Annotated in this window: 53 protein-coding genes and 1 tRNA gene; 34 read left to right on the forward strand and 20 right to left on the reverse strand. The window is 73.2% G+C overall.

Features of this window, described 5'->3' with window-relative positions:
• Nucleotides 1-33 precede the first annotated feature (33 nt).
• Together ACTHM3_RS12105 and ACTHM3_RS12110 are read right to left on the reverse strand one after the other, a co-directional pair.
• The gene (locus tag ACTHM3_RS12105) at nucleotides 34-270 is read right to left on the reverse strand and encodes an ester cyclase (protein ID WP_440406410.1); all 237 of its coding nucleotides are present in this window, start codon (nucleotides 268-270) and stop codon (nucleotides 34-36) included.
• Nucleotides 230-1,480, reverse strand: coding sequence for an ABC transporter substrate-binding protein (locus ACTHM3_RS12110; RefSeq protein WP_440406359.1), 1,251 nt, complete (start codon nucleotides 1,478-1,480; stop codon nucleotides 230-232). The genes ACTHM3_RS12105 and ACTHM3_RS12110 overlap by 41 nt, the downstream gene beginning before the upstream one ends.
• Nucleotides 1,481-1,620: 140 nt before the next feature.
• Between ACTHM3_RS12110 and ACTHM3_RS12115 the strand changes: the two genes are divergently transcribed.
• The gene (locus ACTHM3_RS12115; RefSeq protein WP_440406360.1) at nucleotides 1,621-2,664 is read left to right on the forward strand and encodes a substrate-binding domain-containing protein; all 1,044 of its coding nucleotides are present in this window, start codon (nucleotides 1,621-1,623) and stop codon (nucleotides 2,662-2,664) included.
• Between the two features lie 6 nt (nucleotides 2,665-2,670).
• On the opposite strand, the gene ACTHM3_RS12120 is transcribed toward ACTHM3_RS12115, so the two are convergent.
• Complete coding sequence (locus ACTHM3_RS12120; RefSeq protein WP_440406361.1) at nucleotides 2,671-3,870, reverse strand: PucR family transcriptional regulator; 1,200 nt, start codon at nucleotides 3,868-3,870, stop codon at nucleotides 2,671-2,673.
• Nucleotides 3,871-3,969: 99 nt separating this feature from the next.
• Here ACTHM3_RS12120 and ACTHM3_RS12125 point away from each other — a divergent pair, with 99 nt between their 5' ends.
• The 5 genes from ACTHM3_RS12125 to ACTHM3_RS12145 all read left to right on the forward strand — a co-directional run bounded on the left by ACTHM3_RS12125 (nucleotide 3,970) and on the right by ACTHM3_RS12145 (nucleotide 9,333).
• A complete protein-coding gene (locus ACTHM3_RS12125) occupies nucleotides 3,970-4,986 on the forward strand; it encodes an NAD-dependent epimerase/dehydratase family protein (RefSeq protein ID WP_440406362.1) in 1,017 nt (338 codons plus the stop codon).
• Nucleotides 4,986-5,675 (forward strand): hypothetical protein, encoded by a 690-nt coding sequence (locus ACTHM3_RS12130; protein ID WP_440406363.1) that lies wholly within the window; start codon nucleotides 4,986-4,988, stop codon nucleotides 5,673-5,675. The genes ACTHM3_RS12125 and ACTHM3_RS12130 overlap by 1 nt, the downstream gene beginning before the upstream one ends.
• Nucleotides 5,676-5,692: 17 nt before the next feature.
• A complete protein-coding gene (locus ACTHM3_RS12135; protein WP_440406364.1) occupies nucleotides 5,693-6,532 on the forward strand; it encodes a fumarylacetoacetate hydrolase family protein in 840 nt (279 codons plus the stop codon).
• The gene (locus ACTHM3_RS12140; RefSeq protein WP_440406365.1) at nucleotides 6,529-7,677 is read left to right on the forward strand and encodes a zinc-binding dehydrogenase; all 1,149 of its coding nucleotides are present in this window, start codon (nucleotides 6,529-6,531) and stop codon (nucleotides 7,675-7,677) included. Before ACTHM3_RS12135 ends, ACTHM3_RS12140 begins: the two co-directional genes overlap by 4 nt.
• Nucleotides 7,678-7,794: 117 nt before the next feature.
• On the forward strand, nucleotides 7,795-9,333 hold the full coding sequence (locus ACTHM3_RS12145; protein WP_440406366.1) for a S53 family peptidase: 1,539 nt from the start codon (nucleotides 7,795-7,797) through the stop codon (nucleotides 9,331-9,333).
• Nucleotides 9,334-9,390: 57 nt separating this feature from the next.
• Here the strand turns inward: ACTHM3_RS12145 and ACTHM3_RS12150 are convergent, their stop codons facing one another.
• From ACTHM3_RS12150 to ACTHM3_RS12170, 5 genes are read right to left on the reverse strand one after another with little or no spacing between them, the layout of a single operon-like run.
• Complete coding sequence (locus ACTHM3_RS12150) at nucleotides 9,391-9,903, reverse strand: RDD family protein (RefSeq protein ID WP_440406367.1); 513 nt, start codon at nucleotides 9,901-9,903, stop codon at nucleotides 9,391-9,393.
• Nucleotides 9,900-10,697 (reverse strand): GNAT family N-acetyltransferase, encoded by a 798-nt coding sequence (locus ACTHM3_RS12155; protein ID WP_440406368.1) that lies wholly within the window; start codon nucleotides 10,695-10,697, stop codon nucleotides 9,900-9,902. The genes ACTHM3_RS12150 and ACTHM3_RS12155 overlap by 4 nt, the downstream gene beginning before the upstream one ends.
• Nucleotides 10,698-10,738: 41 nt before the next feature.
• Entirely contained in the window at nucleotides 10,739-13,975 is a 3,237-nt protein-coding gene (gene cydC / locus ACTHM3_RS12160) for a thiol reductant ABC exporter subunit CydC (protein WP_440406369.1), read from the reverse strand.
• Nucleotides 13,972-14,997: a cytochrome d ubiquinol oxidase subunit II gene (cydB, locus tag ACTHM3_RS12165; protein ID WP_440406370.1), complete on the reverse strand. Its 1,026-nt coding sequence runs from the start codon at nucleotides 14,995-14,997 to the stop codon at nucleotides 13,972-13,974. Before cydB ends, cydC begins: the two co-directional genes overlap by 4 nt.
• A 9-nt stretch (nucleotides 14,998-15,006) precedes the next feature.
• Entirely contained in the window at nucleotides 15,007-16,599 is a 1,593-nt protein-coding gene (locus ACTHM3_RS12170; RefSeq protein WP_440406371.1) for a cytochrome ubiquinol oxidase subunit I, read from the reverse strand.
• Between the two features lie 83 nt (nucleotides 16,600-16,682).
• Between ACTHM3_RS12170 and ACTHM3_RS12175 the strand changes: the two genes are divergently transcribed.
• From ACTHM3_RS12175 to ACTHM3_RS12185, 3 genes are read left to right on the forward strand one after another with little or no spacing between them, the layout of a single operon-like run.
• Nucleotides 16,683-17,051 carry a BlaI/MecI/CopY family transcriptional regulator gene (locus ACTHM3_RS12175; protein ID WP_440406372.1) on the forward strand — a complete coding sequence of 123 codons (369 nt, stop codon included), beginning with the start codon at nucleotides 16,683-16,685 and terminating at the stop codon, nucleotides 17,049-17,051.
• 16 nt (nucleotides 17,052-17,067) lie between these two features.
• Entirely contained in the window at nucleotides 17,068-17,991 is a 924-nt protein-coding gene (locus tag ACTHM3_RS12180; protein ID WP_440406373.1) for a M56 family metallopeptidase, read from the forward strand.
• A gap of 40 nt (nucleotides 17,992-18,031) precedes the next feature.
• A complete protein-coding gene (locus tag ACTHM3_RS12185) occupies nucleotides 18,032-18,646 on the forward strand; it encodes a DUF2510 domain-containing protein (protein ID WP_440406374.1) in 615 nt (204 codons plus the stop codon).
• Between the two features lie 7 nt (nucleotides 18,647-18,653).
• Here the strand turns inward: ACTHM3_RS12185 and ACTHM3_RS12190 are convergent, their stop codons facing one another.
• Nucleotides 18,654-19,442, reverse strand: a complete 789-nt coding sequence (locus ACTHM3_RS12190; RefSeq protein ID WP_440406375.1) for a DeoR/GlpR family DNA-binding transcription regulator — start codon at nucleotides 19,440-19,442, stop codon at nucleotides 18,654-18,656.
• 53 nt (nucleotides 19,443-19,495) lie between these two features.
• Here ACTHM3_RS12190 and galT point away from each other — a divergent pair, with 53 nt between their 5' ends.
• Together galT and galK are read left to right on the forward strand one after the other, a co-directional pair.
• Nucleotides 19,496-20,569 (forward strand): galactose-1-phosphate uridylyltransferase, encoded by a 1,074-nt coding sequence (gene galT / locus ACTHM3_RS12195; RefSeq protein WP_440406411.1) that lies wholly within the window; start codon nucleotides 19,496-19,498, stop codon nucleotides 20,567-20,569.
• Entirely contained in the window at nucleotides 20,566-21,747 is a 1,182-nt protein-coding gene (galK, locus tag ACTHM3_RS12200) for a galactokinase (RefSeq protein WP_440406376.1), read from the forward strand. Before galT ends, galK begins: the two co-directional genes overlap by 4 nt.
• Here the strand turns inward: galK and ACTHM3_RS12205 are convergent, their stop codons facing one another.
• Nucleotides 21,748-22,755 carry an alpha/beta hydrolase gene (locus ACTHM3_RS12205; RefSeq protein WP_440406377.1) on the reverse strand — a complete coding sequence of 336 codons (1,008 nt, stop codon included), beginning with the start codon at nucleotides 22,753-22,755 and terminating at the stop codon, nucleotides 21,748-21,750.
• 9 nt (nucleotides 22,756-22,764) lie between these two features.
• Nucleotides 22,765-23,733, reverse strand: coding sequence for an aldo/keto reductase (locus tag ACTHM3_RS12210; RefSeq protein WP_440406378.1), 969 nt, complete (start codon nucleotides 23,731-23,733; stop codon nucleotides 22,765-22,767).
• An 87-nt stretch (nucleotides 23,734-23,820) separates the two neighbouring features.
• Here ACTHM3_RS12210 and ACTHM3_RS12215 point away from each other — a divergent pair, with 87 nt between their 5' ends.
• Both ACTHM3_RS12215 and ACTHM3_RS12220 read left to right on the forward strand, forming a co-directional pair.
• Nucleotides 23,821-24,678, forward strand: coding sequence for an aldo/keto reductase (locus ACTHM3_RS12215; RefSeq protein WP_440406379.1), 858 nt, complete (start codon nucleotides 23,821-23,823; stop codon nucleotides 24,676-24,678).
• A complete protein-coding gene (locus ACTHM3_RS12220; protein ID WP_440406380.1) occupies nucleotides 24,675-25,664 on the forward strand; it encodes an aldo/keto reductase in 990 nt (329 codons plus the stop codon). Before ACTHM3_RS12215 ends, ACTHM3_RS12220 begins: the two co-directional genes overlap by 4 nt.
• 67 nt (nucleotides 25,665-25,731) lie before the next feature.
• On the opposite strand, the gene ACTHM3_RS12225 is transcribed toward ACTHM3_RS12220, so the two are convergent.
• Nucleotides 25,732-26,979 carry an APC family permease gene (locus tag ACTHM3_RS12225; protein WP_440406381.1) on the reverse strand — a complete coding sequence of 416 codons (1,248 nt, stop codon included), beginning with the start codon at nucleotides 26,977-26,979 and terminating at the stop codon, nucleotides 25,732-25,734.
• A gap of 22 nt (nucleotides 26,980-27,001) precedes the next feature.
• Between ACTHM3_RS12225 and ACTHM3_RS12230 the strand changes: the two genes are divergently transcribed.
• The 3 genes from ACTHM3_RS12230 (at nucleotide 27,002) to ACTHM3_RS12240 (ending at nucleotide 31,745) form a co-directional block, all read left to right on the forward strand.
• Nucleotides 27,002-27,748, forward strand: coding sequence for an SDR family NAD(P)-dependent oxidoreductase (locus tag ACTHM3_RS12230; RefSeq protein ID WP_440406382.1), 747 nt, complete (start codon nucleotides 27,002-27,004; stop codon nucleotides 27,746-27,748).
• Nucleotides 27,749-27,916: 168 nt separating this feature from the next.
• Nucleotides 27,917-31,570, forward strand: a complete 3,654-nt coding sequence (locus ACTHM3_RS12235) for an AAA family ATPase (protein ID WP_440406383.1) — start codon at nucleotides 27,917-27,919, stop codon at nucleotides 31,568-31,570.
• A complete protein-coding gene (locus ACTHM3_RS12240) occupies nucleotides 31,563-31,745 on the forward strand; it encodes a hypothetical protein (RefSeq protein ID WP_440406384.1) in 183 nt (60 codons plus the stop codon). The genes ACTHM3_RS12235 and ACTHM3_RS12240 overlap by 8 nt, the downstream gene beginning before the upstream one ends.
• Before the next feature lie 149 nt (nucleotides 31,746-31,894).
• On the opposite strand, the gene mscL is transcribed toward ACTHM3_RS12240, so the two are convergent.
• Genes mscL through ACTHM3_RS12255 form a run of 3 tightly spaced genes read right to left on the reverse strand, consistent with a single transcriptional unit; the run spans nucleotide 31,895 to nucleotide 33,264 of the window.
• On the reverse strand, nucleotides 31,895-32,338 hold the full coding sequence (gene mscL / locus ACTHM3_RS12245; protein WP_440406385.1) for a large conductance mechanosensitive channel protein MscL: 444 nt from the start codon (nucleotides 32,336-32,338) through the stop codon (nucleotides 31,895-31,897).
• A gap of 9 nt (nucleotides 32,339-32,347) precedes the next feature.
• The gene (locus ACTHM3_RS12250) at nucleotides 32,348-32,665 is read right to left on the reverse strand and encodes an FmdB family zinc ribbon protein (RefSeq protein ID WP_440406386.1); all 318 of its coding nucleotides are present in this window, start codon (nucleotides 32,663-32,665) and stop codon (nucleotides 32,348-32,350) included.
• Nucleotides 32,666-32,670: 5 nt separating this feature from the next.
• The gene (locus tag ACTHM3_RS12255) at nucleotides 32,671-33,264 is read right to left on the reverse strand and encodes a 5-formyltetrahydrofolate cyclo-ligase (protein ID WP_440406387.1); all 594 of its coding nucleotides are present in this window, start codon (nucleotides 33,262-33,264) and stop codon (nucleotides 32,671-32,673) included.
• 54 nt (nucleotides 33,265-33,318) lie between these two features.
• Here ACTHM3_RS12255 and galU point away from each other — a divergent pair, with 54 nt between their 5' ends.
• From galU to ACTHM3_RS12310, 11 genes are all read left to right on the forward strand, one after another.
• Nucleotides 33,319-34,221: a UTP--glucose-1-phosphate uridylyltransferase GalU gene (gene galU / locus ACTHM3_RS12260; RefSeq protein WP_440406388.1), complete on the forward strand. Its 903-nt coding sequence runs from the start codon at nucleotides 33,319-33,321 to the stop codon at nucleotides 34,219-34,221.
• Nucleotides 34,218-34,865 carry a GNAT family N-acetyltransferase gene (locus tag ACTHM3_RS12265; protein WP_440406389.1) on the forward strand — a complete coding sequence of 216 codons (648 nt, stop codon included), beginning with the start codon at nucleotides 34,218-34,220 and terminating at the stop codon, nucleotides 34,863-34,865. Before galU ends, ACTHM3_RS12265 begins: the two co-directional genes overlap by 4 nt.
• A gap of 64 nt (nucleotides 34,866-34,929) precedes the next feature.
• Nucleotides 34,930-35,871 carry a hypothetical protein gene (locus tag ACTHM3_RS12270; protein ID WP_440406390.1) on the forward strand — a complete coding sequence of 314 codons (942 nt, stop codon included), beginning with the start codon at nucleotides 34,930-34,932 and terminating at the stop codon, nucleotides 35,869-35,871.
• A gap of 77 nt (nucleotides 35,872-35,948) precedes the next feature.
• A tRNA-Ala gene (locus ACTHM3_RS12275) sits at nucleotides 35,949-36,024 on the forward strand.
• A gap of 110 nt (nucleotides 36,025-36,134) precedes the next feature.
• A complete protein-coding gene (locus ACTHM3_RS12280; protein ID WP_440406391.1) occupies nucleotides 36,135-37,688 on the forward strand; it encodes a PucR family transcriptional regulator in 1,554 nt (517 codons plus the stop codon).
• Nucleotides 37,685-39,067 (forward strand): NAD(P)/FAD-dependent oxidoreductase, encoded by a 1,383-nt coding sequence (locus tag ACTHM3_RS12285; protein ID WP_440406392.1) that lies wholly within the window; start codon nucleotides 37,685-37,687, stop codon nucleotides 39,065-39,067. The genes ACTHM3_RS12280 and ACTHM3_RS12285 overlap by 4 nt, the downstream gene beginning before the upstream one ends.
• A 71-nt stretch (nucleotides 39,068-39,138) precedes the next feature.
• A complete protein-coding gene (locus ACTHM3_RS12290) occupies nucleotides 39,139-39,447 on the forward strand; it encodes an EthD family reductase (protein ID WP_440406393.1) in 309 nt (102 codons plus the stop codon).
• A gap of 7 nt (nucleotides 39,448-39,454) precedes the next feature.
• Entirely contained in the window at nucleotides 39,455-40,333 is an 879-nt protein-coding gene (locus ACTHM3_RS12295) for an ROK family protein (protein ID WP_440406394.1), read from the forward strand.
• On the forward strand, nucleotides 40,330-40,839 hold the full coding sequence (locus ACTHM3_RS12300; protein WP_440406395.1) for a DUF6328 family protein: 510 nt from the start codon (nucleotides 40,330-40,332) through the stop codon (nucleotides 40,837-40,839). Before ACTHM3_RS12295 ends, ACTHM3_RS12300 begins: the two co-directional genes overlap by 4 nt.
• Nucleotides 40,840-40,881: 42 nt before the next feature.
• Nucleotides 40,882-41,412 carry a Dps family protein gene (locus ACTHM3_RS12305; RefSeq protein ID WP_440406396.1) on the forward strand — a complete coding sequence of 177 codons (531 nt, stop codon included), beginning with the start codon at nucleotides 40,882-40,884 and terminating at the stop codon, nucleotides 41,410-41,412.
• On the forward strand, nucleotides 41,409-41,897 hold the full coding sequence (locus tag ACTHM3_RS12310; protein ID WP_440406397.1) for a pyridoxamine 5'-phosphate oxidase family protein: 489 nt from the start codon (nucleotides 41,409-41,411) through the stop codon (nucleotides 41,895-41,897). The genes ACTHM3_RS12305 and ACTHM3_RS12310 overlap by 4 nt, the downstream gene beginning before the upstream one ends.
• A 36-nt stretch (nucleotides 41,898-41,933) precedes the next feature.
• Here ACTHM3_RS12310 and ACTHM3_RS12315 read toward each other — a convergent pair whose 3' ends face one another.
• Nucleotides 41,934-42,479, reverse strand: coding sequence for a YbaK/EbsC family protein (locus tag ACTHM3_RS12315; RefSeq protein WP_440406398.1), 546 nt, complete (start codon nucleotides 42,477-42,479; stop codon nucleotides 41,934-41,936).
• A 113-nt stretch (nucleotides 42,480-42,592) separates the two neighbouring features.
• Here ACTHM3_RS12315 and ACTHM3_RS12320 point away from each other — a divergent pair, with 113 nt between their 5' ends.
• On the forward strand, nucleotides 42,593-44,392 hold the full coding sequence (locus ACTHM3_RS12320) for an MFS transporter (protein WP_440406399.1): 1,800 nt from the start codon (nucleotides 42,593-42,595) through the stop codon (nucleotides 44,390-44,392).
• A 12-nt stretch (nucleotides 44,393-44,404) separates the two neighbouring features.
• Here the strand turns inward: ACTHM3_RS12320 and ACTHM3_RS12325 are convergent, their stop codons facing one another.
• The 3 genes from ACTHM3_RS12325 to ACTHM3_RS12335 are packed head-to-tail and all read right to left on the reverse strand — an operon-like array spanning nucleotide 44,405 to nucleotide 47,245.
• Nucleotides 44,405-45,250: an ABC transporter permease gene (locus tag ACTHM3_RS12325; protein ID WP_440406400.1), complete on the reverse strand. Its 846-nt coding sequence runs from the start codon at nucleotides 45,248-45,250 to the stop codon at nucleotides 44,405-44,407.
• Complete coding sequence (locus tag ACTHM3_RS12330; protein WP_440406401.1) at nucleotides 45,237-46,187, reverse strand: ATP-binding cassette domain-containing protein; 951 nt, start codon at nucleotides 46,185-46,187, stop codon at nucleotides 45,237-45,239. Before ACTHM3_RS12330 ends, ACTHM3_RS12325 begins: the two co-directional genes overlap by 14 nt.
• Complete coding sequence (locus ACTHM3_RS12335) at nucleotides 46,184-47,245, reverse strand: LolA family protein (RefSeq protein WP_440406402.1); 1,062 nt, start codon at nucleotides 47,243-47,245, stop codon at nucleotides 46,184-46,186. Before ACTHM3_RS12335 ends, ACTHM3_RS12330 begins: the two co-directional genes overlap by 4 nt.
• Nucleotides 47,246-47,363: 118 nt before the next feature.
• Here ACTHM3_RS12335 and ACTHM3_RS12340 point away from each other — a divergent pair, with 118 nt between their 5' ends.
• The 4 genes from ACTHM3_RS12340 (at nucleotide 47,364) to ACTHM3_RS12355 (ending at nucleotide 49,189) form a co-directional block, all read left to right on the forward strand.
• Entirely contained in the window at nucleotides 47,364-47,804 is a 441-nt protein-coding gene (locus ACTHM3_RS12340; RefSeq protein ID WP_440406403.1) for a pilus assembly protein CpaE, read from the forward strand.
• A gap of 12 nt (nucleotides 47,805-47,816) precedes the next feature.
• The gene (locus ACTHM3_RS12345; protein WP_440406404.1) at nucleotides 47,817-48,128 is read left to right on the forward strand and encodes a hypothetical protein; all 312 of its coding nucleotides are present in this window, start codon (nucleotides 47,817-47,819) and stop codon (nucleotides 48,126-48,128) included.
• A 68-nt stretch (nucleotides 48,129-48,196) separates the two neighbouring features.
• Nucleotides 48,197-48,751: an NADPH-dependent FMN reductase gene (locus tag ACTHM3_RS12350; protein WP_440406405.1), complete on the forward strand. Its 555-nt coding sequence runs from the start codon at nucleotides 48,197-48,199 to the stop codon at nucleotides 48,749-48,751.
• Nucleotides 48,752-48,841: 90 nt separating this feature from the next.
• A complete protein-coding gene (locus ACTHM3_RS12355; protein WP_440406406.1) occupies nucleotides 48,842-49,189 on the forward strand; it encodes a hypothetical protein in 348 nt (115 codons plus the stop codon).
• A 10-nt stretch (nucleotides 49,190-49,199) separates the two neighbouring features.
• Here ACTHM3_RS12355 and ACTHM3_RS12360 read toward each other — a convergent pair whose 3' ends face one another.
• Nucleotides 49,200-50,432, reverse strand: coding sequence for an MFS transporter (locus ACTHM3_RS12360; RefSeq protein ID WP_440406407.1), 1,233 nt, complete (start codon nucleotides 50,430-50,432; stop codon nucleotides 49,200-49,202).
• Nucleotides 50,433-50,456: 24 nt separating this feature from the next.
• Here ACTHM3_RS12360 and ACTHM3_RS12365 point away from each other — a divergent pair, with 24 nt between their 5' ends.
• Nucleotides 50,457-51,491: an alpha-hydroxy acid oxidase gene (locus ACTHM3_RS12365; protein ID WP_440406408.1), complete on the forward strand. Its 1,035-nt coding sequence runs from the start codon at nucleotides 50,457-50,459 to the stop codon at nucleotides 51,489-51,491.
• 243 nt (nucleotides 51,492-51,734) lie between these two features.
• A partial coding sequence (locus tag ACTHM3_RS12370) for a ribonucleoside-diphosphate reductase subunit alpha (RefSeq protein WP_440406409.1) occupies nucleotides 51,735-53,141 on the forward strand: 1,407 nt, incomplete at its 3' end.

A 53,141-nucleotide genomic window follows, 5' to 3' on the forward strand; every position in this document is an offset into this window, starting at 1 on the left:
GAACCGGCACCTGGCCAGCCGGAGCCGTGGCCCTCAGGCGCTCGTCCGGGCGGTCTCGGCAGCGGCTGGTGGGCCGGCAGGGGGCGGTGGACCGGCAGGGATGGCGCCGAGCTGCTGCAGCAGCGACAGCATGTCGGCGACCCCCCAGTGCTCGCTGATGAGACCCGCGTGGTCGAACCGCATGATGTCGATGAGCTGCACCTCGGCCCGCCGCCCGGTCGGTGCGTCCTTACTTCTTGAGGATTCCGTCGACGTCGGTGCACGCCTGATCCAGAGCCTTCTGCGGCGGGGTAGTGCCGAGGAGAGCCGCCTGGATCTGGGGGCGGATCAGGTCCATGATCCGTCGCGAGTTGGGCGCGCTGACACCGGTCTTGACGATGCTGAGCTGCGCCTCCTCTCCTCCCTGCAGCGATCCCTTGTCGTACATCTGCTTCGTCGCCTTGAGCGGCGAGAAGTAGCTGCGGTCGTGGACGTACTGCTCCGTCTCCTTCTGGGAGGAGAACCAGCGGAGGAAGGCCTCCGCAGCCTCCTTGTGCTTCGACTGGTCGAGGAGGCCGAGCGAGCCGACCGCGCCGTAGGTCACCGAGTCGACGTCCTTGAGGGGCTTCGCCGAGATCCAGTCGTCACCGGGCTTGACGCCGCTCTGCATGAGGGTGCCGGAGGCGGTCGAGAACAGCATCGCGACCTTGCCGCGCAGCGTCGGCGTGTTCTGGTCCGGCGGGGCGGTGATGTACTCCTTGTCGGCCCAGCCGTTGTCGAAGATCTTCTTCAGGAACGTCAGCGCCGCGAGCCCCGCCTTGTTGTTCAGGGTGCACTTGGTGCTGTCCTTGTTCAGGACGTCGCCGCCCGCCTGCCAGAGGATCGGGTAGAACGACAGGTTGAGGCTGGCGGCCGGGGAGCCGTAGTAGTCGGTGAGGTAGTAGCCCGCCTTCTGCAGCGCAGGGGCGTCCTCGAGTGCCTCGGCCCACGTCGTCGGGTACTCCGTGATGCCCGCGGCGGCGAACGCCGGCTTGTAGATCAGCAGCGACGACACCGACTGCAGGATCGGGAGGCCGTACTTGGTGCCGTCCCACGAGACGCCCTCGACGGCGGGCGCGGAGTAGCGGGACCAGCTGGTGACGTCGCCGACGTCGGCGAGCAGGCCCTGCGACGCGTACTGACCGATCTGGTCGGGGATGAAGTAGACCAGGTCGGGCCCGTTGCCGCCGGCGATCGCCGTCGTGAGCTGGGTGTCGCGATCCGCCCAGGGCTGGACCACGACCTTGACGTCGACCTTCGAGAACTTCTTGGTGAATCGGGCGACCGCGTCCTTCCACCAGGCGGCCTCGTCGATGTAGGGGTAGACCCAGATGGTCAGGTCTCCCGAGACCTTCGCGGGTTCCGGGGCGGCTTTCGCACCGCCGCTCGTGCACCCCGCGAGGGCCAGCGGGATCGCGAGCGCACATACGAGTGCGGCCGCGAGCATTCGTCTCTTGCTCATGCTGTGAAGCCCTTCTCCGCACCTCCGTTGGTGCGGTTGGAGCCCCACCATCGATGAGCGAGGATGATCCTGTCAACGCGCGAACGATCAGTCGCGCATAAACGCTCATTCGCGCAATGATGCGCGGGAACGGAGCCGCCATGAAGGCCGATCGCCTGGGCGAGATCGCAAAGGTCGTCCGCTCGCGCGGCAGCATGTCGACCGTCCGTCTCGCCGCCGAGTTCGGCGTCTCGGTGGCGACGATCCGCCGCGATCTCGAGCAGCTCGAGCGTCGCGGACTCGTCGAGCGGTGGCACGGCGGCGCCGTCACGCCCCGTCGTCGAGGTCGTGCCGGTGACCAGGGCGCGCTCGTCGTCGGGATGGTGATCCCGCTCGAGAGCTACTACTACGGGCCGGTCGTGCGCGGCGCGAATCGCGCCGCCGACGTGCTCGGCGCGCGCCTGCTGGTGTCGATCACCAACTACGACGCGGAGAGCGAGCTGCGCATCGTCCGCCGGATGCTCGATCACGCGGTCGACGCCCTGGTGATCGCGACGGCGCGGTCCTCCTACGACAGCCCGGAGCTCGCCGAGGCGCTGGCCTCCTCGCCCGTCCCGGTCGTCCTCGTCGAGAGGGATGCGGCGGTCCTGTTCGACGGCGAGCTCACGCTCGACTCGGTGCGCACCATGCACGCGGACGGGGCGCGGATGGCGGTGCGCTGCCTGCACGACGCCGGCCACCGACGCATCGCGTTGATCAGCCCGGACCTGTACTCGACCCCGGAGCTGCGCGCCGGGTACGAGCTCGCCGCCCGCGAGCTCGGGATCGACCCCCTGCCGTATCCGGCGAGTCCCAACTGGGGTCCGCCGAAACGGAAGCCCCTCCCGTGGAAGCTGGTGCAGGATCTCCGGGACGCGGGGGTCACGGCCCTCATCGTGCACCCCGAGCACGACGCGCTCGACGTCCTCCAGGGGGCGCTGGCGCACGGCGTCGGCATCCCCGACGATCTCGCGATCGTGTCCTACGACGATGAGCTCTCGGCCTTCGGCGAGGTCCCGCTCACCGCCGTGGCGCCGCTCAAGACGCAGATCGGCTTCCAGGCGGTCCAGCGGGCGGTCGAGCTGTGCCGGGACGTCGAGGGCGACCGGAGCGGGGTGCAGTCCGTCTGCATCCCGCCGGAGCTCCGGGTGCGGATGTCGAGCTGACGCCGGTCAGATCCCGCGCATCCGCGACCAGAGGAGGGCGAGCCGCAGCGCGGTCGCGTTCTCCAGCCGGGTCGGGTCCCCGCCGGTCAGCTCGGCGATCCGGCGGATCCGGTGACTCATCGTGTTGACGTGCACGTGGAGGCGTCGGGCGGCTGCGGCCTGGGACAGGTCCTCGTCGAGGAGCGCTTCGAGGGTGGCTCGCAGTGCGGGGTGCCGATCGAGCGGCGCGATCCGGGTCCGGAACAGAGCCTCGGCGGCCTCGGTCCGGCCGGCGAGCAGCACCTCGAGCAGCGCCTCCCGGAACTCCACGGCATCGGCGTCCGGGCGGAGGCGGGCCGCGCGCGCGGCGTCGAGCGCCTGACGTATCGATGAGGCCGCGTCGGCGAGCGCGTCGACGATCTCCCCGACGCCGCAGACGATGCGTATACCGCCGGGGGAGTCCGCCAGGGTCTGACGGATGCCGCCCAGCGCGGGTCCGCGATCCGCGCGGACCGACACCAGGCCGATCGCCTGATCGCCCGCGTCGCCGAACACGACGGCGGCGGTGAGCGGCGCCAATCGCGAAGCGACCGCCCGGCGCGCCCGCTGGAGGTTCAGCTGCACGTCGTCGGCCGTCGCGCCGTCCGATCGCGGCGCGGCCTCGACCAGGGCGATCGCGAACCACGTCGCGTCCAGGGGGATGCCGAGCGACCGGCTCCAGGAGGAGAGCCGATCGGCCGGCACGCGGTGTCCGGCGGCGATCTCTCGGACCAGCTCGTTCTCCAGCCGACGGCGGGCTCCCGTCAGGTCGGACGACGTGTCGCGGAACGCGTCGATCATCGCCTGGGTCAGCAGGTCGAACGTCGTGAGAACCAGATCGGCACGCTCCGACGCGGGTGCGGGGCTCCGACGTGCCCGATCGAAGAGGTGCAGGAGGATGACGCGCTCCGTCGACCGGTAGGCCTGGATCACCGATTCGAGCGGGACCGCCTGCCGTGCCCGTCGCGCCCCCAGGGAGCCCGCGTCGCGCAGCCGCCCCGGCGACGGAGGCGACCCGCGCCGCACGGCCTCGAGCGCGATCTCGACGTTGCGACGCACCGAGTCGACCACGTCGTCCCGATCGACGGTCTCCGCGGAGTATCCCGGGAACGCGTGCCAGATCAGCTCGACGGCCTCGTCGGTCAGCGCCTCCAACTGGGCGCCCTCCGCGCTCGGGTGTGGGGTCATCACAATCCTCCGGGCAGAAAATCGGATCTTCGCGGATTCCGCTCGTGAAACGTACACGTCACGCTGGGAGCTCCGAGTCCCCTTCGAGGAAGCAGGTCGATGACGACCATCTCCGGCATCGAGGCCGAGCTGACCACCCCCACCCCCGGACTGGCTGACGAGCTCGCCGCGCTCGACGGCGACATCGTCGTGCTCGGCGTCGGTGGCAAGGTGGGGCCGACGGTCGCGATCATGGCGCAGCGGGCGATCGACGAGGCGGGCCTCGACAAGCGCGTGTACGGCGTGGCGCGGTTCAGCGACCCCGCCGCCCGCGACGCCCTGGAGCGCTACGGCGTCGTACCGGTCGCGGCCGACCTGACCCTCGACGAGCAGCTGGCCGCGCTGCCGGATGCTCCGAACGTCGTGTACATGGCCGGCAAGAAGTTCGACACCGTCGGGGCCGAGCATCTCACCTGGATGATGAACTCCTACCTGCCGGGCCGGGTGGCGCAGCGCTACCGCGACTCGCGCATCGTGGTCTTCTCGACGCTCGTGACCTACCCCCTCGCCGACGCCGCCACCGGAGGCTCCCGCGAGTCGGACCCGCCCGGCCCCATCGGGGAGTACGCGGCGTCGTGCCTGGGGCGCGAGCGCGTGTTCGAGCACTTCTCCCGCGAGAACGGCACGCCGGTGCTCCTGTTCCGGCTCGGCTACTCGATCGAGACCCGGTACGGCGTCCTCCAGGAGATCGCCCAGGCCGTGCACGACGGGGTGCCGATCCCCCTCGAGATGGGCCACGCGAGCGTCATCTGGCAGCGCGACGTGGCGGCCTACGCGCTCCGCTCCCTCCGCCTGGCCTCGTCGCCTCCCCGCGCGCTGAACATCACCGGGCCCGAGATCGTGTCGATCCGTCGGTTGGCCGAGCGCTTCGGCGAGAGGTGGGGGCGTCCGCCCGTGTTCGAGGGCGCCGAGTCGCGGACCGCCTACGTGATGGACGGATCCGCGCTGCAGTCCGAGTTCGGCTTCCCGACCACGACGCTCAGCGAGATGGTCGAGGTGGTCGCCCGGTGGGTCGAGGAGGCGGGGCCGACGATCGGCAAGCCGACCAAGTTCCAGGTCAGGGACGGAGCGTTCTGATGCCCGGCGCGCGCGGTGTGATGCTCAACTGGATCCGCGTCGAGGAAGCGGACGTGCCGCTCGTCGAGGACTGGTACGACTTCGAGCACCTCGCCGAGCGGGTGGCGACCCCCGGATTCCGTCGCGGCCGACGGTTCGCGGTGCCGGGGGGCGGCACGGGCCCGGTCGACTACCTCACGATCTACGAGACCGACGAGGTGGGCGTGCTCGCCTCCGCCGACTACCTCCGCCGGCTGGAGAATCCGACCGCCCTCACGACGGACGCGGTTGCGCGCTTCGCCGAGTATCGGCGCGCCGCCGCCGTCGTGACCGTGGCGCAGGGGGACGCGTCCGGCGGGCGCGTGCTTCTTCTGGAACTCCTCGACATCGCGCCGCCCCTCCTGCGCGAACTGGTCCGCGATCGGGTGCTCCCGGCGCTGGCCGCGGCGCACCTCCTGCTGTCCGGAGCCCTCTACGAGCCCGACGCGGGCGTCAGCGGGGCGAAGGACCGCACCGCCGAAGGAGGGGACACGCGGACCCAGGAGCTGGCCGACGCGCCCGTGCTCCTGCTCGAGCCGACCTGGCGCGCCGACCCGCTCGAGGTCGAGGAGCGCGCCCTGCGCCTCATCGCCGCGCAGGCGCCGGCTGCTCGTCTCGCGCGTCCCGCGGGGGTCTACTCCCTCATCACCGACCTCCGCTCCGCGGACTGAGGATCCCGGAGGATCGCATGCGCATCGCCACCATCCGCGGTCGCTTGACCCTCGTCGTCCCGCAGGGCGCGATCGACGTGGCCGACGCCAGCGCGGGACGGTTCGGGCCCGACCCGCAGTCCGCCTTCGACGACTGGGACGCGTTCCGGCGGTGGGCCGACCGGGTCGACGCGCAGGCCGAGCCCTACGCCGACGACGAGCTGGGGCCTCCCGTGCCCGCGCCTCGACAGGTGTTCGCCGTGGGGCTGAACTACGTCCGGCATGCGGCCGAATCCGGCTTGCCCCTGCCCGCGGAGCCGCTCGTGTTCACCAAGTTCCCGAGCTCGATCACGGGCCCGACGGGATCCATCACCCTGTCGGGCGACACGGTGGACTGGGAGGTCGAACTGGTCGTCGTGATCGGGAGGACGGCGCGCGACGTCGACCCGGAGGAGGCCTGGTCGTACGTCGCCGGTCTCACCGTCGGACAGGATCTCTCGGATCGCTCGGTGCAGAACGCGGGTTCGCCGCCGCAGTTCAGCCTCGGCAAGTCGTTCGCCGGCTACGCCCCTCTCGGGCCGGTGCTCGTGACGGTCGACGAGTTCGACGACCCGGGCGACCTGCGCGTCTCGACGCTCGTGGACGGCGAGGTCCGGCAGGATTCGCGCACCTCAGATCTGGTCTTCGACGTGCCGCAGCTGATCTCCCGGCTCTCCCGCATCGTGACGCTGGGCCCGGGGGATCTCATCTTCACCGGCACGCCCGAGGGGGTCGGGCTCGGCCGGACCCCGCCGCTGTACCTGCGCGCCGGGCAGGAGCTCGTCACCGAGATCGAGGGCATCGGGCGGATGTGGCACCGCATGGAGGCGCGCTCGTGACCGGGCTGTCCGCCACGATGCGCGCCGCCGTATGGACCGGCGAGGACGATCGTCTGCGCCTCGAGACGATCCCCGTCCCGACGCCGCGCACCGGTGAGGCGCTCGTGCGGGTCGCCGCCTGCGGGGTGTGCCACACCGACCTGCACGTGATGCGGCGCGAGGTCGCGTTCCCGAGCCCCGCGGTCCTGGGCCATGAGCTCTCCGGCACGGTCGTCGCGATCGGAGGAGACGGCGGGCCGCGGGCGGGTCACGTGACGGTCGGGGATCGGGTCGTGGGCGCGTTCGTCATGCCGTGCGGCTCATGCCGCGCCTGCGAGCGCGGACGTGACGACATGTGCTCGAAGTTCTTCGGGATGAACCGCATCGCCGGCGTCCTCTACGACGGGACGACCCGGCTGCATCGGGCCGACGGCACGTCGCTCGCGATGTACTCGATGGGGGCGCTCGCGGAGTACGCCGTCGTGCCGGTCACGGCGCTGACGCGCCTCCCCGACGCGCTGCCGCTCGAGAGCGCCGCGATCCTCGGCTGCGCCGCCTTCACCGCCTACGGCGCGGTGCGCCACGCGGGGGAGGTCGCGCCGGGGGATTCGGTCGCGGTCGTCGCCGTCGGGGGCGTCGGCTCCAACATCGTCCAGCTGGCCCGTGCGGCGGGGGCGGACCCCGTCATCGCCGTCGACGTGGGCCCCGAGAAGCTGACCGCTGCGCTCGGCTGGGGGGCCACGCACGTCGTCGACGCCGGCGCGAACGACCTGGTGGCGGCCGTGCGCGAGATCACGGGTGGCGTGGGGGTCGACGTGGCGTTCGAGGCCCTCGGCTCCTCGCGGACGTTCGAGCAGGCCGTGGGGATGCTCGCCGACGGCGGCCGCATGGTCGCGGTGGGCATCGCCCCGGGCGCCGCGGCCGCACAGATCGCCATCACCCCGCTCGTCCGGCGAGGCCAGCGCATCGTCGGCTCGTTCGGCGGTCGCACCCGGACGGACCTGCCGGCCCTGGTCGCGCTCGCAGTCGGGGGCACGCCCGACGTGGCCGCGCTCGTGACGCGCCGGTTCGCGCTCGACGAGGTCGATCAGGCGTTCCGGCTCCTGGCGGACGGCGGGATCCGCGGACGGGCGGTCGTCACGATGGGGGAGGCCGGGTCGGCGTAGGGTCTCCGCGCCGCGGGTGAGGGATCTCTCAGGAGGATTGACCCGCGGGCGCAGCGAGCCTACGAAGGTCCTACCGGATCTTTCCGGCGTGAAATCGTCTTCGAAGGGGCTCGTTCCATGACGACACGTCTGCGCTTCATGAAAGCCGCGATCGCGTTGCTCGCGGCGGGTGCCGCCGCGGGGGCGGTCGCGATCCCGTCGGTCGCCGCGCCCGGGGTCGTCCCGCTGGCTGCGGCGGTCCCGAGGACCCCGGCCGTGTTCTCCGGCACGCGGGGGCCGTCCACGGCCTGCACGCTGCCGGACGGGACGCCGGTGAACTACTACCACTGCTACACGCCGGCCGAGATCAGATCGGCCTACGGCGTGGACGGCGTCGCCGCGGCCGGCGGTGCCGCGAACCTCGGGCAGGGCCAGACCATCGTCCTCGTCGACGCGTACGGCAGCCCGACCGCGAGCCACGATCTCGGCGTCTTCCACGACGCGTTCTTCCCGTCGCTGCCGGCCCCCGACTTCGAGCAGGTGTTCCCGCAGGGCAACCCGCAGTACACGAACGCCAACGGGCAGGGGCTGGGCGGCCCGAGCGCGGCGGCGGGTTGGTCCGGGGAGGCGACTCTCGACATCGAGTGGGCGTACGCGATCGCTCCGCTCGCCCACATCGTGCTCGTGGCCACCCCGCCCGCGGAGACCCTCGGCGTGCAGGGCCTGCCGAACCTGTTCAAGGCGATCTCGACCGAGATCGACGAGCAGCCGGCCGGAACCCTGTTCTCGATGTCGTTCGGCGTCACCGAGCAGACGTTCGGAGGTGCGGCGGCGAGCCAGACGGCGAAGTTCGACGCGGTGTTCCAGCGCGGGCTCGCCAAGCACGACAACTTCTTCGCGTCGAGCGGTGACGACGGCACCCTCGGCGCCGCCAAGCAGCACAAGGAGACCGCGACCTATCCGAACCCGACGGTCGGCTGGCCGGCCTCCTCGCCGTACGTGGTGTCGGTCGGCGGCACGCAGCTGCAGGACGGCTGGACCTGGAATCCGTCGTCGAACGACCCCTACACCGCGAGCGGTGCGTTCAACCCGGCCTACTGGGCCGCCACCCCGGGCGGCACGAGCGAGGCGGTGTGGAACGAGTCGTGGGGCCCGATCGGCTCCGGCGGCGGAGTGAGCTCCATCTATGCGAAGCCGTCCTGGCAGACGGCCGGCCCGTCGGGCGGGCGCGTGGTCCCGGACACGGCGTGGAATGCCGCGGTGAACGGCGGCGTCGACGTCTACATCAGCGCTTATCCCGAGTACAACTGCGGGACGTCGACCGGGTGCTGGACGATCTACGGCGGCACCTCGGCGGCCTCCCCGCAGACCGCGGGACTCGTCGCCCTGGTCAACCGGGCGCGGCAGGCGGCGGGCAAGGAGCCGATCGGATTCCTCGACCCGCTCCTCTACGCCGGCGTCGGCTCCGACGCGAACGCCTACTCCGACATCACCGCGCAGCACTACGGCAGCGCGCCGAAGGCCTTCGACGGGAAGTCGGCGGGTGATCTCGTCGACAACCAGATGTGGCAGACGTCGGTGGCCGGCTTCCCGACCACGGCCGGCTACGACGCCACGACCGGATGGGGCACCCCGAAGGCGCCGGGGTTCGTGGGCGCGCTCACGGCGGCCCCGTAACGACCAGACGGAGCGCGCCGGGCGGTGGACGCCGTCCGGCGCGCTCCTGTTCGACGATCAGGGCGTCGTGTCGTCGGCACGACCGACCACCCGGGTTCCGGCGGCGGCGTCGTAGGCGGTCCGCCCCCGTCTGACGAAGAGCGACACGACGTACACGACCGGCAGCACGTAGGCCGCAACCAGCAGACCCGACGCGAACGGCGTCGGGTCGGTGATCACGGCGATCACGGCGGCATGACCGACGAGCCAGGGCGCCGCCACCTTGATCGCATTCCTGAGGAGCGCCCGGCTGAGCGTCGGCCGCCGTCCCTCATGCCGCACGACCAGTCCGAGCAGCGCCTTGCCGGCCGTCGCGCCGCGGAGGTGCTCCAGCATCGCCAGGCCGACCACGACGGGGACGACGACGACCAGCGCTCCGACCACGTTCAGGGCGAGGGGGCCGACCCCGCGGATGGCTCCCGACAGATAGAGGGGGATCCCGACGGCGGCCGTGACGGCCACCCACCCGAGGATCACGCCGCAGTCCACCGCCCACGCGCCGATCCGGCGCCACGGGTGCCGCTCGCTCACCGCACCCACTCGTATGGCGTCGTGGTCGACACCCGCACGAGCCCCGCGCGCTCGAGGATCGGGCGCGACGCCTCCGTCGAGTCGCTGTGCGCGAAACGGTGGCCGCTCGCGAGCGCCGAGCGCGCGCGGGCGGCGGTGAGCGCGCGGTAGATCCCGCGGCCGCGCCAGGCGGGGAGGGTCGCACCGCCCCACAGGCCGACGATGTCGGATCCGGCCACCGGCTCCAGTCGCCCGGCCGACACGATCCGGCCGTCGGCCTCCGCCACCCACAGCTCGATGCCCGCGTCGAGGGCGAGCCCGTGGATCATCGCCTCGGCCGTCTCGCCGGTCGCCGGGAGGCCGAAGGCCTCCTCCTGCATCCGCCCGAGCGCGCGGATGTCGTCGTCGGCGGTGATCGTGCGCAGGGTCACGCCCGGCGGCAGGGCGACGTCGTCGACCAGACCCGACAGCTCGCCCATCATGATCGACTCCGGCTCGTCGGGCTCGAAGCCGTTCGCGACGAGGGCGTCGTGCAGCCCGGGTGCCGCGTCGTGGCCGCGGGTCTTCCATTCGACACGTGCGACCTCCGGACGGGTCCGGAACCGGTCGAGCGCGGCCGGCGCCAGGCGACGGAGCGCGCCGGCATCCGCGCCGTCGAGGTCGCGATAGGTGACGAAGCCGCGCCCGCCGACGAACGTGGCGAGATGCAGCGGGCCCAGGCGCTCGAGCGTCAGGGCGCCGGCGGTCTCGGCCTCGGTGCGCAGGTGGTCGTCGTAGACGGCGAGCAGGTTCGCGCGTCGCGAGTCGTCGGTCACGGTGCCATGCTCCCGCAGTCGAGACGGCGGGGAGGCCGGCGTCAGCCGCGGACGGAGGCGGGGCCCGCCGCGATCGTTCGGCCTCGGCCGAGGTCGAGCACCCGGTCGGCCGCGCGCACATCCGCGTCGCGGTGCGTCACCAGCACGACGAGCCGGTCGCGGGTGGCGGCGCGGAGGTCGTCGAGGAGCGCGTCGGCGCCCGGTTCGTCGAGGTGGGCGGTCGGCTCGTCGAGGAGGAGGACGTCAGAGCCGGTCAGCAGCGCCCGGGCGACCGCCAGCCGCCGCCGCTCGCCGCCGGAGAGCGCCCGCCCGGTCGAGCCGACCCGGGTGTCGAGCCCGTCGGGCGCGTCGCGGAGGAGCGGGCCGTGGCCGACGCGCTCGAGAGCGGCCATGAGGTCGGCATCCGTCGCCGGGCCGGCGAGCAGCAGGTTGCCGCGGAGCGTCGAGTCGAAGACGTGCGCGTCCTGCGGGCACCAGGCGAACAGCGGGCGTGCCGACGCGAGCGGGGCGCCGTCGACGAGGATGCGGCCGGACTCCGCGGGGAGGCCGCCGAGCAGGGCGGTCAGCAGGGTCGACTTGCCGCTGCCGGACGGCCCCCGGACGACCAGCCAGTCGCCGCGGGCGGCCCGGGCGTCCAGCTCGTCGAGCACGGGGTCCGCGGCGCCGGGCCAGCGCACCGTGAGCCCCTCGAGCCGGAGCTCGTCGACGGGGCGCCGCGTCGGCTCCGGAAGCTCGGCGGGAACGCCGAGGAACGGGGACAGCGCCCGCAGCGCGGTGCGGAGCCCCGCGATCCGCGGCGCGGCCGCCGCGAGCCCGCCGAGCGGGTCGACCGTCGCGAGGGCGAGCAGGGCCGCCGCGCCGACCAGTGCGCCGGGTGCGCCGGCAGAGGCCGCGACGACGAGCAGCGCCGCCGCCCCGGCCGCGGCGCGCGCCATGGCCTCGCCGACGCCGAGCCCGGTCGCCGCGGTGCGCTCGGCGGCACCCGCCCGGGCGTCGAGCTCCGCGAGCCTTCCGACGGCCGCGGAACGCGCGCCGTTCGCGGCGAGCTCCGGGCCGGCGGCGGCGAGGGCCGCGGCCTCGCGGGTGAGCGACGATCGCGACCGCGCCCGCCGGGCCTCCGCCCGGGCGGCCCCGAGGGCGGCGATCACCGGAACGAGCACGGCGGCGCCCCCGAGCACGAGCGCGGCGGGCAGCGCGGCCGGGACGAGCGCCGCGACCGTGACGGCCGCGCCGAGCATCGCGAGCATCCCGCCGGCGATCGGCACCACGACGCGGGGCGCCGCCTCGCGCACCGTCTCGATCCCGGTCACCAGGTGATCGACGGCGGTCCCGCCCTCCTGCAGGTGGCGCGACCCTGCGGCGCGTGCGGCGATCGCGCGCCAGATGCGCAGCCGCATCCGGTCGGTGGCGGTGAAGAGCGCGTCGTGGGTCCAGCGGCGCTCGGCGTAGCGGGCGACGGCGCGGCCGAGGCCGAAGAAGCGCACCCCGACGATCGCCGGGAGCAGCAGCAGGATCGGCGCACCCGAGGCGGCCTGCACGATGAGCCAGCCCGAGAGGGCGGTGAGCGAGAGGGCCGCGGCGGTGGCGAGAAGGCCGAGCGCCACGGCGAGGATCCAGCGACCGGGGGCGGCGGTCAGGAGCTGGACGACGGGGGAGCGGGCGGGCTCGGCCGTCGCCGTGTGCGCGGGCGCGGCGGTCGTCGACGGCAGGTCCCGCGGCGCATCGCCGGACGGGCGGACCTCCTCCGGGCGGGGGGAGGTCGCCGGGGCCACCCGCACGATGCGGTCGGCGGCGGCCTGCAACGCCGGGTCGTGGGTCACGACGAGGATCGCCGCACGGCCCCGCCGGGCGTCGAGGGCCGCGTGCACGAGCTCGGCCGCCTCCGCGTCGAGGTGCGCGGTCGGCTCGTCGAGGAGCAGCAGACCCGCCCCCGCGTCGACGCGGAGCAGCGCCCGCACCACGCCGAGCCGGCGGCGCTCGCCGGGGCTGAGGTCCGCGGTCCGGGCGGCGAGCAGCCCGTCGATGCCGAGCTCCACGGCGACGCGATGGGCCGCCGCCTCGTCCGGTGCGACGAGGGCCAGCTCGCCCGCGACATCGGCGGCCAGCGCGTGGGGCTCCTGCGGGGCATAGCCGAGTCGCGGCGCGCGCGCGACGATGCCGGTGAGCGCGACGTCGTCGCTCGGGATCCCGGCGAGCGCCGCGAGGAGCGTGCTCTTGCCGCAGCCGCTCGGGCCCGCGATCGCGACGAGCTCGCCGGGCCGGACGTCGAGGTCCACCGGCCCGACGACCAGCCGGTCGTCGCGGCGGACGCGCGCGTCCCACAGAGAGAGCCCGGTGTCGGCGTCGACCGGGGCGACGTCGGGGGAGCGCAGCGCGCGCACCGCGTCGAGCGCCTCCGTTCCCTTCTGCGACGCGTGGTATGCGGCCCCGGCGTCCCGCAGCGCGCCGAACGCGTCGGGCGCGACGACGAGCACGAGCAGGGCGATCGAGAGCGGCACGTCGTGCGACCCGAGCCGCACGCCCAGCACGACGGCGACCACCGCGACGGAGATCGTCGCGACGAGCTCCAGGGCGAGCGACGACAGGAACGCGGTGCGGAGGGTCTCGCGGGTCCGGCGGCGCACCCGCGCCTGCAGCCGCGCGAGCGCCGCCGACTGCTCGGCGACCCGTCCGAGGCCGACGATGACCGGGAGGCCGGCCGCGAGCTCCGCGACGTGGTGGGCGAGGCGGCCGAGCTCGGCCACCGCCTCCGCCGTCCGCTCCCGGGTGTGCATCCCGACGAGCGCGAGGAACACGGGGACGAGCGGCAGCGTCAGGGCGACGATGAGGCCGCTCAGCGGGTCGGCGACCAGCACACGGCCGAGCACCATGAGCGGGACGACGGCGGCCGCGATCGCCGCGGGCACCGCTGTGCCGATCAGGTCGTCGAGGTCGTCGAGACCCGCGCCCGCGACCGCCGCCGCCCGGGCCGGAGGGACACCGGCGCCCGAGGCGAGGTGCTCCGCCGCGACGAGCCGCAGCCGCGACTTCACCGCGGTCGCGGTGCGGGCCGCGACGACGCGCACGGCCCATGCGGCGACCGCCTGGACGAGCACCCCCGCGGCACCGAGGGCGAGGGAGCCGGCGTCCACCGGGTGCCCGCCGGCGAGCCCCGCGACCCCGTCGGCGAGCGCCTGGGCGAGCAGCAGCGCGCCCTCGGTGCGCACGGCGACGAGGAGGACCAGCCCCGCGAGCGCCGGCCGCGGCAGCTCGCGCACGACCGCGCCCGGCCCCCTCATCGGCGGACGGCGGCCGCGAACGCGTGCGCGGCCGGCAGCTGCTCGACCCGCAGCCGGCGCCGGAAGACCCAGTAGCTCCACGCCTGATAGCCGAGGATCACCGGCAGCGCGCACGCGGTGATGATCGTCATGATCCCGAGCGTGTACGGGCCGCTCGACGCGGTGGCGATCGTCAGGTCGAAGGACGCGGAGACGGTCGACGGGAGCACGACCGGGTAGACGGCCGCGAAGATCCCGGCGGCCCCCGCGACGGCGAAGCCGGCGATGCCGACGAACGCGATCCCCTCCCGACGGCGATGCGCCGCGAGGGCGCCGAGCACGGCGAGCCCGACGGCGACGATCGTCAGCCCCCAGGTCACCGCCGACCCGTCGCGGAGCTGCACGACGACGGCCCACACCGCCAGGGGGATGAGGGCGATCGGCGCCCAGAGCGCCGCCCGTCGCCCGGTCCGCACGCGCACCGGCCCGTCGGTCTTGAGCGCGAGGAAGGTCGCCCCGTGCACGAGGCAGAAGCCCACAACGGCGAGGCCGCCGACCACCGCCATCGGCGTGAACCACGCGAACGGGCCGCCCACACGGTCGCCCTGGGCGTCGAGCGGCAGACCGGTGGTCGTGAGGGCGAGCGCCGCCCCGACCCCGAACGCGACGACGAGGGAGCCGACGCCGATCCCGGCATCCCACACCCTCGCCCAGCGCTGATGCGCGACCTTGCCGCGGTACTCGATCGCGACGGCGCGCACGATGAGCCCGACCAGCACCACGAGCAGCGGGAGGTAGAGCCCCGAGAACAGGGCCGCGTACCAGTCGGGGAACGCCGCGAACGTCGCGGCCCCCGCCGTGATCAGCCAGACCTCGTTGCCGTCCCAGACCGGGCCGATCGTGTTGAGCATGAGGCGCCGCTCCCGATCGTCTCGGGCGGTGACGAGCATGTGCATCCCCACCCCGAGGTCGAAGCCCTCGAGGAGGAGGTAGGCGATCCAGAGGACCGCGATGACGACGAACCAGACGGTCTGCAGCTCCATGTCGCTCTCCTAGTAGGCGAAGGCCAGGACGTCGTCGCGGCGGGCGCCGCCGTCCGGCCCGTCGGCGGAATCGTCGTCGTCCGGACCGTGCGCGAGCTCGGGCATCGCCGCCGCGACCCCGCCGCGCACGTAGCGCACGAGCAGCGCCACCTCGACGACGAGAAGGACGAGATAGAGGGATCCGAGCACGACGAGCGAGGTGATGAGCTCGCCCGACGAGACCCCGGGCGACACCGCGGCCGCCGTGAACATCCACACCCCGTCGATGCCGCCGGGCGTCGGGTTGGGCGCGACGACGAACGGCTGTCGCCCGAGCTCGGTGAAGATCCAGCCGGCGGCGTTCGCCCCGAACGGCGCGAGGATGCCGAACAGCGCAAGCCGGGTCAGCCACTTCGACGCGGGCACCGTCCCGCGCCGGGTGAGGAACAGCGCCACCGCCGCGGCGAACGCGGCCAGCGCGCCGAACCCGATCATGATCCGGAATCCCCAGTAGGTCACCGCCATGACGGGCACGTACTGCACCTTCGTGCCCGCGGCCGCTCCGTAGAGCGCCTTGTCGTCGGGGATCGTCGCGCCGTACTTCTCCTGGTACCGCGGCACGAGGTCGTCGACGCCCGTGACGGTCGTGTCGAAGTTGCCGTTCGCCAGGAAGGAGAGGACGCCCGGGATCTCGATGACGTTCACGACGTTGCCGCAGTCGTGCGATCCGACGTCGCCGATCGCGAACACCGAGAACGAGCTGCCGGTCTCGCACGCCGCCTCCGCGGCGGCCATCTTCATCGGCTGCTGGACGAACATGAGCTTGCCCTGCTGGTCGCCCGTGATCGCGACGCCCGCGAAGCCGACGATCGCGACCACCGCGCCGATGCGGAGGGCGGAGATCCAGACGCCGTGGTCGACGCGGTCGCGGCCGGGGATCGCCGGATCCGCGCCGACCACGACGCGCTTGCGGGGATCCACCGTGTCGATTCCGTCGCGTCGGCGCTGCCACAGGTGGTACCAGGAGATGCCGAGCAGGAACGCTCCGGCGACCGCGAGCGCGCCGAGGAGGGTGTGGAGGTAGGCCCAGATCGCCGTGTTGTTGGTGAGCACCGAGCCGAGGTCGACGAGCCGCGGGCGCCCGTCGACGAGCTTCACGCCGACCGGGTGCTGCATCCAGGAGTTGGCGACGATGATGAAGAACGCCGAGATCCAGCTGCCGAGCACGGCGAGGCAGAGGGTCGCGAGGTGCACGCGCTTCGGGAGGCGGTTCCAGCCGAAGATCCAGAGCCCGAGGAACGTCGACTCGACGAAGAAGGCGAGCAGACCCTCGAGGGCGAGCGGGGCGCCGAAGACGTCGCCGACGAACCGCGAGTAGCTCGACCACGCCATCCCGAACTGGAACTCCTGCACGAGCCCGGTGGCGACGCCGAGGATGAAGTTGATCAGGTAGAGCTTGCCCCAGAACTTGACCATGCGGAGCCAGCGCTCGTCGCCGGTGCGCACCCATCGGAACTGGAACCAGGCCACCACGGCGCCGAGCCCGAGGGTCAGGGGCACCATGAGGAAGTGGTAGACGGTGGTGATGCCGAACTGCCAACGGGCGATGTCGACGGCGTCCACGGGGCCTCCCGATCTCTTCTACATTGCGTAGAACTCATTTCTACACGAAGTAGAAGTACTTCGACAACCAGTAGAATCGATGCATGGCCACCCTGGGACAGCTCGAGCGCTCCGTCATGGACGCCCTGTGGGACGCCCCCGGCACGCTCGAAGCGAACGAGCTGCGCGACCTGCTCGCGGCCGCCGACGGCCAGCGGGAGCTCGCGGTCACCACGGTGCTCACCGTGCTCGGCCGGCTCGAGAAGAAGGGCATGATCTCGCGCGACCGCAGCGCCCGCCCCCACCGTTGGCGCGCCGCCGGATCGCGCGCGGAGCACGTCGCCGAGCTCATGCACGACGCCCTCGGCGACGTGGGCGACCGGGAGGCCGTGCTCGCGCGCTTCATCGGCCGCGTGACCCCGGAGGACGCGGCCGCCCTCCGCCGCCTGCTCGGCGAGCGCGCCGCCAGCTGACCGGGCCCGGCCCACCGTGCTGCTGACCGCCCTCGCCCTCGCGGTGCTGGCGATCGCGCTCGCCTGGCCCGTTCCCCTCGTGCTCGCCCGTGCGGCCTGGCCCTCGCGGGCGCCGGGCACCGCCCTCCTGCTCTGGCAGGCCATCGCGATCGCGGGTGGGCTGTCGATGATCGGCGCCCTGCTCTGTGCGGGGCTCGCACCGCTCGGCGACGACCTCGTGCGGGCCGCCGTCGCGCTGCCCGGCGCCCTCGCGGCGCGCGGGATCGCCGCGGTCGGGATCCCGGGGCTCGTCGCGCTGATCGCCGCGGCGGCGCTCGCCGTGTACCTCCTCACCCATTTGGCGCGCACGGTCGTTCTCGCCAACCGGCAGCGCCGCCGCCACCGCGACCTCATCGCCCTGCTCACGGCGCCGCACCCGACGCGCGACGCGACGAGGGTCCTCGACGACGCCGCCCCGATCGCGTACTGCCTGCCGCGGGGCTTCCGGTCGACGACCGTGCTGTCGCGCGGACTCCTCGACGCGCTCGACGGCGACGAGCTCGCCGGCGTCGTCGCGCACGAGCGGGCCCACCTCGACGAGCGGCACGACGTCGTGCGGCTCGCGTTCCGCGCCTGGCGGTCGGCGCTGCCGTGGTTCCCGATCGCGGCGGTCGCCGACGAGCAGATCGCCCGGCTCGTCGAGTACCTCGCCGACGACCGGGCCCGCGCATCGGTCGACCGGGCGGCTCTCGCGCGGGCGATCGGCCTCGTCGTGCCGGTGATCCCGGGGGAGCCGGGAGCGGGCGGGGTGACCGAGCTCGGCGCGATCCGCCGCCGCCGGCTGCTCGAGCCCGAGCGGCTCCCGGCCGGCGCGCTCTGGGCCATCCGGGTCGCCGCCGTGGCCCTCGTCGCGGTGCCGACGGCGTGGTTATTCACCCCGGCCCTGTCGGGTCTCGGATGACGGGGGTGGATATCGCCGGATCCTCACGTACGTTGGAGGCGTGACGGATTCGCAGAGCGGCGCGACACCTGCCGGCTGGTACGCCGACCCGACCGGGCAGGCGGGCGTCCGCTGGTGGGACGGCTCCCAGTGGACGGCGCACTCGGCACCGCTGCCCGCCGGGGGTGTGAGCGGGCCGGCGAGGGGGCCGCGGCCGCGCATCCCCGACACGACGCCGATCTACACGCCCTACATCTGGATCGTGGTCGTGCTGCCGCTCCTGTCGTCGCTGGCGCTGCTGTTCTGGCAGCCGCACCTGCGCATGACGACCATCCACGGGATCCCGACCATCGATCAGGGCTCGCTGTACACCCCCGCCTATTGGCTCGTGCAGATCCTCGGCCTCGTGATCTACGTGCTCAACATCGCGTTCGCGCTGCTCGATCGCAACGCGCTCCAGAGCCGGGGCGTCGTCCGCCCGTTCCACTGGGGCTGGGCGTTTCTGGGGATCGTGTACCCGATCGGACGCTCGATCATCGCCTACGGGGTCGCGCGACCCCGCGGACTCGTGCCGCTCTGGGTGCTGATCGGCACGTACCTCGTGTCGACCGTCGTCGGCATCGTCCTCGCCGTCCAGCTGCTCTCCCAGGTCGCAACGATTCTGCCGGCGCGCTGAGACGGCGTCAGCCGGCGGCGAGGACCCCGCACCCGGTGCCGGCGGCGGCCCGGGTCAGGCGCTCGGCGCCGGCGGCATCCGTCACGAGCGTCGCGAAATCCCCGAGCGCGCCGATCCGCCCGAGGTGACGCTGGCCGGCCTTGGACCCGTCGGCGACGAGGATCGCGGAGCCGGCCGCCGCGAGCATCGCCGCCTTCACCTCCGCCTCGGGCAGGTTCAGGTTGGTCACGGTGCCGTCGTCGGCGACGCCGTTGCACCCGATGATCGCGAGGTCGACGTGCAGCTCGGCGAGCGTGCGCGACGCGATCGGATCGACGAGCGAGTGCTGCAGCGGGCGGAGCGTGCCGCCCGTGACGACGACGGTGAAGCGGGGGATCGCGCGCTCGAGCGCCAGCGCGATCCCGAGTCCGTTCGTCACGACCACGAGCTCGGCGAGGTCGTCGCGCGCGACCAGCGCCTCGGCGACGGCGAGGCAGGTCGACCCGACGTCGAGCAGGATGCTCGCGCCGTCGGGCACGAGCGCGGCCGCGGACTCGCCGATCGCGCGTTTCGTCGCGGCGTCGCGCCGGGCGGTCGCCTCGACGCGGGCCTCGCGGCGCTCGCCGCGCGGCGCCATCGCCCCGCCGTGCACCCGGCGGAGGCGCCCGTCGGCCTCGAGCCGCCGGAGGTCGCCGCGCACCGTGACCTCGCTCACCCCGAGGCGGAGCGCGGCATCGGCGACCCGCACGAAGCCGTCGGCCGCGACGAGCGCGGCGAGCCGTTCGCGGCGGGCGGCCGGCAGCTCCAGCTCGTCCATCCGAACCCTTTCGATATCGAAAGCCGTGGTGTCGATATCGTAATGCGGTGCCCATCGTGAAGCGCCCGGCCCGGCTGGCCGACGGCCGCGAGCTCATCTACTTCGACGACGCGGATACGACGCTCGCGCCCGAACGACGCATCGACGAGCGGCAGCTCGACCCGCGCCCGCAGACCGCGACCATGCGCCAGGACGTGCTGACCGGCGACTGGATCTCGATCGCCGCCGCCCGGCAGAACCGCGCCTTCCTCCCGCCGGCGGAGTTCGATCCGCTCGCCCCGCAGAGCGCCACCAACCCGAGCGAGATCCCCGACCGCTACGACGTCGCCGTCTTCGAGAACCGGTCGCCGTCGTTCGGCCCGGAGCTCGGCGTCGCCGATGTCGACGGCGTCGGGTTCGGGCGCACCGCCCCCTCCTACGGGCGGTGCGAGGTCGTGTGCTTCAGCCCCGAGACCACCGGCTCGTTCGCCACCCAGACGCCGAGCCGCGCCCGGACCGTGATCGAGGCCTGGGCGGACCGCACCGCCGCGCTCTCGGCGGTGGACGGGGTCCGTCAGGTGTTCCCGTTCGAGAACCGCGGCGAGGCGATCGGGGTGACGCTGCACCACCCGCACGGGCAGATCTACTCCTATCCCTACGTGACCCCGCGCATGCAGCGGACGCTCGCCGCTGCCGACGCCGTGGGCGGCGACCTGTTCGGCCGGGTGCTCGAGCACGAGCGGGCGGGCGAGCGGGTCGTGCTGAGCGGTGAGCACTGGACCGCGTTCGTGCCGTTCGCGGCGCGCTGGCCGATCGAGGTCCACCTGCTGCCGCACCGCCACGTGCCCGACTTCGCCGAAACGACCGACGAGGAGCGCGACGAGCTCGCGCCCCTCTACCTGCGGCTCCTGCGCGGCATCGACGCGCTCTACGACACCCCCACCCCGTACATCGCGGGGTGGCACCAGGCGCCGATCGGCGAGGGCCGCGAGAAGGTGCGCCTGCACCTCGAGCTGACCTCGCCCCGGCGCGCGGCCGACAAGCTCAAGTACCTGGCCGGATCCGAGGCGGCCCAGGGCGCCTGGATCGGCGACGTGGTGCCCGAGGCCCAGGCCGAACTCCTCCGGAAGGCGATCGAGACCGTATGACCGGCGACCTGCGCGACGACGTCCGCGCCCTCTTCACCGCCCTGGCCGGGCACGAGCCCGACGGGCTGTGGTCCGCACCCGGGCGCGTCAACCTGATCGGCGAGCACACCGACTACAACGACGGCTTCGTGCTCCCGTTCGCGATCGACCGCCGCACCGTGGTCGCCCTCGGAACCCGAGACGACGCCGCGATCCGCGTCGCCAGCACCTTCGCGGCGGGGGAGGGGTGGACGGAGGCGGAGCTCGCCGAGCTCGAGGATCTCCGCGCCGACCGCTCGGCCGGCACCTGGGTGCGCTACCCGCTCGGGATCGCCTGGGCGCTCGGCCAGACCGGCGCTGACCTCGCGGCCGTGCCGGGCGTCGACATCGTCATCGACTCCAACGTGCCGACCGGCGCCGGGCTGTCGTCGTCGGCCGCGATCGAGTGCGCCGTCGGCGTCGCGCTGAACGACGTGTGGCGGCTCGGCCTCGACAAGCCGACGATCGCGCGCGCCGGGCAGCGCTCGGAGAACGACTTCGTCGGGGCGCCGACCGGGATCCTCGACCAGTCCGCCTCGATGCTCGCGGAGCGCGACCACGCCGTGTTCCTCGACTGCCGGAGCCTCGAGTCGGAGACGGTGCCGCTCGGCTTCGAGGAGGCCGGGCTCTGCATCCTCGTCATCGACACCGGCCAGGCGCACGAGCACGCGACCGGCGGCTACCGCGACCGCCGCGAGGCCTGCGAGCGGGGGGCGCGGGAGCTCGGCGTCGCCGCCCTCCGCGACCTGACGGTCGACGATCTGGACCGCGCGCGCGACGTGCTCGACGAGGTCACCTTCCGCCGGGTGCGGCACGTCGTCACCGAGGACGCGCGCGTGCTCGAGACGGTCCGGCGGCTCCGCGAGGAGGGGCCGCGTGCGATCGGCGATCTGCTCGACGCGTCGCACGCGTCGATGCGCGACGACTTCGAGATCACCACACCGCAGCTCGACCTCGCGGTCGAGACGGCGCGGGCGTCCGGGGCGCTCGGCGCCCGGATGACGGGCGGCGGCTTCGGCGGATCGGCGATCGCGCTGATCCCCGAGGACCTCGTGTCGCAGGCGCAGGTCGCGATCGACGGCGCCTTCGCGGAGCACGGGTGGGGGCAGCCGGACGTGTTCGTCGTGCGCCCCTCGGACGGCGCGGGTCGGGAACAGTAGCTAGCGCGTCACGCGGTGCAGGAACGCGAGCGTGTCCTGCAACGCCTCCTCCGCCTCCGCGAAGTCGAGGTGGAACTGGTACTCGTGCGGCAGCGACGGCTCGTGGTCGGCCGCGTAGAAGCGGGTGGTCGTGTCGACGCCGGCCCGCTCGAGCGCCTGCGACATCGGGATCGACTCGATCCAGGTGAGCCCGTCGCCGTTGCCGCCCGAGATGTAGACCGGCGGGAATCCGCTCGTGACGAAGTCGATCGTCGACATCGTCGAGCCCTGGTAGCTCGACGACCAGTTGCGCGTGCCGGTGTAGGCCCAGAGCGCCGACTTGAACCCCCAGGCCGCGACGCCCGTGAGGCTCGCCATGCGCCGCAGGTCGTACACGCCGCAGTGCAGGATCACGCCCGTCAGCTGGGTCGAGCCGAGCGGCGGTTCCATGCCGATGAGCGCGGCGTACTCGGGATTCGTCATGAGCACCGCGAGCTGGCTCGCGAGCTGAGCCCCCGCGGAGTCGCCGGCGAGCACCAGACGCGCGGGGTCGACGCCGAGCTCCGCGGCGTGATCCCGGACGTGCCGCAGGGCCTCGCCGAGCTGGCGGACCGCGGTCGGGTAGGTGGCCTCGGGCGCGACGGTGTAGTCGAGGCCGATCGCGCGGAAGCCCTCCGCCGCGAGGATGCGCAGGTAGGGCGCCACGTCGTCCTTCGACCCGGAGATCCAGGCGCCGCCGTGGATCCAGACCACGGTGGGCAGCGGCCCCTCCACCCCGGCCGGCCCGAACACGTCGAGCCGCATGTCGGGATCATCGCCGTAGGGGATGTCGCGAAGCTCGTCGACGGGGCCCTTCGGCGGGTGCCGCTCGAACTCCGCCCGCGTCCGGGCCGCGCCCCGGTCGAACACCGCGCGGATGAGCAGCGCGGCGGCCCACGGCGACGAGTTCGCGGCGACGCGGCCGATCGCGACGGCGGCCGCGGCGCCGCCGAGGAACCAGCCGAGTCGGCGGGATGCGGGCGAGCTCATGAGGCGACGCTACAGCCGGTCCAGCGCGACCTCGGCCGGCGGCCGCGCCGCCTCGAGCGCCGACCACAGCCCGTCCGGGATCGGCGCCGTCGCCCAGCGCTCGGTCTCCGCGATCCGCTCGATCCGCCCCGGTCCGACGACCGTCGCGTGCACCCGCGCCTCCCGCAGGCTGAACTGCAGCGCCGCCGCGGCGAGCTCGACGCCGGCGTCGGCGCAGAGGGCCGCCATCCGCTCGAGGGCGGCGCGCGTCTCGGGATGGATCGGCCGATAGCCGTAGCGGTCGGCGAACCGGGGGTCGCCCGTCAGCACGCCCGCGCCGTAGGGGGCCGCGTTCGTGACACCGACGTTCCGCTCGGCGGCCGCGTCGAGCAGCGCGTCGGCGGAGCGGTCGAGCAGCGTGAAGCGATTGTGGGTGACGAGCGCGTCGAAGAGGTCGGTCTCGACGAACCGCTGCAGCATGTCGACGGGGCCGCCGGAGATGCCGATCGCCGTCGCGCGCCCCTCCTCCTTCATCGCCACGAGCGCCTCGACCGCGCCCCCGGGCGCCATCGCCGCCTCGAATCCGATGTTCTCGGGATCGTGCAGGTAGAGCACCGGGATCCGGTCGAGGCCCAGGCGCTCGAGCGACTCGGCGAGGGAGGCGCGCATCCGATCGCCGCCGAAGTCGCCCGTGGCCGTATCGCGGTCGAGCTTCGTCTGCACGACGAGCCCGTCGGGGACCCCGCCGACGCGGGCGATCGCGGCGCCGATGTGCTCCTCGGAGTGGTGGTCGCCGTACATGTTGGAGGTGTCGAGGAGGTTCGACGGGAGCCGCCGGGCGAAGAATGCGTCGGCCATCGTCGCGACGCGTGCGGTGCGCTCCGCGACCGACTCGCCCGCCCGCTCCTCGCCCCACGACGAGGTGCCGATCGCGAGCGGCGTGACCTCGACGCCGGTGCGTCCGAAGGGGCGGAGGGCGTCGAGTACCGGGGTCGTCATGCGGCCAGCGTAGAGGCGCCCCCGGACTCGCTGAGCGGCTGCTGACGGATTATGTTGCCGCCCCCGCCAAATACTTAGAGTCGGACCATGCAGCTTCGAAAGATCGGTCAGGTCCAGGTCGGCGCGATCGGGCTCGGCGGCATGCCGATGTCCATCGAGGGTCGACCGGACGAGCAGCGGTCCATCGCGACCATCCACGCGGCGCTCGACGCCGGCGTCACCCTCATCGACACGGCGGACGCCTACACGCTCGCGGGCGATCCGCAGGGGCACAACGAGGAGCTCATCGCGAAGGCGCTCCGCGAGTACGGCGGCGACACATCCGGAGTGCTCGTCGCGACCAAGGGCGGGCACCTCCGTCCGGAGCCCGGACCCTGGGCGCAGAACGGCGACCCCGCCTACCTCAAGGAGGCCGCCAAGGCCTCCGCGAAGCGCCTCGGCGTCGAGGCGATCGGCCTCTACCAGTACCACCGTCCCGACCCGAGCGTGCCGTACGCCGACTCGGTGGGGGCGCTCGCCGAGCTGCTCGACGAGGGCGTCATCCGCATGGCCGGGATCTCGAACGCGAACCCCGACCAGATCCGCGAGGCGCAGGAGATGCTCGGCGGCCGACTGGTGTCGGTCCAGAACCAGTTCTCGCCGAAGTTCCGCTCCAGCCTCCCTGAGCTCGAGCTGTGCGCCGAGCTCGGCATCGCGTTCCTGCCGTGGAGCCCGCTCGGCGGGATCCAGGGCGCGGCCGACCTCGGCGGCCAGGGGGCCGCGTTCGAGAAGGTCGCGGAGGCGCACGGCGTCAGCCCCCAGCAGGTCTGCCTCGCGTGGGAGCTCGCGCTCGCGCCCGTCGTCATCCCGATCCCCGGCGCCTCCCGCCCGACCTCCATCCAGGACTCGGCGCTCGCCGCCGAGCTCGAGCTGACCGCCGACGAGGTCGCGGAGCTCTCGCAGTGACCGGAGTCCGCACCGCGCGGCTCGGCCGCACCGACATGGAGATCACGCGCGTCGGGTTCGGCGCGTGGGCGATCGGCGGCGGCGGGTGGGCCAACGGCTGGGGCTCGCAGGACGATGACGAGTCGGTGCGCGCGATCCGGCACGCGGTCGACCGCGGCATCAACTGGATCGACACCGCGGCCGTCTACGGTCACGGGCACTCGGAGGAGGTCACGGCGCGGGCCATCCGCGAGATCCCGGAGGCCGAGCGTCCGCTCGTCTTCACGAAGGGCGGGCTCGGTTGGAACGACGCCGACCACATGGAGCAGGCGACCCGCCGCGGCGACCCGGTGTCGATCCGACAGGACGTCGAGGACTCGCTGCGCCGGCTCGGCGTCGAGCGCATCGACCTGTTCCAGATGCACTGGCCCGCCGAGGACGGCAGCGAGATCGAGGACTACTGGAACGTCTTCGCGCAGCTGCAGCAGGCCGGCAAGCTCCGGGCGATCGGGCTGTCGAACCACGCGATCCCGGCGCTCGAGCGGGCCGAGGCCGTGGCGCATGTCGACAGCCTGCAGCCGCCGTTCTCGGCGATCCGGCCGGAGGCGGCCACCGACGGCCTGCTCGACTGGTGCGCCGACCACGGCACGGGCGTCATCGTCTACAGCCCCATGGGCTCCGGTCTCCTCACCGGCGCGATGACGGCGGAGCGGGTGGCCGCCATGCCCGAGGACGACTGGCGCCGGCGCAGCCCGGCCTTCACGACGGACCTCGACGATAACCTCGCCACGGGAGCCGCGATCGCGCGGGTCGCGGAGCGGCACGGGGTCTCGCAGGCGTCGGCCGCGGTCGCGTGGACCCTCGGATTCCGTGGCGTGACCGCCGCGATCGTCGGCGCGCGTCGTCCCGATCAGATCGACGGCTGGATCGACGGCGCCGCGGTCGACCTCACCCCCGAGGACTACGCCGAGATCGGCTCCGCGACTCCAGCCGCCCTGACCGAGTAGTCGCCACTGTGCGAAGAAGCCCTGTGCGCGTCGTGCCGCACAGGGCTTCTTCGTCAAGCGAGCGCGATCAGGCGGGTCCCGGAGCGCGCCGAAGCAGAAGCGCTCGACCCGCGAGGCCGACCGCGACCACCGCCGCGCCGACCACGATCGACGGCCACGGCAGCGCGAGCGCGAGGACGACGCAGCCGAGGAGGCCCGCGAGCGGCAGGATCCGACGCGCCGGCCGCCCGCGATCGAGCGTGAACGCCGAGAGGTTCGCGATCGCGTAGTAGAGCAGCACCCCGAACGACGAGAACCCGATCGCCCCGCGCAGGTCGCCGAGCGCGACGAGCAGCACCACCGCGACCGTCACGACGAGCTGCGCGACCCACGGCGTCCCGAAGCCGCCGTGCACGCGGGCGAGCGCGCGCGGGAGGTCGCCGTGGCGGGCCATCGCGAGCGACGTCCTCCCGATCCCGGCGATAAGCGAGAGCAGGGAGCCGAGCGCGCCGGCCACGGCGCCGATGCCGACGACGACCGCCCAGCCCCCGCCGAGCCCGAGGCGCGTCACGTCGGCGAGCGGCGCCGACGACCGGGCGAGCGCCGGGGCGCCGAGCACGACGAGCAGCACGACGGCGACGACGGCGTAGACCGCGAGCGTGATGCCGAGGGCGATCCGGATCGCTCTCGGGATGGTGCGCGCCGGGTCGCGGACCTCCTCGCCGAGGGTCGCGATCCGGGCGTAGCCGGCGAACGCGAAGAACAGGATCCCGGCCGACTGCAGCACCCCGTACGGGCCCGCCGGCGCCGCGCCCTCGAGCGGCCGCGTCGTCGCCCCGATCGCCGATCCCGAGGCGACCACGAGGGCGATCAGTACGATCGTCACGAGCACGGCCGCCGCGACGAGCGTCTTCGTGACGCCGAACAAGTCGATGAGCGAGATGGCCAGCACCGCCGCGATCGCGACGGGCCGCTGCCACGCCGGCGGCACCGTGTAGGCGGCGACCGTGAACGCGATCGCGGCGCAGCTCGCCGTCTTGCCGATCACGAAGCTCCATCCCGCGGCGAAGCCCCACCACGCGCCGAGACGCTCGCGGCCGTAGACGTAGGTGCCGCCGGAGACGGGGTACCGGGCCGCCAGGCGGGCCGAGGCCGTCGCGTTCGCGTAGGCCACGAACGCGGCGATCGCGAGGCCGAGCAGGAGCCACGGCCCGGCCGCCGCGGCCGCAGGGGCGAACGCCGAGAACACGCCCGCGCCGATCATCGACGCGAGACCGATGACGACCGCGCCGCCCGTGCCGAGCCGGCGCTGCAGGGCGGGGGAGGGAGTGGTCACCGGCGGAGCGTAGCGTGGCGATGTGGACCTCCAGTTGACCGGCAAGCGCGCACTCGTCTCGGGCGGGAGCAAGGGCATCGGGCTCGCGATCGCGCGAGCGCTCGTGGCGGAGGGCGCGCACGTCGCGATCTCGGCCCGCGGCGAGGAGGTCGCGGCCGTCGCCGAGGCGCTCGTCGCCGAGACGGGCGGCACGGCGATCGGGGTCCGCGCCGACACCCACGATGATGCGGCGGTGCGGGCGGCCGTCGCGGAGGTGGTCGATCGGCTCGGCGGGCTCGACATCCTCGTCAACACGGCCGCCGCCCCGTGGCGCCCCACGATGCGCGCGACGACCCTCGACGTCACCGACGAGCAGATGCGCGAGCACTTCGAGGTGAAGGCGCTCGGCTACCTCCGCACCGCGCGAGCGGCCGCTCCGCACATGATCGCCAACGGCTGGGGCCGCATCATCAACATCAGCGGCCTCGGGGCGCGGAGCGCGGGATCCGCCGTCCAGACCGTCCGCAACGTCGCGGTGTCGGCCCTCACCAAGAACCTCGCCGACGACCTCGGCCCGCACGGCGTGAACGTGACGGTCGTGCACCCGGGCCTGACCCGCACCGAGTCGGGGCCGGACCCGGAGCCGGAGCCGTCCAACAGCATCCGGCGGATCGTCGACGCGAGCGAGGTGGCCGACGTCGTCGCCTTCCTCGCCTCGCCGCGGAGCATCGCCATCACGGGCGACGCGATCGCCGCCGGTGGGGGAGCGCCGGGTCCGGTCTACTACTGAACCCGCGAAACCCCGCCGGGATCCCCGGGATCGCGGGGTGGGCACCCTATCGTGGCCGATGTGTGGCCGGCCAGCAGACGGGACGAGGTCGAGGTGAACGATCTCGGTGCCCCCGATGACAATTCGCCCGACGCGGACGCCGTGGGCGCCCCCGACGCTGCCCCGGCGGTGACCAGCCAGCGCGGATTCCGGGGCTCGGCCGAGCTGGAGTCCTCGCGCGCCGCGTGGCGCGCCGAGCTCGCCCGCGTCGGCGGCTCCTCGCCGCTCCTGCACCTCTCCGACGACGCGACCGCCCGGATCGAGTTGAGCACGACCCACCCGGGCGGCCTGGCGCGCTTCATCACGGGCCAGGCGACGCTGCTGTCGCAGCTCATCCGCGACGAGATGGCCCTCCGCGCCGCGCGCATCGCGGCCGACCGGATCGCCGCCAAGAGCCTCGAGCTCGCGAGCACGCGCGGCATCGACGCCGTCCAGCTCGCGATCGGTCTCGCCGAGTGGGAGCGCGACGGCGAGCAGTTCACCGCGCCGGTGCTCCTGCGCCCGCTCGCGATCCGCCGGCTCGGCCGCGACTTCGAGATCCGCCTCCGCGGGCTCCCGGCGCTGAACCCCGCGCTCGCCGTCGCCCTCCACGGCCAGTTCGGGATCCAGCTCGACCCCGCCGCGTTCGTGGCGCTCACCGACGCCGACGGCTCGTTCAAGCCGAACGCCGTCATCGACCAGCTCCGCGCCCTCACCGGGCACCTGCCGGGCTTCTCGGTCGCGCCGCGCCTGCTCGTCTCGTCGTTCGCCGAGGTCGCGACCGCGATGGTCGCCGACGCGGCCCCCCTCGACCACCCGCTCCTCGACGCCCTCGCCGGCAGCACCGCCGCGGGCTGGGCGATGGAGCAGGGGTACCAGGCGGTCGAGGCGGTCGACGCCGACCACCGCGATCCCTCGACCGACCTGCTGCTGCTCGACGCCGACGCGGAGCAGGAGCACATCATCGCGCAGATCGCCGCCGGCAACTCGGTCGTCGTCAAGACGATGCCGGGCACCGGCGCGACCCAGACGATCGTCAACTCCGTCGGCGCGCTCGTCGCGCAGAACAAGCGCGTGCTCGTGGTCGGACCGCGACGCGCGACGCTCCGCGGGATCCAGCAGCGCTTCGGCGACATCGGGCTCGGTGCGCTCGCCGTGACCCCGGCGTCGCTGCGCAAGGACGTGGTCCGCGCCATCTCGCGGCACGAGCGCGCGGCCCAGCCGCAGCTCGTCGACGTCGACGACGCGCTGGTGCGGCTGCGCGCGGTGCTGCTCGACTACCGCGTCGCCCTCTCGCGGCCCGACGACATCCTCGGCGTCTCGGTGTTCGACTGCGTCACCGAGCTCTCCCGGCTCGCGCTCCTCCCGACCCCGCCGACCACGACCGCCCGCCTCGACCGGGCGACCGTCGAGCGGATCGCGGGCGATCGCGCCGCCATCGCCCGCACGATGATCGAGGCTGCGAAGCTCGGCCAGTTCCGCTACGGCCCGGGCGACTCGCCCTGGTACGGCGCGTCCTTCCCGACCGGCGAGGCGGCCCAGCAGTCGCACGCGCTCGCGCAGCGCCTGTCGGCCACCGAGGTCCCGCGCCTGCTCGCCCGCGCGCAGGAGCTCATCGGGTCCACCCGCATGCGCCCGTTCGAGACGATCGGCGAGCTCGGGGTCTACCTGCGGCTCCTCACCGACATCCGCGACACCCTCGACCGCTTCCTCCCCGCGGTGTTCGACCGCTCGGTCAGCGAGCTCATCGTCGCGACCGGCCCCAAGCGCGAGCACCCCGAGATGTCGGCGGGCGACCGTCGGCGCCTGCGCAAGCTCGCGAAGGAGTACGTGCGCCCCGGCATGCACGTCGGCGACCTCCACGAGGCGCTCACCCGCGTGCAGCAGCAGCGGATCCTGTGGCAGCGCTTCGTCGCGGCCGGCGTCGTGCCGGAGGTGCCGACCGGCATCTCCGACGTCGCGGTCGCCTGGCAGCAGGTGGCCGCCGACCTCGCCTCGCTCGACGTTCCGCTCGGTCACACCGCGCGCGAGCAGCAGCTCGAGAACCTCCCGCTGCCCCGGCTCGGCGCGCTGCTGTCCTCGCTGGCCGAGCCGAGCGACGTGCTGCAGAACCTCCAGGAGCGGAGCGCCCTCATGGCGCGGCTCCGCGACCTCGATCCGCTGCTCACGGACCTCGCGGCGCGGCACGTGCCCGAGGAGCAGGTGGCCGCCGAGCTCGAGCAGTCCTGGTGGCGCTCGGCCCTCGACTCCCTCCTCGAATCGGATCGCGCCCTCCTCGGCGCCAAGGCCGACGTGCTGGAGCGGCTGGAGGCCGACTTCCGCCTCGTCGACGAGTCCCACGCCGCGGGCAGCGCCCAGCAGCTCGCGTGGCAGCTCGCCGAGAACTGGCGCATCGGCCTCGTCGACTGGCCCGCCGAGGCGACCGCCCTCAAGGAGCTGCTGAAGACCGACCGGATCAGCGCCGCGACCCTGCAGCATCACGCGCCGCACCTGGCGCGGTCGGTCGCGCCGGTGTGGCTGGTGTCGCCGTACGAGGTCGACCGGGTCTCCGACTCCATGCCGTTCGACGTCGTCGTCGTGGTCGACGCCGGCGCCACCACCATCGCCGAGAACGTCGGCGCGATCCGCCGCGCGCGGCAGGTGATCGCGTTCGGCGACCCGGTGACGCAGACGCCGTCGTCGTTCGAGCTGCGGCTCGGACCGGTCGAGGAGACCGCGCCCGAGCTCGACGCGCGGCACCTGGACGAGCTGCACGGGCGCTCCGCCCTCGCCCAGCTGGCCGGCGTGCTGCCGGTCCTCTCGCTCACCCGCAGCTATCGCGCCGGCGGCGAGGACCTCGCCGAGCTCGTCAACCGCCGGTTCTACGGGGGTCGGATCGACTCGCTGCCGTGGGCCGGGTCCTTCCTCGGGCACGGCAGCCTCGTGCTCGACTTCGTCGAGAACGGCACCGGCATGCCCGACCCGTCGGGCGGGGTCGAGAGCGTCGACGCCGAGGTGAACCGCGTGCTCGCCCTCGTCGAGGAGCACGCGCGTCTGCGCCCGCACGAGACGCTCATGGTCGTGACCGCGAGCGAGAAGCACGCGGTGCGGGTGTTCCAGGCGGTGCTGTCGGCGATGTCCGGCAAGCCGGAGCTCACCGACTTCGTCATGCGCGACGGGGCCGAGCCGTTCACGGTGCTGCCGATCGACCGCTCGGCGGCCGAGAGCCGCGACCGCGTCATCTTCTCGCTCGGCTACGGGCGCACCCCGCACGGCCGCGTGCTGAGCGACTTCGGTGCTCTCGGCCGCCCAGGCGGGGAGCGGCTGCTCGCCGTCGCGATGACCCGCGCCCGCCGCTCGATGGTGATCGTCACGTGCTTCCGGCCCGCGGACATCGAGGACGGCCGCATCCGCCACGGCGCCGTGGCTCTCGCCGAGATCCTCGACGAGGTCGCGGCCCGCCGCGCCGAGCCGCCGCTGCCGGACGACTCCGACCCGATGCTCGTCGACCTCGCGCGCCGGCTCGAGGCCCGTGGCCTGCGCACCGCCCTCGGGCACCGCGGCAAGCTCGGGCTCGTGGCCGCGAACGGCGGGATGTGCTTTGTGGTCGAGACCGACCAGGCGCTCCTCGGGCGGTCACTGCGCGAGTCGATCCGGCTCCGCCCGGAGGTGCTGCGCCGGCTCGGTTGGCACTACGCCCGCGTGCACGCCTTCGAGGTCTTCGCCGACCCCGACGCGGTCGCCGACCGCATCGCGGTCGCGGCGGGGCTCGCGGGCGGGCTCCTCACGCAGGAGATCCCGGTCGTCACCGCCGCCGGTGCCTGACGACTCCGGCTCCGCGCCCGAGCCCGAGGAGCGTCCGGAGGCCCGGCCGCGCCGCCGCCGGGTGACGACCGCGCCACCCGCCGGCTCCGATCCCGCGCCGCAGCAGGAGCCCGAGCGGCACGCCGAGGGCGAGAACGACGCGCGCCTGCGGCAGGACAAGCCCCCGCACTACTGACCGCCGTCCCGCGCCGCTCCGCTCCGTGCGCCGTCCGCCTCTGTCCGAAATGCAGGAGACGACGGTCCGGAAGTGGCCCGTGCGGCCTCTGGAGCGGTATCCGAGGTCGGCTCTCCTGCATTTCGGACCGCACCGATACGCGCTTCGCGCTACTCGGTCCGCTGGGGCGGGATGCCGCCCTGCTGCTCCTTCAGGAGATCGCGGATCTGCTCGAGGAGCTCGGTCTCGGTGAGCGCCGGCGGCTCGGCCGGGGCCTCCTCGGCGGGCTTGCGCCGCAGCTGGGCCTTCTTGAGGTAGTTCATCGGCATGATGAGGCCGAAGTAGATCGCGGTCGCGATGAGCACGAACTGGATGATTGCCGAGATCACGGCGCCCCACGCGAGGATCACCGCCGCGTGCCCCGGCGACGCGGCGCGCAGCGTGATGCCCGCCTTCGCGATGTCGCTGGAGTCGAAGATGAGCGAGATCAGCGGGTTGAAGATCCCGGTGACGAGCCCGTTGACGATCGCGGTGAACGCGGCGCCGATGACGACTGCGACGGCGAGGTCGATGACGTTGCCGCGGAGGAGGAACTCCTTGAAGCCCTTGAGCATGGCGACTCCTTAGTTGCTGGACGAACCGGATGCCGTGGAGGTGCTGCTGCTGGAGGTGCTGCTGGTGCTGGGGCTGCTCGGCGCCGTGGTCGCGCCGTTGCTCGTGGTGCCGGATCCCTCGGATTTCGCTCCGCCGTCGCCCGACGGCTTCGCCCGGCTGTCCGTGCGGTAGAACCCCGACCCGTTGAACGTCACCCCGACGCTGCCGTACTGCTTCCGCAGGAGTCCGCCGCAGTTCGGGCAGACGGTCAGCGCGTCGTCGGTGAAGGCCTGCTGGATGTCGAACGCGGTGCCGCACTCGGTGCAGCGGTAGGAGTAGGTGGGCATGGCTCTCAGGTGCGACGCGGGTGGAGGTCGGTGATCCCGCTCGGGGTGACGACCCCGTCGACCGGCATGTCGTGGCGGTCCCGCGGGACGGAGTCCACCAGCTCGTCGTCGAAGATCACAGCATAGACGGGCGGGCAGCCCTCCATGCTGCCGAGCGTCTTGTCGAAGTAGCCGCGGCCCCAGCCCATCCGCATGCCGGAGCGGTCGACGCTCGCGGCCGGGATCACGATGAGGTCGGCCGCGTTGATCGCGATCGGCCCGAGGAGCTCGGTCGTCGGCGCCGGGAGGCCGAGCGCGTCCTCCTCTTCCTCCTGCCCGTCGTACGGCGCCCAGTCGAGCAGGCCGTCCTCGCGGGAGACGGGGAGCAGCACCCTCATGCCCTGCAGGTGGGCCCAGTGCACGAAGTCACGGGTCGGCGGCTCATCGGGCAGCGAGAGGTAGCAGGTGACGGTGCGGGCCGAGAGCCGGCCCACCAGCTCTTCCAGGTGCGCGGTGATCGCGGCGCTGTCGTGCTCCCGCTGCGTGGACGTGCGGGCGCGACGACGTTCGCGGAGCTCCGCCCGGAGCGCCCGCTTCTGCGAATCGACCTCGTCGGCCACAGGGGAAGTCTAGGTGGCGACTCCTCCTCGGGTATGGACCGATACCCTCTTGCCATGGGCACGTCCATCACGAAGGCAGTCATCCCCGTCGCGGGCCTCGGGACCCGGTTCCTCCCGGCGACGAAGGCGATGCCCAAGGAGATGCTGCCGGTCGTCGACAAGCCGGCCATCCAGTACGTCGTGGAGGAGGCGGCCGCCGCCGGTCTCTCCGACGTCCTCATGATCACCGGCCGCAACAAGACGGCGCTCGAGAACCACTTCGACCGGGTCGGCGAGCTCGAGCAGGTGCTCACCAGCAAGGGCGACACCGCGAAGCTCGAGAAGGTGAAGTTCTCGACGGACCTCGCCGACGTCCACTACGTCCGCCAGGGCGACCCGAAGGGCCTCGGGCATGCCGTGCTCCGCGCCAAGATGCACGTGGGGCGGGAGCCGTTCGCCGTGCTCCTCGGCGACGACATCATCGACGATCGCGACGTGCTGCTGAAGAAGATGCTCGACGTGCAGATCGCGCGGAACACGACCGTCGTCGCCCTGCTCGAGGTCGACCCGTCGCAGACCCACCTCTACGGCATCGCGACCGTCGAGCCGACGGACGAGGACGACGTGGTGCGGATCACGGGCATGGTCGAGAAGCCGTCCGCCGGCGAGGCCCCGTCGAACCTCGCGGTCATCGGGCGCTACGTGCTGCGCCCGGAGATCTTCGAGATCCTCGAGAACACCCCGCCCGGCAAGGGCGGCGAGATCCAGCTCACCGATGCGCTGCAGGCGCTCGCCACCGGCCCGGGCTGGGCGGGCGGCGTGCACGGCGTCGTCTTCCGCGGCCGTCGCTACGACACGGGCGACCGGCTCGACTACCTGAAGGCGATCGTCCAGCTCGCCGTCGATCGCGACGACCTCGGCCCGGACTTCCGCCCCTGGCTCAGCGACTTCGTCGCCGGGCTCGACGACCGGCCGTGACCGCGCCGATCCTTCACGACGGACCGATCACCATCCGGTCGATCGCGATGCGGGATGCGCGCGCCCTCGACCGGGAGCTCGCGGCCAACCGCTCGTGGCTGCGGACGTGGGAGGCGACCAACCCCCACGGCCCGATCGGCTTCGACACGCGCGCGAGCATCCGCTCCCTCCTCGCGAGCTCCCGCGCCGGCACGGGCGTGCCGTTCGTCGTGGAGTACGAGGGCGAGTTCGCCGGCCAGCTGAACGTCTCGGGGATCTCGTACGGGTCGCTGTCGTCCGCGTCGATCGGCTACTGGATCGCGGAGCGGTTCGCCGGCAAGAACATCATGCCCACGGCGGTCGCCCTCGCGACCGATCACTGCCTGTTCGGGATGGGGCTGCACCGGATGGAGATCTGCATCCGCCCCGAGAACGGCCCGTCGCTTCGGGTGGTCGAGAAGCTCGGCTTCCGCTACGAGGGACTGCGTCGCCGGTTCATCCACATCAACGGCGATTGGCGCGACCACTTCTGCTTCGCGCTGACCGTCGAGGAGCTGCCCATGGGGGTGCTCCGGCGCTGGAAGGACGGGCGCGTGCCGGCCGGCGTCGGGTCGGTACCGGAGGCGGATCGCCGCGCCGCGACGCATCCCCTCCGATTGGGGTAGCGGCTTTTCGCGGCGACGCGCGCGCCTACCTTCGATCTCGAGTTGAGGTTCTTACCCTCATCGCATGGAGGCCACCGGGATCGGCACCGCGATCATGCTCGCGATCGCCGCTGCGCTCTGGTTCCTGTATCTCGTGCCGACCTGGCTGAAGCGCCGCGAGTACCTCGCGACCGAGCGCACGGCGACCCGTTTGCAGCAGACGTTGCGCATCATGGCGGAGACGGCGGAGACGCCGGAGATCGTCCGGGTCGAGGCGCGCGTGCGCGAGGCCGTCCGCCAGGAGCGCGCACTCCGCGCCGAGGAGCGGGCCGCTCGACGCCGGCTCGCGGCACAGCTGCGCCGCGAGGAGGCCGCCGAGCGCGCCGCGGACCGGGCGGCGATCGCCGCCGCGGCCCGCATCGAGGCGGAGCCGGATCCCGCCGCGCTGCGTCGCCGACGGATGCGCCGGACCCGCGCGCTCGCGTCGCTCCTGATGATCGCGGCCACCGTCGTCGGCGGCATGCAGATCGCGCTCATCGCGACGACCGGCGCCGTGCCCGCCTCGTGGGGTGTGCTCGCCGTCGCCGGAGCCGGGGCGTGCGTCGCGGTGAGCGTGCAGCGCCGTCTCGACGCCCGTCGCGCCCCGCGCACCGCAGCCGACCCCGTCGCAGCATCGACCCCCGTCGCCGTGCCCGTCGCGGTCGCCCCCGCCGCGCCGGCGCGCGAGTGGACCCCCGTGCCGCTCCCGCGGCCGCGCTACCTCGACCGACCCGCGCCCCAGCCGATCGTGCCGCCCCTCGACGCCGCCGCCCTTCGCCGTGCGGCCGCCGCCGAGGCCGCGGAGGCGGAGTGCGCCCGCATCGCGGCGCACGCCGAGCCGGAGGTGGTGCCGTTCCGCCGCCGCGAGGAGCGAGCGGTGCCCGCCGCGACCGCGTCGCGCTTCGCCGGCATGGGGCTGCTCGACCCGCGCGACACCGCGGCCCCCGACCTCGACGAGGTCCTGCGTCGTCGTCGCTCCGCGGTCTGAGCGGGACCGGGCCGCGCGCACGCGGGTCCCGGACGACCTGCTAACCTTGCTGAGTTGTCCGGCGAGCCGGGCAGCCCGGGCCCATGGCGCAGTTGGTAGCGCGTCTCGTTCGCAATGAGAAGGTCGGGAGTTCGAATCTCCCTGGGTCCACCACCACCGCGCTCGGCGACCGACCGCATCGCCTCACCTCTCGCGGCTGCCCCGAACCGCTGCCGATCTGTCGGGCTAAGGTGGCGGCACGCCGGTCCGGCACGGGAGGTGGCATGGCCGCGACGCTCCGCTCACTGCTCGCCGTCCCGCGCTTCCGCCTCCGGCTCGTGGTACCGCCGGCCGATCCGGCGGTGCTCGACGCGCCGCTCGCCTGGGTGCACAGCTCCGACCTCGGCGACCCGACGCCGTGGCTCGAGCCGGGCCAGCTGCTCCTGACCGACGGCGACCAGTTCCGCGGCGACCGGGTCGGTGCCGTCGATTACATCGCGCGGCTGCAGCGGGCAGAGGTGGTCGGCCTCGGGTTCGCGACCCGGATCATCCACGACGAGATCCCGTGCGCCGTCGTGCAGGCGGCCGAGAAGGCGGGATTCCCGCTCCTCGAGGTCGCGGACCGTGCGCCGTTCATGGCCATCATCCGGCACGTGGCCGACGAGATCGCCGCCGCCCAGCGCGAGCGGCTCGACTGGCTGACGGGGGCGCAGCGCGCGATCGCCCGGGCGGCGCTCCGCGTCGACGGTCTGACCGCGATCCTGCGGGAGCTCGAGAGCCGGCTCGACGGCTGGGTCGCGCTCTACGACGCGGCCGGCGAGCGGGTGGCGGTCGCGGTCGCGCGCGAGATCCCCGCGGACCTCGTCGACGCCGTCGACGAGGCCGTCGGCCGCGCCGTGCACCGCCGGACCCGCAGCGCGGGGCGGATCTCGATCGGCGGCGGGGAGGTCACGCTGCAGACGCTCGGCCGGCCCGACCGCCTGCGCGGGGTGCTCGCGATCGGGCATCCGGCGCCGCTCGACGAGGCCGGCACCGATCTCGTGGCGAGCGTCATCGCGATCGCCTCGGTCGCCCTCGAGCAGAGCGCCGCCCTCGAGGAGTCGCGGGCGAGCCTGCGGGCCGGGATCCTCGAGCTGCTGCTCGCGGGCAGCGTCGACGCCGCGCGCCGGAGCCTCGATCGCCTCGGCGTCGCGCTCCCCGCGGAGCCGGTGCGCGTCGTCGTCGCGGCGATCGGCGAGGACCGGGCGCTCGTCGACGAGCTGGAGCTGGAGGCCGAGCGCGGGCGCGGCCCGTTCTTCGCGGCCCACAGCGACCGGCTCGTGCTGATCGCGGGAGCCGGGGACGCCGGCGGTCCCGGCGACCTCGAGACGCTCGATGCGGTCCTGCGCCGCCACCGCATCGCGGCGGGGGCGTCGGGCCCGGCCCGCCTCGAGGAGCTGTCGGTAGCGCTCGCCGAGGCGGAGCGCGCGGCCGCCGCGCCGACCGCCGGCGCGACCCCGGGCCTGCGGCGATTCGACGAGCTGACGTCGTCGGGGATGCTCGGCCTCCTCGGCGCGGCGGGGGGTCGGGAGGCGGCGCGTCGGCTGCTAGCCCCCGCCCGGGCGCGGGAGGACGACGGCGCCGGGCTCCTGCACGCGGCGCGGGTGTGGCTCGAGCACAACGGCGCGTGGGATCCGGCGGCGCGCGCTCTGGGACTCCACCGGCACACGCTCCGGGCCCGGATCGACCTGCTCGGCGCGGTGCTCGGCCTCGACCTCGGCGACTTCGCCGGGCGTGCCGAGCTGTGGGCGGCACTGCAGCTGGACGAGGCGGAACGCGGGACGGGCCGGCAGAGATGACCGGCACCGTCAACGGGCGCGTCTCGTTCTGGTGGGACGCGATCGGCGGCCCGGGCCGGCGCCGCGCCCCGCTCGACGGCTCCCGCCGGGCCGACGTCGTGATCGTCGGCGCCGGGTACACCGGCCTCTGGACCGCCTACTCGCTGCTCGCGCTCGACCCGTCGCTCGACGTCGTGCTCCTGGAGCAGGAGTTCGCCGGGTACGGGGCCTCGGGTCGCAACGGCGGCTGGCTCACCCACGACATCACCGGCGGGCGGGAGCGCTACCTGGTGTCGCACGGGCGGGCGGCCGTGGACGAGTTCCAGCGCGCCATGGACGACAGCGTCGACGAGGTGATCCGGGTCGCGTCGGCGGAGGGGATCGACGCCGACATCCGGAGGGGCGGCGAGCTCACCGTGGCCACCACGCCCGCCCAGCTCGCGCGGCTGGTCGCCCACGTGCGCAGCGAGGAGCAGTGGGCGAGCAGCGACCTGCGGCTCCTCGGCGCCGAGGAGAGCATGGCGCGGGTCGGCGTCGCGGGCACGCTCGGCGGGGCGTGGCACGAGCACTGCGCGCGGATCCAGCCGGCCAAGCTCGCGCGCGGACTCGCGGCGGCGGTGGAGCGTCGCGGCGGCACGATCATCGAGGGCACCCGGGTCTCGGAGATCCGCCCCGGCGCGGCCGTCACCGACCGCGGCGTCGTCGAGGCGCCGTTCCTCGTGCGCGCGACCGAGGGCTTCACCGCCGCGCTCCGCGGCGAGCACCGCACCTGGCTGCCGATGAACTCGTCGCTCATCGTCACCGAGCCGCTCCCGCCGGAGGTGTGGGCCGCGATCGGCTGGGAGGGCCGCGACACCCTCGGCGACATGGCGCACGTCTACATGTACGCCCAGCGCACCGCCGACGACCGCATCGCGATCGGCGGGCGCGGCGTGCCGTACCGCTACGGCTCGCGCACCGACCACGACGGCGGCACGGCCCCGCGGACGATCGCGAGCCTCGCCGCGATCCTCACCCGCTTCTTCCCCTCGACCCGCGGTGCCCGCATCGAGCACGCCTGGTCGGGCGTGCTCGGGGTCCCGCGCGACTGGGCCGCGACGGTCGCGCTCGACCGCGGCACCGGCCTCGCGTGGGCCGGCGGGTACGTCGGCACCGGGGTGACCACGACGAACCTCGCGGGGCGCACCCTCGCCGACCTCATCCTCGGGCGCGACACCGAGCTCACCCGCCTGCCCTGGGTCGATCACCGGGCGCGCCGGTGGGAGCTGGAGCCGCTCCGCTGGCTCGCGGTGCAGGGCATCTACGGCGCCTACCGGGCCGCCGATCGCGCCGAGCGGCGCGGCCGGACCACGACGTCGCCGCTCGCCCGGATCGCCGACCTCGTCGCCGGGCGGCACTGAACGGACGGCGACGGCGCCCGCTCCACGTGGAAGGATGAACCCGCCGTCGCCACCGACCGGAGGAGCGCCCCATGCCCACCAAGATCGAGCTCATCGTCGACAACCTCGACGACGCCGACGCGTTCGACGCCGCCCTGCCCGGGCTGCTCGACCTCGCCCGCGCCCTGCCGGCGCTCGAGCGCCTCGAGTCCGGGAAGGTCTGGCCGAAGGAGGACGGCACGCCGACCCCGGCGTTCCGCACCCTGACGCTCTGGTTCCCGGGCTACGACGAGGCGTCGGCGGCCACGTCTTCGACCGAGGGCGGCGCGTTCTTCCCGGCCTTCTTCGGCGCCGCGGGCGGCAAGGTGACCGGTCTGTTCACCGACGTCGAGTCGGCGTAGCAGCCGGGTGTCCGCGAGCGCCTTCACCGTCGACCTGGGCGGGAGCCACGTCACCGCCGCCGAGATCGTCGTCGACGGCGAGCGGGCGCGGGTCGAGCGCCGGCGGAGCGCCGTCATCGACCCGCACGGCTCCGCCGACGCGATCCTCGACGCCGTCGCCGGCGTCATGACGGGCGTGACCCGCTACCCGGTCGCGTGGCGGCTCGCCGTCCCCGGGCCGTTCGACCTCGCCGAGGGCATCGGCCGCTACCGCGACGTCGGCAAGTTCGAGGCTCTCGACGGCGTCGACATCCGGGCGGGCCTCTCGGCGCGGCTCGCGGCCGGCACCACCCTCCGCTTCGCGAACGACGCCGATGCGTACGGGGTCGGCGAGTGGGCGTTCGGCGCGGGCCGACGCGCGTCCCGCATGATCTGCATCACCCTCGGCACCGGCGTCGGCTCCGGCTGGATCGTGGCGGGGGAGCCGGCCGACGACGGGCCGGAGGTGCCGCGCGACGGCGAGGCCCACTTCATCGAGGTCGACGGGCGCCCGATCGAGGAGACGGTCTCGACGCGCGCGATCGTCGAGCGCTACCGCCGCGCGAGCGGCAGCACCGCGACCGTGCGCGAGATCGCGGAGCGGACGCGCGCGGGCGACGCCGACGCCGCCGACGCGCTGCGCGGTCCGATGGAGGCGCTCGGCGCGGCGCTGCGCCCGTGGGCCGAGCGGTTCCGCCCCGACGTCCTCGTGGTCGGCGGCGGGATGTCGGCGGCATGGGACCTGATCGGGGAGCCGCTCACACGCTCCCTCGGCCGGCCCTCCGTCGAGGTGGTGCCGGGCGCGCTGGGCGAGGAAGCACCGCTCCTCGGCGGGGCGTCGCTCGAGCTCGAGCACGCGGCCCCATGAACGACCGGGACGGCGTCGACATCGACCCCGGCGACGGGCGCCATGAGACCGCCGCCCAGCGCGCGGATCGCAACTGGGGCGAGATCCTCCAGGAGCTCCGTGTGATCCAGACCGGCACCCAGCTCGTCAGCGGGTTCCTGCTCACGGTCGCGTTCCAGCCGCGGTTCACCGCGCTCGACGCGATCGACCGCGCGGTCTACGGGGCGCTCGTCGCGCTCGCGGCGGCCAGCACGATCCTCGGGCTTTCGATCGTCGCGATGCACCGCGCCCGGTTCCGCCACCACGACAAGCCCCGCGTCGTCACCGTCGCCAACACCATGCTGCGGGTGATGGTCGTCGCGGTGGCCGCCCTCGCGGTGGGCGTGGTGCTGCTCGTGTTCGACGCGGTGTTCGGGCGCCTCGCCGGCGTGCTCGCGGGCGGGACGGCGGTGCTCGCCGTCGTCGGCCTCCTCGTGCTCCTGCCGAACGTCTGGCACCGGCCTCCGCGAGGAGTGGACGCTCCCTGAGAGTCGACGGCGCGGCCGATGCCCGCGCGTAGCGTCGGCGCCATGACCTCCACCATCGAGACCACCCCGGACGTCGAGCGCACCCGCCGCGAGAATGCGGAGCACGGCTTCACCGCTTCGCGCACCTTGACCGACTCGCTGCAGGCGGTGCTCGTCGACCTGATCGAGCTGGCCAACCAGGGCAAGCAGGCGCACTGGAACCTGGTCGGACCGAACTTCCGCGACCTGCACCTCCAGCTCGACGAGGTCATCGACGCGGCCCGTACCTTCGCCGACGAGGTGGCCGAGCGCATGCGCGCCCTGCACGCGACGCCGGACGGCCGCAGCGGCGTCGTGTCGTCGCAGACGACCCTCGAGGAGTTCCCGGGCGGCGAGGTCCTCACCATCGACACCGCCGACATGATCACCGCGCGCATCGAGTCGGCGGTCGCGACCTGTCGGCGCGTGCACGACGACGTCGACGACGAGGACCCGACGAGCGCCGACCTGCTGCACGAGATCATCGCGAAGCTCGAGCAGTTCGCGTGGATGATCAGCGCCGAGCACCGACGCCCGAAGGGGTCCGCGGCGTGAGCGCCGCGACCGCGGAGGAACTCGAGGCGGTCACCGCGATCCTCTCGGCGGGACGCACCGCGGCGGTCACCACGCGCACCGTCGAGGGCGCCCTGCACAGCCGCCCGCTCGCACTTCTCGACGACGAGTTCGACGGGGTCCTCCGCTTCTTCACCCAGGACCCGAGCGCGAAGACCGCCCAGATCGCCGCGCACCCCGAGGTCAACGTGTCGGTCGGCGACGGCAAGGGCTGGCTCTCGCTCGCCGGGATCGCCACGGTGACGCACGACCCGCAGCTGCTCGACCGCTACTGGAACCCGTGGGCGGACTCCTACTTCGACGGTGGACGCGAGGACCCGACCGCGGCCCTGCTGGAGGTCGAGGTGGGGTCGTTCGAGTACTGGGACCTCCGCAAGCCGGCGATCGCGCAGCTCTTCGAGGTGGTGAAGGGCATCGTCACGAAGTCGGAGCCGGACCTGGGAGAGACGCGCGCGGCGGACGTGTAGGACTCCGCCGACAGGTCTCGATACGCGGCTTCGCCGCTACTCGACCCGCGGGGTCGCGAGTCCCGGGATCACCCGGGCGCCGGGCAGTGCGGCCAGGACCGCGCCCGGCGCCTCGATCTTGCTCGTGCGGAGCCCCGAGCCGACGATCGCGGCGGGAAGTGACGGGATCCGGTCGTCGACGAGCAGCGCCCACTCCGCGGGCAGGCCGATCGGGGTGATGCCGCCGTACTCCATCCCGCTCAAGGCGACCGCGTCCTCCATCGGGGCGAAGCTCGCCCGGCGGGCGTCGAGCAGCCGGCGGACCACGCCGTTCACGTCGAGCCGTGTCGTCGCGAGCACGACGCAGGCCGCGTGGCGGACGACGTCGCCGCGTCGTCCCGCGACGACGACGCAGTTGGCGGAGACGTCGAGTCCGACGCCGTAGACCGCGCAGAACGCGGCCGTGTCGGCGAGGCCGGGGTCGATCGAGGCGACCCGCACGGCGGCCGCGGCATCGCCCAGGTCACGCAGCGCCGCGGCGACGGGCGGCGCGAGGAGCTCGGGGCGGCTGAGCGCGGGCTGGAGATCGAGGACCGGGGCCATCGGATCATTCTCGCCGTGCGGAGACAGCCTCCGGATCGGCTAATATCATTGCGTTCGCTAACGATCTGGGAGCTCAGCGTCGAGACCCGAGACCCGTCCCGGAAGGTTCCCTCGTGTCCAGCACCACCGCCGCCAAGCCCCGCTCCGGCATGTTCCACAAGGATCACCCGCGCTACAAGTGGATCGCCCTGAGCAACACCACCCTCGGCATGCTCATGGCCACCATCAACGGCTCGATCGTGCTCATCTCGCTGCCGGCGATCTTCCAGGGCATCAAGCTCGACCCGCTCGACCCCAACAGCACGAGCTATCTGCTCTGGATGCTGATGGGCTTCATCCTCGTCACCGCCGTGCTCGTCGTGAGCTTCGGCCGGCTCGGCGACCTCTACGGCCGGGTGCGGATCTACAACATCGGCTTCATCGTCTTCACGATCGCGGCGATCCTCTGCACGATCGATCCGTTCACCGGCGGCGCGGGGGCGCTGTGGCTGATCGGCTGGCGCATCGTGCAGGCGGTCGGCGGCTCGATGCTGTTCGCGAACTCCACCGCGATCCTCACCGACGCCTTCCCCGCGAACCGCCGCGGCTTCGCGCTCGGGATCAACCAGATCGCGGCGCTCGCCGGCACCTTCCTCGGCCTCATCCTCGGCGGCGTGCTCGCCGTGGTCGACTGGCACCTGGTCTTCGCCGTCAGCATCCCGTTCGGGATCATCGGGGCCGTCTGGTCGATCGTGTCGCTCCACGAGGTGGGCGCCCGCGGCACGGGACGCATCGACTGGTGGGGCAACATCCTCTTCGCGGTCGGACTGCTCGCCCTCCTCATCGGCATCACCTACGGCATCCAGCCGTACGGCGACTCGTCGACCGGCTGGACCAACCCGTGGGTGCTCGGCGGGATCATCGGCGGCGTCATCGTGCTCGTCGGCTTCGTGGTGCTCGAGCACTACGTCGCCGACCCGATGTTCAACCTCAAACTGTTCCGGATCCGCGCGTTCACCTTCGGCAACCTCGCCGGCCTGCTCGCGTCGATCGGCCGCGGCGGCCTGCAGTTCATGCTGATCATCTGGCTGCAGGGCATCTGGCTGCCGCTGCACGGCTACAGCTACGAGTCGACGCCGCTCTGGGCCGGCATCTACCTGCTGCCCCTGACCGTCGGATTTCTCGTCGCCGGTCCGATCTCCGGCACCCTCTCCGACCGGATCGGCGCGCGCCCGCTCGCCACCGGCGGCCTGCTCGTCGTCGCGGTCACGTTCGTGCTGCTGCTCGTGATCCCGGTCGACTTCGACTACTGGACCTTCGCCATCCTGATCTTCTTCAACGGGGTCGGCTCGGGGATGTTCGCGGCGCCGAACCGCACGGCGATCATGAACGCGGTGCCGGCTGCCCAGCGCGGGGCCGCCTCCGGCATGACCGGCACGTTCCAGAACGCGGGCAACTCGCTCTCGATCGGCATCTTCTTCTCGCTCATGATCGGCGGGCTCGCGAGCACGCTCCCGGCCGCGCTGTCGAAGGGGCTCGCCGCGCACCACGTGCCGGCGGCGGCCGTGCATGCGGCGGCGCAGATCCCGCCGGTCGGCAACCTGTTCGCGGCGTTCCTCGGCATCAACCCGATCGCGGCGCTTCTCCAGCAGCTGCACGTCGAGTCGGCTCTGCCGGCGGCCGACCTCAAGGTGCTCGAGGGCAAGGAGTTCTTCCCGTCGCTGATCTCGGATCCCTTCCACTCCGGGCTGTTCGTCGTCTTCATCGCGGCGGCGATCATGTCGGTGATCGGGGCGATCGCCTCCGCGGTCATGGGGGGCAAGTACCTGCACGAGACCGGCTCCGTCGCCACCGTCGAGACGACGCGCTCCGGCCGGCCCCGCACCGAGTCGACCGAGACCGTCGACCCCGCGCAGGCGCTCAGCGACGTCTGAGCGGCCCGGCCGTCAGCTCAGTATGTCCTTGGTGAGGAAGCGCCAGACGGCCAGCCCGCCGAACACGACGACGTAGCCGAGCTGCAGCCACCCGTTCTGGGCGAACGAGTCCCAGACGAGCGGGGCGCGGAGGAGATCGCCGAAGCCGAGCCAGTAGTGGCTCGGCAGCCAGGCGTGGATCGCGTCGAGCTGGGGGAGCGCGTCCGCGATCTGGGACGCCCCGGCGAGTACGACCGTCGCGGCCATCGCGCCGACCGGGATGGTGGTGAGGGTGGAGATGAAGAGCCCGATCGCGCAGAGCCCGGACATCGAGAGCACGACGTAGAGCACGAGGAGCGCGGCGCGGCCCGCGAACTCGGCCGGGCCGATCGTCTCGCCGGAGAGCAGGACCACGTCGCCGACGGGGAACAGGGCGGCGCCGCTCGCGACGCCGGCGAGCACGATCACCGCCGTCGCCGCGGCCGTGAACGCGAGCGCGCCGACGTACTTGACGACGAGCAGCCGGAGCCGGCCGACCGGCGCGATGAGGAGCGCGCGCAGGGTGCCGAGGGACGCCTCGCCCGCGATCGTGTCGCCGGCCACGACGCCGATCGTGAGCGGCAGGAAGAGCGGGATCGACGCCACGAGCGCCGTGAACGACACGAAGAGCCCGTTCTGGGTGATGTCGGCGAGGAACGCGGGGCCCCGTCCGGACGAGCCGGCGCCGGTCACCCGCACGGCGACGGCGATGAGGATCGGCACGAGCGCGAGCGCGCCGAGCATCGCGATCGTGCGTCGGCGGCGGAACAGGGTCGCGAGCTCCGAGCCGAGGAGCGCGACGGGGCGCGGTACGCTCGTCCGCGCGTCAGCCGGCGACATCGAAGCCCTCTCCGGTGAGCGCGACGAAGCGGTCCTCGAGCGTGTCGCCCTCGACGGCGACGCCGCGGACGCGGACGCCGTGCTCGACGAGCGCCCGGACGAGATCCTCGATCGCGGTCGCGGGCTCGAGCTCCGCGGTGACGCCGTCCGGGCCGGGGCTCGCGACGACGCCGTGGGCGCCGAGGGTCGCGGCGGCCTCGGCTGGGTCCGGGGTCCGGATCACGAGATGCGTCCGCGTCGCGCGCCGGAGTTCGTCGAGGGCGCCCTGCGCGACGAGCCGGCCCGCGCGCATGACGGCCGCGTGCGTGCACACCTGCTCGATCTCCGCGAGCAGGTGGCTCGAGACGAAGACGGTGGTGCCGTCGGCGGCGAGCGACCGGATGAGCGTCCGCACCTCTCGCGTGCCCTGCGGGTCGAGGCCGTTCGTCGGCTCGTCGAGCACGAGCAGCTCCCGGGGTGCGAGGAGCGCCGCGGCGAGCCCGAGCCGCTGCTTCATCCCGAGCGAGTAGGCCCCGGCGCGCTTGCCGGCCGCCGCGCCCAGACCGACGCGGTCGAGCGCGGCGTCGACGCGAGCGCGGCGGGTGCGCGAGGACGTGCCGGGGTCGGCCGCATCGAGCCGGTGCAGGTTGCCGCGCCCGGAGAGGAACGGGTAGATCGCCGGCGACTCCACGAGCGCGCCGACGCGCGGGAGCACCGAGGCCAGCGCGCGAGGCATCGGCTCGCCGAGCACCTGGATCTCGCCGGTCGTCGGGCGCGCGAGCCCCAGAAGCATCCGGATGGTCGTCGTCTTGCCGGAGCCGTTCGGGCCGAGGAAGCCGAACACGGCGCCCCGGGGGACATCGAGGTCGAGCCCGTCGACCGCCTGCTGGTGACCGAAGCGCTTGCCGAGCCCCGAGGTCCGGATGGCCGCGTCCGGGGGCGCGGCCGGTGCGCTCACTGCGCGGCGGCCTGCAGCGTCGAGACCGGCACGGCCCCGGCCAGCACGCGGCCGTCGTCGGTGAACAGGACCGTGACGAGCGACGTCTGCAGGGCGCGACCACCGGGCACCGACGTGGTCAGCTCGCCGAACAGCGCGTTGCCGGTCACACTCGACGGGAGCTTCGCCGACGGGAGCGTCACGACGCTCGCCCAGCCGCTGCCGCTCACCGTCGGGCGCGGCGCGGCGGCGTCGTTCGAGAGGTGATCGGGCTTCATACCGTGGCGGGCGGAGGACAGGTCCTTCGTCGTCACCTTGGCGCCCTTCGGCGGGGTGAAGGAGAACAGCGAGGCGCTCGGCTTCGAGAACGAGACGTCCGTGAAGCCCACCGAGACGGCGTCGGCGGACTGGCCGCGCGCGTCGACGGCGAGCTTCAACGGCACGCCGGTGGCGCGATCCACCGAGACCACGACCTTGGCCACGAGCGTCTGGTCGGTCTTCGGCGTGAGCACGAGCCGGTCGACCGAGCGGCCGGCGACCGACGAGCCGGTGGTCACCGTCACGGTCGAACTCTTCTGCACGGCCGCGAGCAGCCGCTTCGCGAGGTCGGACGGCGTCGTGGGCGCCGGGCTCTCGGACTTCCGCGACGGGAGGAGCACGTGCTCGGCCGTCTTGGCCTTCGAGTCCCAGATCCAGACCGACGAGCCGTCGCGCACGATGTCGCGCTCGGCCAGCTGGTCGAGCACCTGCACCCGCTGGCGACTGGTCCCGTCGACGTAGACCTTCGCCGTGTGGGGCGCCGTCACGAGATCGAGGATCCCGCTCTCGCTCGAGGAGGGGGCGCCCGGGCCGGTCGTCGGCAGCTGGGGCAGCCCCAGGTCGGAGGTCTGCTGGATCGTGCCGGAGTAGGAGGCCGAGCCGCTCTTGGCGATCTTGGCGAGCACCTGCTGCGCGGTGGGCGTCTCGGTGCGGGAGGCCGGGGCGGCCTGGGCGGGCACCGCGAGGGTGCCGACGAGGACGGCTGCCGGGATCGCGACCCCGAGGGCCAGGGCGGGGAGAGTACGGAAGTTCGTGTGCATGCGGATCACCTCTTGCGTCCCCGGAAGAGTACGTCCGCATGCCGGTGGTTGGCTGTACTCCGCTGGGATGATTCCTGCGGCTCCGCGATCCCGCCCGTCGGGGTGGAGGATGGGCAGGATGATCTCCACCGCGCTCGCCCAGCGGCTCCGCGATGCCGGCCTCCACTGGGCGCCGGTGTCGGGCGACGTCTTCCAGCTCGCGCCGGGCGCGGGCACCGGCGCGGACGGCGAGCTGGAGGGCGACCTGTTCACGGTCAGCGACATGACGATCGAGGCGCACGTCTATCCCACGGGCACGATCCTCGGGTTCAACGGCACGACCGAGTGGGCTCTCGACTCCGTCGCGCTCGAGGACGCGCTGTGGCTGCCGCGCGAGGATCAGCTGCGGGACCTCCTGCAGAGCACGTTCCGTTCCCTCGACCGCCTCGAGGGCGGAGGTGCGGTGTCGTACCGGGTGCGCGTGGAGCGCGCGGGAGAGCAGCGAGAGTTCGCGAGCGACGATCCCGCCGAGGCCTACGGGCTGGCTGTGCTGGAGCTGGTGCTGGCGTCGCGCGACTGACCCGCACGGCGGATGAGCACCCTCACCGCTGGCAATCGGCTCGGAGGCGGGCCCGCCTCCCGACCGGCCTGCCTACCCTCCTGGCATCGGCTCCCGAAGCCGCTCATCCAGGAGGTCACCATGGGACTGCTCGACGACGCGAAGGACACCGCCGAGACGGCCGGCCGCAAGCTCGGCGACGCGGTGGACGACGCCAAGGACCGCCTCGGCGACAAGGTCGACGAGGCGCATGCCGACGCCGAGGTGAAGCACGCGGAGCGCGAGCGCGACGCGGTGCACGCCAAGAACGACGTCAAGGAGAAGCTCCGCGGCGACGACGCCTGACCCGCAGCGCGGCCGCTGCCGCCCGTGACATGATTGACGCGTCATCTAAACGGAGGAGCGTCACCGCCATGCGGCTCATGATCATCATCGGCAGCGTCCGCCCGGGCCGGGTGGGCCTCCCCATCGCCCGCTGGGTGGAGTCGGTCGCGCGCGAACGCGACGGGATCGAGATCGACGTCGTCGATCTGGCCGAGCTGGGGCTGCCCCTCATGGACGAGCCGAATCATCCTCGCCTGCAGCGATACACGAAGCCGCACACCCTGGCGTGGAGCCGGCGCGTGGCGTCCGCCGATGCCATCATCCTCGTGACCCCGGAGTACAACTACAGCTACTCCCCGGCGCTCAAGAACGCGCTCGACTATCTGCACCGCGAGTGGTGGCGCAAGCCGGTCGCCTTCGTCAGCTACGGGGGTGTCTCCGGCGGTACCCGCGGGGTCGTCGCGCTCACCGTCGTCGTCGGCGCCCTCGGCATGGTTCGGACGGGTGCCTCGGTCGAGATCAACTTCGCGGCGCCGCGCGTCCAGGACGGGGTGTTCTCCCCGAACGAGAAGGAGAGCGCGATCCTCGGGCACGTGCTGGACGAACTCGGACCGCTTTCGGAGGCGCTCGCCCCTCTGCGCTGATCGGGCCGGAAGCCGTCCCCCATTCTGGGGACCGCGGCGTATACTGGGTTCTCACAGGTGGCGCCGAGGTGCGCCGCTCGAGAGGACCGCATGGCCGCCGCGGACGCCGGAGCGATCGGCGCGGCGGTCGCGCGCTTCGTGGAAGGGATCGAGACCGATCCGATCCTCGCCCCGCACTGGGGCGACGTCGACCGGCGGCGTCTGCGCCAATACGCGCGGGGCATCGCTCTCCAGGCGGTCGGCGGCCCCGAGTTCCCGCTCGGCGATGTCGAGGCACGGCACTCCGTGGGGCTCGACGGTCCGGCGTTCGATCGGATCGAGTCGCTTCTCGCCCAATGCCTGGCCGACGCGGGTGTCTCCGGTGATGTGGTGGACGTGGCGCGCATGCGCGTCGAGGAGCTGCGGTCTCTGTTCATCGAGGCGGAACCGAGCCCCTGAGCGCCTCGGCCTAGCTCGGCTGGACCGGCACCGGCTCGGTGTCCGGCAGCGGGCTCGCGTCACGACCCCGGAGGTCGGGCGCGGCGCGCCGGAAGAGCACGGGTACGAGCAGGCCGACCACGGCGAACGCGATGGCGGCGGCGAAGCCGCCGTCGCCCCCGTTGCCGCCCGCCCCGCGGACGGCGTCGATGAGGAAGCCGGCGACGGCGGAGCCCACCGCCGCGCCGATCAGCTGGCCCGTGCCGACCCAGCCGTAGGCCTCGGCGGTGTCGCTGAATTTCACGCTCGACGAGACGATCGCGAAGATGACGGCGAGCGAGGGGGCGATGCACGCGCCCGCGATGAGCAGGGCCGCGTTCAGGCTCCAGAACTCCCAGGCCACGAGGGCGAGGCAGGAGCCGATGAGGACGATCCCCATCCGCCAGGCGAGGGCCCACGGCCCGACCGGGATCCGGCCGAGGAGCAGCCCGCCGAGCAGGGAGGCGACGGCCCAGATCGCGAGCACGATCCCCGAGCGCGCGTCGCCCTCGCCGAACGTCGCGATCACCGCGGCCTCCGTCGCCGCGCAGGTGCCGACGAGCAGGAAGCCCACCGCGGTCGCGAGCACGACCGGGGGCTTCGTCAGCACCGACCCGAAGCGCCGCTTGCTGCGCGGGATCCGCACCCGCCCGACCTCGGGCGAGAGCACGAACCAGGCGCCGCCTCCGACGAGGAACGCGACGGACAGCAGGATGCCGATCACCGTCGAGACCTGCGTGGCGACCAGCGTCACGACCACCGGACCGGCGATCCAGATGAGCTCCTGCGCCGACGCGTCGAGCGAGAACAGCGGTGTCAGCTGCCGCGAGTTGACGAGCTTCGGGTAGATGGTGCGGACCGCGGGCTGGATGGGGGGATAGCTCAGGCCGCTCAGCAGTCCGAGCAGCATGTAGGCGACGAGCGGCGTGCCGATCGGCGCCAGTGCGATCGCGGTGAGCGCGACGGCGCAGACGGCGATCGTCAGCACGAGGACCCGCCGCATGCCCCAGCGGCCCATCCAGCGACTCGTGAGCGGCCCTGAGACGGCCTGCCCGACGCTCGTGGTGGCGAGCACGAGGCCCGCGGCGCCGTAGCTGCCGAAGATGTGCTCGAGGTGCAGGAGGAAGCCGAGGGAGATCATCCCGCCCGGGAAACGGGCGACGAGCTGCGCGGCGATGATGCGGCCCACCCCGGGGGTGCGGAGGAGCTGGGCGTACGCGTTCATCGGCTTTCTCTTAGCATGAGCCACATGCTCGACTGGCTGGCGGACCTGGAGTCGGAGGCTGCGGAAAGACTCCCGTGGTACGTCCGAGAGTACTTCGCCGGGACCGTCGGGAGCGCGCAGCAGCGGGATCGCGCCCTCGCCGAATGGGACGCCGTGCGGTTCAGGCCGGCCGTCCTCCGGGGCGGCCGCGATCTCGATCTGCGGACCCGCGTCCTGGGGCGCGAGATCGCCTCGCCCGTGATGGTGCCGCCGATGTCGCAGCAGCTCGCCGCTCACCCGGACGGCGAGGCCGAGACGGCACGCGGCGTCGTGCGGGCGGGGTCTCTCCTGGGGGTGTCGACCAACACGGGCGTCGAATTCGAGCGCATCGCCGACGCGGGCGCGCCCTGGTGGTTCCAGCTGTATGCGATGAACTCCCCGGAGGTGGAGGCGCAGCTCGTCGATCGGGCCGTCGCGGCCGGCGCATCGGCGATCATCCTCACGGTCGATCTCTCGGTGGCGCCGATGTCGAAGCCCGGCGTCGATCCGTTGGAGTGGCCGGACGGGCCGGCGAAGCGACGGTATGCCAATGTCGCTCCCGACCTTCTCGCCGGAGCCTCGCGCGGCTTCCGTCCGGTCGGTACCGACGACATCCGCGGACTCGCGGAGCGCTCCGGCCTGCCGGTCGTCGTCAAGGGTGTGCTGCGGGGCGACGATGCGCGCGCGGCGGTCGACGCGGGCGCGTCCGGGCTCATCGTCTCGACGCACGGGGATCGGCGGATGCCGGGTTCCGTCTCGTCGCTCCGGGCGCTGCCCGAGGTCGTCGACGCCGTCGGCGATCGCGCGGAGGTCTACGTCGACAGCGGGATCCGGTCGGGCGCGCACGTCCTGGCCGCCCTCGCGCTCGGCGCCCGCGCCGTCTTCGTCGGCCGCCCGGTGCTGTGGGCCCTCGCCTCGCGGGGCGCCGACGGGGTGGCGGAGACACTGGACCGCTTCGCGGCCGACACGACGCGGGCTCTGGCGCAGAGCGGCATGCCGAGCCGCGCGGCGCTCGGACCCGATCTCATCGCGTCCTTCTGAGCCGGCGAGGCTGTGGAAACGGGGGATAACTCCGCGGACTTATCCACAATCTGGGGACGACACGCCCACAACATGTAGTGGTGGTCGTCGTGTCGGTGCCCCGATATATAGTGATCGAGCCGCGGTGGACGGGGGTTCCCGCGACAGGCGATCGGCCGTACCCATCGGTCGCCTCGGCATCGCCGAATCAGACCTTGGACAGCAGCGCGCGTCGCTGGGAGCACCGTAGAAGAGGGAGAACACGTGGCCATCACGGTCGTCAAGCGCAACGGGGAGCGGGAGCCCTACGACGCCAACAAGATCAACCTCGCGATCGAGCACGCCAGCCGCGGTCTCGACGAGAGCATCACCTGGGTCACGCAGATCGCCTCGGAGCTCGAGCTCACGCTCTTCGACGGCATCACGACCCAGCAGCTCGACGAGGCCGTCATCCAGGTCGCGCTCCAGAACGTCAAGGACGACCCGCAGTTCGACACCGTCGCCGCGCGCCTGCTCCTCAAGACGATCTACAAGCAGGTGCTCGGCGACTACGAGACCGACGACGAGCTGAAGACGCTCCACGCGCAGCACTTCCGCCGCTCGGTCGAGCGCGGCGTCGCGGAGGGTCTGTTCGAGCCCCGCTTCACCGAGCTGTACGACTTCGACCGTCTCGCCGCGGCTCTCGAGCCGAGCCGCGACGGGCTCCTGAAGTACATCGGCGTCGTCACCCTCAACAACCGCTACGGCATCAAGGCCCGCAACGGCGAGGCGCTCGAGGTGCCGCAGTTCTTCTGGATGCGCATCGCGATGGGCCTCTCGCTCAACGAGGCCGACCCCACCTCGGTGGCCCTCGGCTTCTACGAGAAGATGTCGAAGCTCGAGTACATCGCCGCCGGCTCCACGCTCGTCAACGCGGGCACGGCCTACCCGCAGCTGTCGAACTGCTTCGTCATGGAGATGCAGGACGACATCGAGAACATCGCCAAGTCGGTGCGCGACGTCATGTGGCTGACGAAGGGGACGGGCGGCATCGGGCTCTCGGTCACGAAGCTGCGGGCGCAGGGCTCCCCGATCCGCTCGAACAACACGACGTCGACCGGCCCGATCCCGTTCATGCACACGATCGACTCGGTGCTGCGCGCGGTCAGCCGCGGCGGCAAGAAGTTCGGCGCCCTCTGCTTCTACATGGAGAACTGGCACCTCGACTTCCCCGAGTTCCTCGACCTGCGGCAGAACTCGGGCGACCCGTACCGCCGCACCCGCACCGCCAACACCGCGGTCTGGATCTCCGACGAGTTCATGAAGCGCGTCCAGAACGACCAGGACTGGTACCTCTTCGACCCGCTGGAGGTCGCCGACCTCAACGAGCTCTACGGCAAGGCGTTCTCCGAGCGCTACGCGCACTACGTCGCCGAGGCCGAGGCCGGGCGCCTGCGGATGTTCAAGAAGATCGGTGCGCGCGCCCAGTTCAAGGACATCCTGATGTCGCTCCAGACCACGAGCCACCCGTGGCTGACGTGGAAGGACACGATCAACAACCGCGCCCTCAACAACAACACGGGCACGATCCACCTCTCCAACCTCTGCACGGAGATCTGCCTCCCGCAGGACGAGGAGAACATCTCGGTCTGCAACCTCGCGTCGATCAACCTCTCGACCCACCTGAGGCTC

Source organism: Pseudolysinimonas sp. (assembly GCF_051954455.1).
Classification (GTDB): domain Bacteria; phylum Actinomycetota; class Actinomycetes; order Actinomycetales; family Microbacteriaceae; genus Pseudolysinimonas.

What these genes read in the sequence shown, in the direction of transcription:
- ACTHM3_RS12110 (WP_440406359.1), bottom strand. Translation starts at nt 1,480, where the DNA reads ATGAGCAAGAGACGAATGCTCGCGGCCGCACTCGTATGTGCGCTCGCG.
- ACTHM3_RS12115 (WP_440406360.1), top strand. Translation starts at nt 1,621, where the DNA reads ATGAAGGCCGATCGCCTGGGCGAGATCGCAAAGGTCGTCCGCTCGCGC.
- ACTHM3_RS12120 (WP_440406361.1), bottom strand. Translation starts at nt 3,870, where the DNA reads ATGACCCCACACCCGAGCGCGGAGGGCGCCCAGTTGGAGGCGCTGACC.
- ACTHM3_RS12125 (WP_440406362.1), top strand. Translation starts at nt 3,970, where the DNA reads ATGACGACCATCTCCGGCATCGAGGCCGAGCTGACCACCCCCACCCCC.
- ACTHM3_RS12130 (WP_440406363.1), top strand. Translation starts at nt 4,986, where the DNA reads ATGCCCGGCGCGCGCGGTGTGATGCTCAACTGGATCCGCGTCGAGGAA.
- ACTHM3_RS12135 (WP_440406364.1), top strand. Translation starts at nt 5,693, where the DNA reads ATGCGCATCGCCACCATCCGCGGTCGCTTGACCCTCGTCGTCCCGCAG.
- ACTHM3_RS12145 (WP_440406366.1), top strand. Translation starts at nt 7,795, where the DNA reads ATGACGACACGTCTGCGCTTCATGAAAGCCGCGATCGCGTTGCTCGCG.
- cydC (WP_440406369.1), bottom strand. Translation starts at nt 13,975, where the DNA reads ATGAGGGGGCCGGGCGCGGTCGTGCGCGAGCTGCCGCGGCCGGCGCTC.
- cydB (WP_440406370.1), bottom strand. Translation starts at nt 14,997, where the DNA reads ATGGAGCTGCAGACCGTCTGGTTCGTCGTCATCGCGGTCCTCTGGATC.
- ACTHM3_RS12175 (WP_440406372.1), top strand. Translation starts at nt 16,683, where the DNA reads ATGGCCACCCTGGGACAGCTCGAGCGCTCCGTCATGGACGCCCTGTGG.
- ACTHM3_RS12190 (WP_440406375.1), bottom strand. Translation starts at nt 19,442, where the DNA reads ATGGACGAGCTGGAGCTGCCGGCCGCCCGCCGCGAACGGCTCGCCGCG.
- galK (WP_440406376.1), top strand. Translation starts at nt 20,566, where the DNA reads ATGACCGGCGACCTGCGCGACGACGTCCGCGCCCTCTTCACCGCCCTG.
- ACTHM3_RS12205 (WP_440406377.1), bottom strand. Translation starts at nt 22,755, where the DNA reads ATGAGCTCGCCCGCATCCCGCCGACTCGGCTGGTTCCTCGGCGGCGCC.
- ACTHM3_RS12210 (WP_440406378.1), bottom strand. Translation starts at nt 23,733, where the DNA reads ATGACGACCCCGGTACTCGACGCCCTCCGCCCCTTCGGACGCACCGGC.
- ACTHM3_RS12215 (WP_440406379.1), top strand. Translation starts at nt 23,821, where the DNA reads ATGCAGCTTCGAAAGATCGGTCAGGTCCAGGTCGGCGCGATCGGGCTC.
- mscL (WP_440406385.1), bottom strand. Translation starts at nt 32,338, where the DNA reads ATGCTCAAGGGCTTCAAGGAGTTCCTCCTCCGCGGCAACGTCATCGAC.
- ACTHM3_RS12250 (WP_440406386.1), bottom strand. Translation starts at nt 32,665, where the DNA reads ATGCCCACCTACTCCTACCGCTGCACCGAGTGCGGCACCGCGTTCGAC.
- galU (WP_440406388.1), top strand. Translation starts at nt 33,319, where the DNA reads ATGGGCACGTCCATCACGAAGGCAGTCATCCCCGTCGCGGGCCTCGGG.
- ACTHM3_RS12270 (WP_440406390.1), top strand. Translation starts at nt 34,930, where the DNA reads ATGGAGGCCACCGGGATCGGCACCGCGATCATGCTCGCGATCGCCGCT.
- ACTHM3_RS12280 (WP_440406391.1), top strand. Translation starts at nt 36,135, where the DNA reads ATGGCCGCGACGCTCCGCTCACTGCTCGCCGTCCCGCGCTTCCGCCTC.
- ACTHM3_RS12285 (WP_440406392.1), top strand. Translation starts at nt 37,685, where the DNA reads ATGACCGGCACCGTCAACGGGCGCGTCTCGTTCTGGTGGGACGCGATC.
- ACTHM3_RS12290 (WP_440406393.1), top strand. Translation starts at nt 39,139, where the DNA reads ATGCCCACCAAGATCGAGCTCATCGTCGACAACCTCGACGACGCCGAC.
- ACTHM3_RS12300 (WP_440406395.1), top strand. Translation starts at nt 40,330, where the DNA reads ATGAACGACCGGGACGGCGTCGACATCGACCCCGGCGACGGGCGCCAT.
- ACTHM3_RS12305 (WP_440406396.1), top strand. Translation starts at nt 40,882, where the DNA reads ATGACCTCCACCATCGAGACCACCCCGGACGTCGAGCGCACCCGCCGC.
- ACTHM3_RS12315 (WP_440406398.1), bottom strand. Translation starts at nt 42,479, where the DNA reads ATGGCCCCGGTCCTCGATCTCCAGCCCGCGCTCAGCCGCCCCGAGCTC.
- ACTHM3_RS12325 (WP_440406400.1), bottom strand. Translation starts at nt 45,250, where the DNA reads ATGTCGCCGGCTGACGCGCGGACGAGCGTACCGCGCCCCGTCGCGCTC.
- ACTHM3_RS12335 (WP_440406402.1), bottom strand. Translation starts at nt 47,245, where the DNA reads ATGCACACGAACTTCCGTACTCTCCCCGCCCTGGCCCTCGGGGTCGCG.
- ACTHM3_RS12340 (WP_440406403.1), top strand. Translation starts at nt 47,364, where the DNA reads ATGATCTCCACCGCGCTCGCCCAGCGGCTCCGCGATGCCGGCCTCCAC.
- ACTHM3_RS12345 (WP_440406404.1), top strand. Translation starts at nt 47,817, where the DNA reads ATGAGCACCCTCACCGCTGGCAATCGGCTCGGAGGCGGGCCCGCCTCC.
- ACTHM3_RS12350 (WP_440406405.1), top strand. Translation starts at nt 48,197, where the DNA reads ATGCGGCTCATGATCATCATCGGCAGCGTCCGCCCGGGCCGGGTGGGC.
- ACTHM3_RS12355 (WP_440406406.1), top strand. Translation starts at nt 48,842, where the DNA reads ATGGCCGCCGCGGACGCCGGAGCGATCGGCGCGGCGGTCGCGCGCTTC.
- ACTHM3_RS12360 (WP_440406407.1), bottom strand. Translation starts at nt 50,432, where the DNA reads ATGAACGCGTACGCCCAGCTCCTCCGCACCCCCGGGGTGGGCCGCATC.
- ACTHM3_RS12365 (WP_440406408.1), top strand. Translation starts at nt 50,457, where the DNA reads ATGCTCGACTGGCTGGCGGACCTGGAGTCGGAGGCTGCGGAAAGACTC.